Source organism: Campylobacter portucalensis (genome assembly GCF_009690845.1).
GTDB classification, from domain to species: Bacteria; Campylobacterota; Campylobacteria; order Campylobacterales; family Campylobacteraceae; genus Campylobacter_B; species Campylobacter_B portucalensis.
In genome coordinates, this window is record NZ_VWSJ01000012.1 from 1 (window position 1) to 54,967 (window position 54,967).

General features: G+C 25.7%; 78 protein-coding genes and 1 pseudogene (1 of these 79 cut by a window edge). 39 read left to right on the plus strand and 40 right to left on the minus strand.

The annotated features are described in order from the left end of the window. Positions 1 to 394: 394 nt before the first annotated feature. The 4 genes from F1B92_RS04285 to F1B92_RS04300 all read left to right on the plus strand — a co-directional run bounded on the left by F1B92_RS04285 (position 395) and on the right by F1B92_RS04300 (position 5,036). Positions 395 to 2,167 carry a peptidase domain-containing ABC transporter gene (locus tag F1B92_RS04285; protein ID WP_407643630.1) on the plus strand — a complete coding sequence of 591 codons (1,773 nt, stop codon included), beginning with the start codon at positions 395 to 397 and terminating at the stop codon, positions 2,165 to 2,167. Positions 2,168 to 2,170: 3 nt separating this feature from the next. Then, a complete protein-coding gene (locus F1B92_RS04290) occupies positions 2,171 to 3,484 on the plus strand; it encodes an HlyD family type I secretion periplasmic adaptor subunit (RefSeq protein WP_154570661.1) in 1,314 nt (437 codons plus the stop codon). Between the two features lie 72 nt (positions 3,485 to 3,556). Beyond that, positions 3,557 to 4,564 (plus strand): hypothetical protein, encoded by a 1,008-nt coding sequence (locus tag F1B92_RS04295; RefSeq protein WP_154570662.1) that lies wholly within the window; start codon positions 3,557 to 3,559, stop codon positions 4,562 to 4,564. Further along, on the plus strand, positions 4,557 to 5,036 hold the full coding sequence (locus tag F1B92_RS04300; protein WP_154570663.1) for a hypothetical protein: 480 nt from the start codon (positions 4,557 to 4,559) through the stop codon (positions 5,034 to 5,036). The genes F1B92_RS04295 and F1B92_RS04300 overlap by 8 nt, the downstream gene beginning before the upstream one ends. A gap of 10 nt (positions 5,037 to 5,046) precedes the next feature. On the opposite strand, the gene F1B92_RS04305 is transcribed toward F1B92_RS04300, so the two are convergent. From F1B92_RS04305 to F1B92_RS09505, 4 genes are all read right to left on the minus strand, one after another. After that, a complete protein-coding gene (locus F1B92_RS04305) occupies positions 5,047 to 5,262 on the minus strand; it encodes a hypothetical protein (protein ID WP_154570664.1) in 216 nt (71 codons plus the stop codon). A gap of 87 nt (positions 5,263 to 5,349) precedes the next feature. Further along, positions 5,350 to 5,475: a hypothetical protein gene (locus tag F1B92_RS09325; protein ID WP_268233917.1), complete on the minus strand. Its 126-nt coding sequence runs from the start codon at positions 5,473 to 5,475 to the stop codon at positions 5,350 to 5,352. 1,582 nt (positions 5,476 to 7,057) lie between these two features. Further along, complete coding sequence (locus tag F1B92_RS09500; protein ID WP_407643631.1) at positions 7,058 to 7,435, minus strand: calcium-binding protein; 378 nt, start codon at positions 7,433 to 7,435, stop codon at positions 7,058 to 7,060. Beyond that, a complete protein-coding gene (locus F1B92_RS09505) occupies positions 7,405 to 7,527 on the minus strand; it encodes a hypothetical protein (RefSeq protein WP_407643632.1) in 123 nt (40 codons plus the stop codon). Before F1B92_RS09505 ends, F1B92_RS09500 begins: the two co-directional genes overlap by 31 nt. A 1,008-nt stretch (positions 7,528 to 8,535) precedes the next feature. On the opposite strand from F1B92_RS09505, the gene F1B92_RS04320 reads away from it, so the two are divergent. The 14 genes from F1B92_RS04320 (at position 8,536) to F1B92_RS04380 (ending at position 20,811) form a co-directional block, all read left to right on the plus strand. Continuing rightward, positions 8,536 to 9,111 (plus strand): restriction endonuclease subunit S, encoded by a 576-nt coding sequence (locus tag F1B92_RS04320; RefSeq protein WP_154570666.1) that lies wholly within the window; start codon positions 8,536 to 8,538, stop codon positions 9,109 to 9,111. A gap of 1 nt (position 9,112) precedes the next feature. Then, entirely contained in the window at positions 9,113 to 10,600 is a 1,488-nt protein-coding gene (locus F1B92_RS04325; protein WP_154570667.1) for a type I restriction-modification system subunit M, read from the plus strand. 1 nt (position 10,601) lies between these two features. Further along, positions 10,602 to 11,585 carry a virulence RhuM family protein gene (locus tag F1B92_RS04330; RefSeq protein ID WP_154570668.1) on the plus strand — a complete coding sequence of 328 codons (984 nt, stop codon included), beginning with the start codon at positions 10,602 to 10,604 and terminating at the stop codon, positions 11,583 to 11,585. After that, the gene (locus F1B92_RS04335; RefSeq protein WP_154570669.1) at positions 11,582 to 12,832 is read left to right on the plus strand and encodes a restriction endonuclease subunit S; all 1,251 of its coding nucleotides are present in this window, start codon (positions 11,582 to 11,584) and stop codon (positions 12,830 to 12,832) included. Before F1B92_RS04330 ends, F1B92_RS04335 begins: the two co-directional genes overlap by 4 nt. Before the next feature lie 37 nt (positions 12,833 to 12,869). Then, complete coding sequence (locus F1B92_RS04340; protein ID WP_154570670.1) at positions 12,870 to 13,421, plus strand: hypothetical protein; 552 nt, start codon at positions 12,870 to 12,872, stop codon at positions 13,419 to 13,421. Continuing rightward, positions 13,393 to 14,298 carry a hypothetical protein gene (locus tag F1B92_RS04345; protein WP_154570671.1) on the plus strand — a complete coding sequence of 302 codons (906 nt, stop codon included), beginning with the start codon at positions 13,393 to 13,395 and terminating at the stop codon, positions 14,296 to 14,298. The genes F1B92_RS04340 and F1B92_RS04345 overlap by 29 nt, the downstream gene beginning before the upstream one ends. A 9-nt stretch (positions 14,299 to 14,307) precedes the next feature. Then, complete coding sequence (locus F1B92_RS04350) at positions 14,308 to 17,340, plus strand: type I restriction endonuclease subunit R (RefSeq protein WP_154570672.1); 3,033 nt, start codon at positions 14,308 to 14,310, stop codon at positions 17,338 to 17,340. Beyond that, on the plus strand, positions 17,330 to 18,004 hold the full coding sequence (locus F1B92_RS04355) for a M48 family metallopeptidase (protein ID WP_154570673.1): 675 nt from the start codon (positions 17,330 to 17,332) through the stop codon (positions 18,002 to 18,004). Before F1B92_RS04350 ends, F1B92_RS04355 begins: the two co-directional genes overlap by 11 nt. Before the next feature lie 274 nt (positions 18,005 to 18,278). Next, positions 18,279 to 18,557: a hypothetical protein gene (locus tag F1B92_RS04360; RefSeq protein ID WP_154570674.1), complete on the plus strand. Its 279-nt coding sequence runs from the start codon at positions 18,279 to 18,281 to the stop codon at positions 18,555 to 18,557. Between the two features lie 9 nt (positions 18,558 to 18,566). Continuing rightward, entirely contained in the window at positions 18,567 to 18,797 is a 231-nt protein-coding gene (locus F1B92_RS04365) for a hypothetical protein (protein WP_154570675.1), read from the plus strand. Further along, the gene (locus tag F1B92_RS09120) at positions 18,790 to 18,951 is read left to right on the plus strand and encodes a hypothetical protein (protein ID WP_229770918.1); all 162 of its coding nucleotides are present in this window, start codon (positions 18,790 to 18,792) and stop codon (positions 18,949 to 18,951) included. The genes F1B92_RS04365 and F1B92_RS09120 overlap by 8 nt, the downstream gene beginning before the upstream one ends. Continuing rightward, positions 18,941 to 19,087 (plus strand): hypothetical protein, encoded by a 147-nt coding sequence (locus tag F1B92_RS09125; protein ID WP_229770919.1) that lies wholly within the window; start codon positions 18,941 to 18,943, stop codon positions 19,085 to 19,087. Before F1B92_RS09120 ends, F1B92_RS09125 begins: the two co-directional genes overlap by 11 nt. After that, entirely contained in the window at positions 19,084 to 19,533 is a 450-nt protein-coding gene (locus tag F1B92_RS04375) for a hypothetical protein (RefSeq protein ID WP_154570676.1), read from the plus strand. Before F1B92_RS09125 ends, F1B92_RS04375 begins: the two co-directional genes overlap by 4 nt. 669 nt (positions 19,534 to 20,202) lie before the next feature. Next, the gene (locus F1B92_RS04380) at positions 20,203 to 20,811 is read left to right on the plus strand and encodes an Abi family protein (RefSeq protein WP_154570677.1); all 609 of its coding nucleotides are present in this window, start codon (positions 20,203 to 20,205) and stop codon (positions 20,809 to 20,811) included. A 545-nt stretch (positions 20,812 to 21,356) separates the two neighbouring features. On the opposite strand, the gene F1B92_RS04385 is transcribed toward F1B92_RS04380, so the two are convergent. Further along, on the minus strand, positions 21,357 to 21,530 hold the full coding sequence (locus tag F1B92_RS04385) for a hypothetical protein (protein WP_154570678.1): 174 nt from the start codon (positions 21,528 to 21,530) through the stop codon (positions 21,357 to 21,359). 162 nt (positions 21,531 to 21,692) lie between these two features. Between F1B92_RS04385 and F1B92_RS04390 the strand changes: the two genes are divergently transcribed. From F1B92_RS04390 to F1B92_RS04400, 3 genes are all read left to right on the plus strand, one after another. Beyond that, positions 21,693 to 22,067, plus strand: a complete 375-nt coding sequence (locus F1B92_RS04390) for a hypothetical protein (protein ID WP_154570679.1) — start codon at positions 21,693 to 21,695, stop codon at positions 22,065 to 22,067. Then, entirely contained in the window at positions 22,042 to 22,407 is a 366-nt protein-coding gene (locus tag F1B92_RS04395) for a hypothetical protein (RefSeq protein WP_154570680.1), read from the plus strand. Before F1B92_RS04390 ends, F1B92_RS04395 begins: the two co-directional genes overlap by 26 nt. 981 nt (positions 22,408 to 23,388) lie before the next feature. Then, positions 23,389 to 24,600, plus strand: a complete 1,212-nt coding sequence (locus tag F1B92_RS04400) for an ATP-binding protein (protein ID WP_154570681.1) — start codon at positions 23,389 to 23,391, stop codon at positions 24,598 to 24,600. Between the two features lie 1,086 nt (positions 24,601 to 25,686). On the opposite strand, the pseudogene F1B92_RS09510 reads toward F1B92_RS04400, so the two are convergent. From F1B92_RS09510 to F1B92_RS09135, 3 genes and pseudogenes are all read right to left on the minus strand, one after another. Then, positions 25,687 to 25,872, minus strand: a pseudogene (locus F1B92_RS09510) (hypothetical protein); the annotation flags it as partial. A gap of 179 nt (positions 25,873 to 26,051) precedes the next feature. Next, positions 26,052 to 26,396, minus strand: coding sequence for an ATP-binding protein (locus F1B92_RS09130; RefSeq protein ID WP_229770920.1), 345 nt, complete (start codon positions 26,394 to 26,396; stop codon positions 26,052 to 26,054). Positions 26,397 to 26,742: 346 nt separating this feature from the next. After that, entirely contained in the window at positions 26,743 to 26,985 is a 243-nt protein-coding gene (locus F1B92_RS09135; protein ID WP_326833094.1) for an AlbA family DNA-binding domain-containing protein, read from the minus strand. A 560-nt stretch (positions 26,986 to 27,545) separates the two neighbouring features. Here F1B92_RS09135 and F1B92_RS04415 point away from each other — a divergent pair. From F1B92_RS04415 to F1B92_RS04440, 6 genes are all read left to right on the plus strand, one after another. Then, the gene (locus F1B92_RS04415) at positions 27,546 to 27,824 is read left to right on the plus strand and encodes a ParB N-terminal domain-containing protein (RefSeq protein ID WP_154570682.1); all 279 of its coding nucleotides are present in this window, start codon (positions 27,546 to 27,548) and stop codon (positions 27,822 to 27,824) included. A 745-nt stretch (positions 27,825 to 28,569) separates the two neighbouring features. Then, positions 28,570 to 29,256: a hypothetical protein gene (locus F1B92_RS04420; RefSeq protein WP_154570683.1), complete on the plus strand. Its 687-nt coding sequence runs from the start codon at positions 28,570 to 28,572 to the stop codon at positions 29,254 to 29,256. Between the two features lie 19 nt (positions 29,257 to 29,275). Further along, positions 29,276 to 29,509, plus strand: a complete 234-nt coding sequence (locus F1B92_RS04425; protein WP_154570684.1) for a hypothetical protein — start codon at positions 29,276 to 29,278, stop codon at positions 29,507 to 29,509. A 387-nt stretch (positions 29,510 to 29,896) separates the two neighbouring features. Continuing rightward, complete coding sequence (locus F1B92_RS04430) at positions 29,897 to 30,073, plus strand: hypothetical protein (protein ID WP_154570685.1); 177 nt, start codon at positions 29,897 to 29,899, stop codon at positions 30,071 to 30,073. Continuing rightward, positions 30,045 to 30,200 (plus strand): hypothetical protein, encoded by a 156-nt coding sequence (locus F1B92_RS04435; protein WP_154570686.1) that lies wholly within the window; start codon positions 30,045 to 30,047, stop codon positions 30,198 to 30,200. Before F1B92_RS04430 ends, F1B92_RS04435 begins: the two co-directional genes overlap by 29 nt. A 688-nt stretch (positions 30,201 to 30,888) precedes the next feature. Continuing rightward, complete coding sequence (locus F1B92_RS04440; RefSeq protein WP_154570687.1) at positions 30,889 to 31,194, plus strand: hypothetical protein; 306 nt, start codon at positions 30,889 to 30,891, stop codon at positions 31,192 to 31,194. 40 nt (positions 31,195 to 31,234) lie between these two features. On the opposite strand, the gene F1B92_RS04445 is transcribed toward F1B92_RS04440, so the two are convergent. The 3 genes from F1B92_RS04445 to F1B92_RS04455 all read right to left on the minus strand — a co-directional run bounded on the left by F1B92_RS04445 (position 31,235) and on the right by F1B92_RS04455 (position 33,281). Continuing rightward, positions 31,235 to 31,411, minus strand: a complete 177-nt coding sequence (locus F1B92_RS04445) for a hypothetical protein (protein WP_154570688.1) — start codon at positions 31,409 to 31,411, stop codon at positions 31,235 to 31,237. Between the two features lie 858 nt (positions 31,412 to 32,269). Next, entirely contained in the window at positions 32,270 to 32,557 is a 288-nt protein-coding gene (locus F1B92_RS04450) for a plasmid mobilization protein (protein WP_154570689.1), read from the minus strand. A 61-nt stretch (positions 32,558 to 32,618) separates the two neighbouring features. Further along, positions 32,619 to 33,281: an AAA family ATPase gene (locus F1B92_RS04455; RefSeq protein WP_154570690.1), complete on the minus strand. Its 663-nt coding sequence runs from the start codon at positions 33,279 to 33,281 to the stop codon at positions 32,619 to 32,621. A gap of 242 nt (positions 33,282 to 33,523) precedes the next feature. Here F1B92_RS04455 and F1B92_RS04460 point away from each other — a divergent pair, with 242 nt between their 5' ends. Further along, positions 33,524 to 33,766, plus strand: coding sequence for a type II toxin-antitoxin system RelB/DinJ family antitoxin (locus F1B92_RS04460; RefSeq protein ID WP_154570691.1), 243 nt, complete (start codon positions 33,524 to 33,526; stop codon positions 33,764 to 33,766). Then, positions 33,766 to 34,029, plus strand: coding sequence for a Txe/YoeB family addiction module toxin (locus tag F1B92_RS04465; protein ID WP_154570692.1), 264 nt, complete (start codon positions 33,766 to 33,768; stop codon positions 34,027 to 34,029). Before F1B92_RS04460 ends, F1B92_RS04465 begins: the two co-directional genes overlap by 1 nt. 103 nt (positions 34,030 to 34,132) lie before the next feature. Here the strand turns inward: F1B92_RS04465 and F1B92_RS04470 are convergent, their stop codons facing one another. From F1B92_RS04470 to F1B92_RS09160, 15 genes are all read right to left on the minus strand, one after another. Continuing rightward, a complete protein-coding gene (locus F1B92_RS04470; RefSeq protein WP_154570693.1) occupies positions 34,133 to 34,387 on the minus strand; it encodes a type II toxin-antitoxin system RelE family toxin in 255 nt (84 codons plus the stop codon). A gap of 11 nt (positions 34,388 to 34,398) precedes the next feature. After that, entirely contained in the window at positions 34,399 to 34,587 is a 189-nt protein-coding gene (locus F1B92_RS04475; RefSeq protein WP_154570694.1) for a hypothetical protein, read from the minus strand. 337 nt (positions 34,588 to 34,924) lie between these two features. Continuing rightward, on the minus strand, positions 34,925 to 35,158 hold the full coding sequence (locus F1B92_RS04480) for a hypothetical protein (RefSeq protein WP_154570695.1): 234 nt from the start codon (positions 35,156 to 35,158) through the stop codon (positions 34,925 to 34,927). A gap of 12 nt (positions 35,159 to 35,170) precedes the next feature. Next, entirely contained in the window at positions 35,171 to 35,467 is a 297-nt protein-coding gene (locus tag F1B92_RS04485) for a hypothetical protein (RefSeq protein ID WP_154570696.1), read from the minus strand. 17 nt (positions 35,468 to 35,484) lie between these two features. Further along, positions 35,485 to 36,006, minus strand: coding sequence for a 3'-5' exonuclease (locus tag F1B92_RS04490; RefSeq protein ID WP_326833095.1), 522 nt, complete (start codon positions 36,004 to 36,006; stop codon positions 35,485 to 35,487). Next, positions 35,970 to 36,455: a hypothetical protein gene (locus tag F1B92_RS04495; RefSeq protein ID WP_154570698.1), complete on the minus strand. Its 486-nt coding sequence runs from the start codon at positions 36,453 to 36,455 to the stop codon at positions 35,970 to 35,972. The genes F1B92_RS04490 and F1B92_RS04495 overlap by 37 nt, the downstream gene beginning before the upstream one ends. Positions 36,456 to 36,605: 150 nt before the next feature. Then, positions 36,606 to 36,932, minus strand: a complete 327-nt coding sequence (locus F1B92_RS04500) for a hypothetical protein (protein ID WP_154570699.1) — start codon at positions 36,930 to 36,932, stop codon at positions 36,606 to 36,608. 30 nt (positions 36,933 to 36,962) lie between these two features. Beyond that, a complete protein-coding gene (locus tag F1B92_RS04505; protein WP_154570700.1) occupies positions 36,963 to 37,370 on the minus strand; it encodes a hypothetical protein in 408 nt (135 codons plus the stop codon). Beyond that, the gene (locus F1B92_RS09140) at positions 37,339 to 37,551 is read right to left on the minus strand and encodes a hypothetical protein (protein WP_229770922.1); all 213 of its coding nucleotides are present in this window, start codon (positions 37,549 to 37,551) and stop codon (positions 37,339 to 37,341) included. The genes F1B92_RS04505 and F1B92_RS09140 overlap by 32 nt, the downstream gene beginning before the upstream one ends. After that, positions 37,487 to 37,684, minus strand: coding sequence for a hypothetical protein (locus F1B92_RS09145; protein WP_229770923.1), 198 nt, complete (start codon positions 37,682 to 37,684; stop codon positions 37,487 to 37,489). The genes F1B92_RS09140 and F1B92_RS09145 overlap by 65 nt, the downstream gene beginning before the upstream one ends. Then, positions 37,685 to 38,638: a DEAD/DEAH box helicase family protein gene (locus tag F1B92_RS04510; protein ID WP_407643633.1), complete on the minus strand. Its 954-nt coding sequence runs from the start codon at positions 38,636 to 38,638 to the stop codon at positions 37,685 to 37,687. Between the two features lie 429 nt (positions 38,639 to 39,067). Next, positions 39,068 to 39,223, minus strand: a complete 156-nt coding sequence (locus F1B92_RS09150; protein ID WP_229770926.1) for a hypothetical protein — start codon at positions 39,221 to 39,223, stop codon at positions 39,068 to 39,070. Positions 39,224 to 39,241: 18 nt separating this feature from the next. After that, on the minus strand, positions 39,242 to 39,526 hold the full coding sequence (locus F1B92_RS09155; RefSeq protein ID WP_229770927.1) for a DNA methyltransferase: 285 nt from the start codon (positions 39,524 to 39,526) through the stop codon (positions 39,242 to 39,244). Continuing rightward, positions 39,519 to 39,743 carry a hypothetical protein gene (locus tag F1B92_RS04520; protein ID WP_154570701.1) on the minus strand — a complete coding sequence of 75 codons (225 nt, stop codon included), beginning with the start codon at positions 39,741 to 39,743 and terminating at the stop codon, positions 39,519 to 39,521. Before F1B92_RS04520 ends, F1B92_RS09155 begins: the two co-directional genes overlap by 8 nt. 96 nt (positions 39,744 to 39,839) lie before the next feature. Further along, a complete protein-coding gene (locus F1B92_RS09160; protein WP_229770928.1) occupies positions 39,840 to 40,421 on the minus strand; it encodes a DNA methyltransferase in 582 nt (193 codons plus the stop codon). Between the two features lie 497 nt (positions 40,422 to 40,918). Between F1B92_RS09160 and F1B92_RS04530 the strand changes: the two genes are divergently transcribed. From F1B92_RS04530 to F1B92_RS04540, 3 genes are all read left to right on the plus strand, one after another. Continuing rightward, positions 40,919 to 41,155: a hypothetical protein gene (locus F1B92_RS04530; protein ID WP_154570702.1), complete on the plus strand. Its 237-nt coding sequence runs from the start codon at positions 40,919 to 40,921 to the stop codon at positions 41,153 to 41,155. A 413-nt stretch (positions 41,156 to 41,568) separates the two neighbouring features. Then, positions 41,569 to 41,712: a hypothetical protein gene (locus F1B92_RS04535; RefSeq protein WP_154570703.1), complete on the plus strand. Its 144-nt coding sequence runs from the start codon at positions 41,569 to 41,571 to the stop codon at positions 41,710 to 41,712. After that, positions 41,709 to 42,143: a hypothetical protein gene (locus F1B92_RS04540; RefSeq protein WP_154570704.1), complete on the plus strand. Its 435-nt coding sequence runs from the start codon at positions 41,709 to 41,711 to the stop codon at positions 42,141 to 42,143. Before F1B92_RS04535 ends, F1B92_RS04540 begins: the two co-directional genes overlap by 4 nt. Positions 42,144 to 42,171: 28 nt before the next feature. Here F1B92_RS04540 and F1B92_RS04545 read toward each other — a convergent pair whose 3' ends face one another. Together F1B92_RS04545 and F1B92_RS09330 are read right to left on the minus strand one after the other, a co-directional pair. Continuing rightward, complete coding sequence (locus F1B92_RS04545) at positions 42,172 to 42,648, minus strand: hypothetical protein (RefSeq protein ID WP_154570705.1); 477 nt, start codon at positions 42,646 to 42,648, stop codon at positions 42,172 to 42,174. 389 nt (positions 42,649 to 43,037) lie between these two features. Continuing rightward, a complete protein-coding gene (locus F1B92_RS09330; protein ID WP_268233918.1) occupies positions 43,038 to 43,163 on the minus strand; it encodes a hypothetical protein in 126 nt (41 codons plus the stop codon). Between the two features lie 371 nt (positions 43,164 to 43,534). On the opposite strand from F1B92_RS09330, the gene F1B92_RS04550 reads away from it, so the two are divergent. From F1B92_RS04550 to F1B92_RS04585, 7 genes are all read left to right on the plus strand, one after another. After that, a complete protein-coding gene (locus F1B92_RS04550; RefSeq protein ID WP_154570706.1) occupies positions 43,535 to 43,810 on the plus strand; it encodes a type II toxin-antitoxin system RelE family toxin in 276 nt (91 codons plus the stop codon). A 2,053-nt stretch (positions 43,811 to 45,863) separates the two neighbouring features. After that, a complete protein-coding gene (locus tag F1B92_RS04560; RefSeq protein WP_154570707.1) occupies positions 45,864 to 46,040 on the plus strand; it encodes a hypothetical protein in 177 nt (58 codons plus the stop codon). 108 nt (positions 46,041 to 46,148) lie between these two features. Continuing rightward, positions 46,149 to 46,493 carry a hypothetical protein gene (locus tag F1B92_RS04565; RefSeq protein WP_154570708.1) on the plus strand — a complete coding sequence of 115 codons (345 nt, stop codon included), beginning with the start codon at positions 46,149 to 46,151 and terminating at the stop codon, positions 46,491 to 46,493. Positions 46,494 to 46,785: 292 nt separating this feature from the next. Next, positions 46,786 to 46,908: a hypothetical protein gene (locus F1B92_RS09335; RefSeq protein ID WP_268233919.1), complete on the plus strand. Its 123-nt coding sequence runs from the start codon at positions 46,786 to 46,788 to the stop codon at positions 46,906 to 46,908. 258 nt (positions 46,909 to 47,166) lie between these two features. Then, a complete protein-coding gene (locus tag F1B92_RS04575) occupies positions 47,167 to 47,466 on the plus strand; it encodes a phage tail protein (RefSeq protein WP_154570710.1) in 300 nt (99 codons plus the stop codon). After that, positions 47,453 to 47,647 (plus strand): tail protein X, encoded by a 195-nt coding sequence (locus F1B92_RS04580; RefSeq protein ID WP_154570711.1) that lies wholly within the window; start codon positions 47,453 to 47,455, stop codon positions 47,645 to 47,647. The genes F1B92_RS04575 and F1B92_RS04580 overlap by 14 nt, the downstream gene beginning before the upstream one ends. Positions 47,648 to 47,650: 3 nt before the next feature. Further along, complete coding sequence (locus F1B92_RS04585; RefSeq protein WP_154570712.1) at positions 47,651 to 48,595, plus strand: phage late control D family protein; 945 nt, start codon at positions 47,651 to 47,653, stop codon at positions 48,593 to 48,595. A 201-nt stretch (positions 48,596 to 48,796) separates the two neighbouring features. On the opposite strand, the gene F1B92_RS04590 is transcribed toward F1B92_RS04585, so the two are convergent. The 12 genes from F1B92_RS04590 to F1B92_RS04645 all read right to left on the minus strand — a co-directional run. Beyond that, a complete protein-coding gene (locus F1B92_RS04590; protein WP_154570713.1) occupies positions 48,797 to 49,480 on the minus strand; it encodes a Rha family transcriptional regulator in 684 nt (227 codons plus the stop codon). A gap of 27 nt (positions 49,481 to 49,507) precedes the next feature. After that, positions 49,508 to 49,657 carry a hypothetical protein gene (locus F1B92_RS04595; protein WP_154570714.1) on the minus strand — a complete coding sequence of 50 codons (150 nt, stop codon included), beginning with the start codon at positions 49,655 to 49,657 and terminating at the stop codon, positions 49,508 to 49,510. A 657-nt stretch (positions 49,658 to 50,314) separates the two neighbouring features. Continuing rightward, the gene (locus F1B92_RS04600; RefSeq protein WP_154570715.1) at positions 50,315 to 50,743 is read right to left on the minus strand and encodes a hypothetical protein; all 429 of its coding nucleotides are present in this window, start codon (positions 50,741 to 50,743) and stop codon (positions 50,315 to 50,317) included. Between the two features lie 13 nt (positions 50,744 to 50,756). Continuing rightward, positions 50,757 to 50,984 (minus strand): hypothetical protein, encoded by a 228-nt coding sequence (locus F1B92_RS04605; RefSeq protein WP_154570716.1) that lies wholly within the window; start codon positions 50,982 to 50,984, stop codon positions 50,757 to 50,759. Between the two features lie 10 nt (positions 50,985 to 50,994). Continuing rightward, complete coding sequence (locus F1B92_RS04610; protein WP_229770929.1) at positions 50,995 to 51,318, minus strand: hypothetical protein; 324 nt, start codon at positions 51,316 to 51,318, stop codon at positions 50,995 to 50,997. Continuing rightward, positions 51,306 to 52,508, minus strand: a complete 1,203-nt coding sequence (locus tag F1B92_RS04615) for a structural protein (protein ID WP_154570718.1) — start codon at positions 52,506 to 52,508, stop codon at positions 51,306 to 51,308. Before F1B92_RS04615 ends, F1B92_RS04610 begins: the two co-directional genes overlap by 13 nt. A gap of 7 nt (positions 52,509 to 52,515) precedes the next feature. Next, the gene (locus tag F1B92_RS04620; protein ID WP_154570719.1) at positions 52,516 to 52,704 is read right to left on the minus strand and encodes a hypothetical protein; all 189 of its coding nucleotides are present in this window, start codon (positions 52,702 to 52,704) and stop codon (positions 52,516 to 52,518) included. Continuing rightward, on the minus strand, positions 52,705 to 53,148 hold the full coding sequence (locus tag F1B92_RS04625) for a DUF1018 domain-containing protein (RefSeq protein ID WP_154570720.1): 444 nt from the start codon (positions 53,146 to 53,148) through the stop codon (positions 52,705 to 52,707). Next, entirely contained in the window at positions 53,145 to 53,315 is a 171-nt protein-coding gene (locus F1B92_RS04630; RefSeq protein WP_154570721.1) for a hypothetical protein, read from the minus strand. Before F1B92_RS04630 ends, F1B92_RS04625 begins: the two co-directional genes overlap by 4 nt. After that, positions 53,312 to 53,788 (minus strand): hypothetical protein, encoded by a 477-nt coding sequence (locus F1B92_RS04635; protein ID WP_154570722.1) that lies wholly within the window; start codon positions 53,786 to 53,788, stop codon positions 53,312 to 53,314. The genes F1B92_RS04630 and F1B92_RS04635 overlap by 4 nt, the downstream gene beginning before the upstream one ends. 76 nt (positions 53,789 to 53,864) lie before the next feature. After that, entirely contained in the window at positions 53,865 to 54,098 is a 234-nt protein-coding gene (locus tag F1B92_RS04640; protein WP_195836288.1) for a hypothetical protein, read from the minus strand. A 333-nt stretch (positions 54,099 to 54,431) separates the two neighbouring features. Further along, on the minus strand, positions 54,432 to 54,967 hold the 3' portion of the coding sequence (locus F1B92_RS04645; RefSeq protein ID WP_154570724.1) for a transporter substrate-binding domain-containing protein. 268 nt of this gene lie beyond the right edge of the window; only the last 536 of its 804 coding nucleotides appear in the window; its start codon lies off the right edge, out of view; the stop codon is at positions 54,432 to 54,434.

Here is a 54,967-nt window from a genome sequence, read left to right on the forward strand (position 1 = left end):
AATTCCTTTTGATTCAAATGCTATAATTAATAAATTTGCACTTACTAAAAATGAGCCAAGTATTGAAGAGTTTGTAAGAATTCTTAAAACTTGTGAGTTTAAAACTAAAATAAAAACATTAAGCTTAGAAAATTTAACCAAATATGAAGCTCCTTTTATTTTACAAGATAAAAATGGGCTTTATTTTACTGTTTTAAAAGTTGTTAAAAAAGATAATAAATCAAATAGCAAAAGTGTAAATAGTAAGAATTTAAATGATAATAAGTCAAATAGTAAAAGCCCAAACAACAATAATTCAACCAAGAAAAACTCAAAAAATCATGATAGTTACTCTTTTATAGTTTTTAACGGTGGAAGCTCTACAAATGAACTAACTTATGATGAGCTACTAAATATCTCAAATCCTAAATTTATAGTTTTAGCCCATAAAATGGTAAATTCTCAAATAAAATTTGGCTTTGGCTGGTTTTATAAGAGGATGTTAAATTATAAAAGGATTGTTTTTGAAGTATTAATAGCTTCATTTATTATGCAACTTTTTGGTCTTATTACTCCACTTTTTACTCAGGTTGTTTTAGATAAGGTTTTAACTCATCATAGTCTTAGCACACTAAATGTTATAGCTGTTGCATTTTTAGCGGTAATTATCTTTGAGTTATTATTGAGTTTAAGTAGAAACTATATCTTTGCACACACCACAACAAAAATTGATGCAAGGCTGGGAAGCGAGCTTTTTTCTCACCTAGCACTTCTTCCAATGACTTACTTTGAAAATAGAAGGGTTGGAAATATAGTTGCTAGAGTGAGAGAACTAGATTCTATTAGAGAATTTATAGCCAATAAAAGCATAACAGTTCTTTTGGATATTTTATTTAGCTTTGTATTTGTAATTATGATGCTTTTATATAGCATAAAGCTAACTTTTATATCAATTTTATTTGTAACTAGCATAGCTTTAATTTACTTTTTCATAACTCCAGTTCTAAGAAAAAGACTTGAAGAGAAATTTCAAATGGGAGCAGCATCAAATTCATATCTAGTTGAAGCAGTTACAGGAATGCAAACTGTAAAATCCTTGGCTATCGAAGGAAGTATGCAACGTGAGTGGGAGAAGTATTTAAGTAGGTATGTAAAATCATCATTTAATCTATCAAATTTAGGCAATGTGGCAAGCGGATTTGCTACTTCGCTTCAAAAAATTATGACTTTAAGTATTTTATATTTTGGTGTAGGGGAAGTTATAAGAGGAAATTTAAGCGTAGGACAGTTAATTGCATTCCAGATGTTTGCAGGTCAATTTAGTGGTCCTGTTATGAGACTTGTATCTTTATGGAATGAATTTCAAAGTGCACTTCTTAGCGTGGATAGATTGGGTGATATTTTAAACACTCCAACAGAGCAAATCACAAACAAACCAATAGCTATAAATAATATATATGGTGATATTAGATTTGAAAATGTTAGTTTTAAATACACCCCAAGCTCAAATTTGGTCTTAAAAAATATAAATTTACATATAGAACCAAATAAAAGCATAGGTATAGTCGGAAGAAGCGGAAGTGGTAAAAGCACTATAACAAAACTGATTGAAAGACTTTATTTACAAAGTGAGGGGGCTATTTATATAGACTCCATTGATATAAGGCATTTGAATCCGTACCTTCTTAGGCAAAATATCGGAGTTGTTTTGCAAGAAAGTTATCTCTTTAGCGGAAGCATAAAAGATAATATATCTTTTGCAAGCACTGGAGCTAGGATGGAGGATATTCTTAGGGTAAGCATGATAGCTGGAGCTCATGAATTTATAGCTGCTTTAGAAAAAGGATATGATACGGAAGTTGGAGAAAGAGGATCGTCTTTAAGTGGTGGTCAAAAACAAAGAATAGCTATAGCAAGAGCACTTATAAATAATCCTCGAATTTTGATATTTGATGAAGCAACTTCCGCACTTGACTATGAAAGCGAGAGTATAATTACAAGAAATTTATCTCAAATCAAACAAAATAAAACATTTATCATCATAGCTCATAGATTAAGCACGGTTAGGGATTGTGATGAGATTATTGTTATGGATAAGGGTGAAATTAAAGAAAAAGGTACCCATGATGAATTAATTGCTTTAAATGGGTATTATAAAAGTTTATATGATAAACAAAATTTAGGCTAAATTATGTTAACAATTTTTAAAAAAATAAAAGATGACTCGCACGAGTTTAAGCCAGTAATTATCGAAATTGAAGAAACGCCCACAAATCCATTGGGCAGAACTCTGTTATATATAATCATATCTCTTATTGTTTTTGCTGTGCTTTGGCTTTTTTTGGCAAAGGTTGATGTTGTAGTAGGTAGTCGTGGTAAAGTTATCCCAAGCGGAGAGATAAAGATACTAAAACCGCTTCAAACTGGAGTTATATCTAAAATTTTAGTAAAAGAAGGTGATATAGTTAAAAAAGGTGATACTTTAATACAAATTGATCCTAGCATATCAAGTTTTAATCTTAAAACCAAACAAAAAGAACTTGAACATTTAAATATGAGTATAATAAGACTTAAGGCATTAGGGCAAGATTCAATTCTAAGCAATAGCGAGTTAAGTTCTTTAAGTAAAGATGAGCTTGATTTATATCTAAATCAAAAAAACTCATATGATGATAAGATTTCACAATACAAATTCGCTTTAGAAGAGTTGAACTCAAATTTAAAAAAGGTTGATGATGAGATAATGAGATTAGAGTTAATCTTATCTAAAAACTCAGCAAGATTAGAGAGACTTGAAAACGTAAAGGATATAATATCAAATAAAGAGTATGAAAATTTAGAAAAAGAAACTCTAGATTTAAAATCAAGGCTAAGCATTGCTAAAAATAGCAAAGATGAAGCTAATAGTAGATTAAATGCAACAAAACAAGAACTTGTTGTGTTTAAACAAAGTTTTAAAAGTCAATATTTAAATGAATTAATACAAAAACAAAAAGAAGCAAATTTAATAAGAGCAGAGATTAACACATATATCTTTCAAAGCAAACAACAACTCATTAAAAGCCCAGTTGATGGATATATAGGAAAGCTTTTAGTAAATACAGAAGGAGGGGTTGTAAATAGCACAGAACCACTTCTTAGTATAATACCAGCAAATGAACCATTAATTATCAAAGCAAACGCACTAAATAAAGATATAGGCTTTTTAGAAAAAGGACAAAAGGTTGCTATAAAGGTAGATACATTTAATTTTCAAAAATATGGTAAACTTGATGGAGAGCTAATACACATTGCAAATGATGCTATAGAAGATGAAAAGCTTGGAACAATATATGAGATAAAAGTAAGACCTTTAAAAACAACTCTAAACATAGATGGAGAGATAAAAAACATTGAACCTGGAATGAGTGTGATAGCTGAAATTAAGGTAGGCAAAAGAAGAGTAATTGAACTATTTATCTACCCAATAATAAAATACCTTGATGAAGGGTTAAGTGTGAGGTAATTTGCAAAAGTATTATAAATTATTGTGATAAATAAATATTTGTGATACAATTCAAAACAAAGAGAATATTTTATGAAATTTGAAGATGTTTTATATAATAAAAATGAATATACACAAGATTGTAACAACATAATAAATCATGTTAAAAATTGTTGTAAAGATTATGATAAATATGAAAGCAACACATATGTTTTAGTTAAGTTACTTGATAAAAAAATAGATATTTTGCACAAATTAAAATATGATAATTATGATGAAATATCCTCAGAATTAAAAACAATAAATGAACAAATTTACAAACAAATAAAGATATTTAAAAACGATGTTTTTAATGATTTTAAAAATAAAGATGAAATTAAAATAGAAGATGAAATTAAAAATCCAAACTCACAACTAAATTCCAAGTATAATTTGGGATATATAAAAGAAAAAATAAATAAGAAAAATACAAGTCATAGCTCAAAGGAAATTAAAAAATGTATATTTGATGGAATGAAAGATTTTATATCTAATCAAGATGGTAAAAACTTTAATAATTTTATTATAAATAACATAAAAAATATATCATTAAATTTTAAAAACGTATCATTTATTATTTTATTATCATTCTTAATAGGCTTAATACCTTTTGCGTTATATTTTTTTATAGAAATAAAAAATGTTTCATCAATGCAAGGACTTGATATATTTTATTTAGTTATTATGCTTGGTGTTGCTGCGTTTATATATCTTTTCTTACTTTTACTATTACCATTTTCATATTTCGGTATCATAGAGATATCTTGTTTAGAATATAAAAATTATGAAAGTAAAAATATAAGAAAATATTTTATTATTTCTAATATTGTTAGTTCTTTAGCTGTTATTGGTTTAGTATTTCTTCCTGATAAATTAATAAACGATGAAAATATAATATCTTTTATTGTTATCTTAATTCTTGCTTTTGTATCTATAGTAACTTGTATTATCTATTGCAAAAATAATAAAAATAAGTTTGAGCTTAATAAAGAATTTATCCTTATGTTTATATTTACTATCTTAATAAGTTCTTTGCTTTTATTAATGGTTTTTTTTGGTTAATTACTACATGATATTTTTAGCTATCAAGGATATTGTTTTTTCAATTTTTACTATTTTTCTTTATGTTACAGTACTGCTTTTTGTTTATTATAGTTTTGTCATAAAAGATATATCTACTTTTAAATTTAGCATACAAGTATTTGTGTTTTTTAATATATTTTTCTTGCTTCCTATTTTAAACTATGACATAATGCAAAGATTAAATTTTGGAAATATTAATTATCCTTATATTATTTTAGATAAAAATGCAAAACTACCTAATGAAATTTACATAGATGATGGAAATTTAACTGACAAATCGGAAAGCAACAAAACAATACCGACATATTTTATAAAAAAAGATGACAGAATAGAGCTTTATAACATTAAAGTTTTATCTACACTTGGAGATAGTTGGTATATAGAAACTCAAAACGGATTTAGATTTAAACTAGATAAAAATCTTATAGAAACAGAGATTTTAAAAGAATAATTTTAATTTCTCACTCACACACCCCTTGTTTGCTCATCAAATTTGCTTTAGTTATATTATATCCTATTTTTAAAGCGTGTTCTTTATAGTCTAATTCTTTTTTAAGAGATAGTATTAAAGAATTTATTACATCTATTTTTGAGCTTTCTTTTGCTTTGTTTAGTCTAGTTTGCATATTATAGCCTTCTTTTAATAGTTTATCAAGTTCTTTTAAAATATCTCCCATCTTATCCTTGTTGTTTAAAAATAGCTTTAAATCAGCTATCTCTTTTTCATACTATAATCTTGCTATTTCTTTTTGAAATTTAATTTTTTATCTGTTAATCTCCTTGTCTTTTATTATAGATCTCTTTTTACCGCCATCAAATAAACTCATATTTATATCCTTGTCTTTTAAAATTTTGTACAGCCTTAAAGTAGTCATTTTTATCGTTTCCATATAAGTCATATCTTGCATATAAAGACACTTTTGGATAATAAGATCTCTTATTGGCTTCTAGTGCATACTTGTTTGCTTTTAATTGTTGATCAAATTTCTTAGCTGTAAAAGTATCTTCAAATTTAACAAATTCACTATTTTTTATATTTATATTAAAATCATTTAATTTTTTGTATTGTTTCTATCTTCAAGCCTGTTATTTGATTTATTAAATTTAATTGATAATTGGCACCTAGCTCTAGTTTTGACAAAATATAGCTCGTATCCATTATAGTACTTTGGCTTAATTCTATCTTACCAATTTTGCCAGCACTGTTTAATCTCTTTTGATACACATAAAGAGTCTTATAAGCTTTTTCTAAAGCCTCATAAATTTCTATTTTACTTTTATACTCTAAAGCTTCATAATAAATATCAAGTAGTCTTAGTGATAATTCTAACTCATAAGCACATTTATTATATCTAGCTTTTTGTATATTTTTTTTTTGATGATTTTACTTTTAAACTATCACTTCCAAATGTATATAAATCATAGTTTAAAACTAATGATACAGAGTTGCTATAAGGCGATGATAATGTAAGATTATCCTTGCCGATATAAACTGAGTTGTATCTATCACAAATCTTTTGGAATACTCTGCGTTTGCACTGATCCCAATTTCAGTATAGAAACTTGATTTATTATAGTTTAGTTTATTTATAAGACTATCTATTTCTAATTTATATAAAGCTATTTTGGCAGAGTTTTTTAGTGTGTATAATAAAAGATATTCAAAAGTGTATTTGCTAGAGGTTGTTAAATTTGCTTAATTGGTTCTATTTGCAAATTTTTCATCTTTAATGTTTCTAAATATATGATTAGAATTACTCATATCAGAACCAAAAAGATTTAAAAAATAAAATAATAAAACCAATTTCTTCATATAATCAAATTTAATACCTTTTATTCACTAATTAAAAACATTATTTTATAAATTATAGCTTTAAGAAATTATGAAATTTGATTAAATTTATAAATAAAATTAAATATCATAAGCTAAAACATGAGAGAAATTTGTGAAAATATAATAATATGAGTATATTTAAAGATAATTTTAGCATAAAGCTTAGTTATTTTGCAATTTTTTCAAAATTAAATTTAGTGGAATATAAAAACTAACTAAATGTTTAAATTTAAAGAATATAAAAAATAAATTTTATTTTATTTAAAAAATAATTTTGTTTTTACATCTTAAATTTTTAGTAATTATTTTTGTATATTGAGTTTAGTGTTTGAAAGTTAGACTACACATCTTTTTATTTCAAGCAAAGTTATTGGATTTTTATTGAGCAAAGACACTCACTCTTATAAAATTAAATTTAAGCCTTATATATTTATTTTATCAATGACTCAAGTAAAAGCAAAAATATATAAACCAATAATATCTCTTTATATGTTTAGTATAAATTTACGAGCAGATAGAGAAAAGAGAAATATATTATTGGTATTAATTCTCTAAAATTTATATAAATTTATGTTTAATGCGTTGATTTATCATAAAGGCAGCCTCTCTATTATTAACTGCCTTTATTTTTAATAATTTTATACATTATATAGTTGCATAATATCGGGATTATTAAACTCATTGCAACCTGATATATTTATAGAGCCATCATTAGAATAAGAGTTTAAATCTTGGATAACTTTATTTACAACATCACTAGACAGTGAAAAATTTAGATCTAGAAACTCTTCATGACTTAATACTTCACCATTACTGAATTTAAAGTTTTCAATTAAATAAGATTTACTATAATCTCTTCCTGAGTTTTGATAAAAGCTATTTATAGTAATGGAGTCATCTGTATCTTTGATAGAGATAACAAGGTCATTTTTGTTTCTTCCGTGAGTAATAATTAAATCATCTTTACTGATTCCCTCTCCAAACTCTATAGTGTCATTACTGCCATTATCAAAGATAAATCTTTACCATCACCTCTATTAAATACATAAGTATCATCTCCATATTCGCCATATAAATAGTCGTTACCTTCTCCACCTATTATGAATATAGAATAAAGTTTTTGTAGTTTTTAAATTTTTTTATTACAAATATGCTATATTAAATTTATCAGATAATATACAAATCAAATTTGAAAATAATTTAAAAATTAAAAATTTAATTATACAAGACTTAAATAAATTTAACACAATAAAAGCTTAATATTTAAGATTTATAAAAACGAAATATGCTAAATCAAAGCGATTATAATCCGATTGTCTTAGTTTAAATATTGCATTATATCAATGAATTTCAAAGATATACAAATACTTTTAATAAAAATAAATTTTTAATTTTCAAGCATAATATACAATGAAACGATAGTAACGGCTATATCTTTTTGATCATTATATAAAAAATATACAATTATTTTTAATCTTTAGGATTATAGTAATGGTGACCCATTAATTAGGTATTCAACTAAACACAGTTATGACTTCTATCTAAAAGATTTAAATTATAATTTTAAACTAAATTAAACTAATTATTTTGTAGGTAATGTGAGAAATTATTGTAGGTAATAAGTGAAAACTATATTAAATAATATAAATTTATGCCAATAATTTCGGTATAGAAGTTAAAAAGAGTGTATTTTTTAGCTATCTATTATTTTTTTTCACATATAACCTACAAATTTTACTGTTTTGTAGGTAGTGTGAGAAAGTATTTAGATATTTAACAATTAAAGCTCTAAAATAAGGGCTTATTTATTAATAGAGTAAATAATAGAATAAATTTTGTAGAATATAGAGGTATTTATAGTATTATTTGTTAATTTTATTTAATACTAAATGTATAGCTAGTGACTTTATTACTATTTTTATAAAGCTAATTATATTGTAAAAATAGGAAATATGATTTAGCAGTATAAATGTTTAACTTGCAGACTATTTTAAAACTTCCAATAATCGTCTTATTTTTATAAATTAAAAGAGTTAAAAAATAAATCTTAGTTTTGTATTACTTGATTATATAACAAAAATAAGATAAAATACAAAATCAAAAAAGAAAGTTAAAAATGAATTTAAAACTTAAAGATATAGCAATTATAAGCGTCGGGCTTTTGCTTAATCGCAAAAAAGCCATCCTAAAAGATAAAGATAAATTTAGCTATAAAATTGTCTCTTTAAAAAGCTTTAACGATGATGCTGTCTATTGCCACGAATTTGCAGAAAATTTCATTGCAAATGAAGATTTAACTCAGTATTTGACGCAAAAAGGCGATATTTTAGTTAGGCTTAGAGAGCCAAATTTCGCTATTTATATAGATAAAGATTACCCAAATTTGATTTATTCATCGCTAGTAGCAAAAATAAGAGTAAAAAATTTTAGCCCACTTTTTATAGCTCATTATTTAAATAGTAGCGTCATTAAAAGGCGTCTTTTAAAAGATATTTCCGGAACTTCTATACCTACCATAAATATAAAAAATTTAGAAAATATAAACATTCCTAAAATTTCTTTGCAAAAGCAAGAGTATTTAGTAAAATGCCTACAAGAATTTAGAAAAAATAATCAAATTTTAAAAAACCTGATAACCCAAAATAAAAAAGTCCAAAAATTTATAATAGAAAATTTAGAACAAGGAATTTAATATGCAAAAAACTTCTCAAAATACCATAAACAACATTGTTTGGAAAGCTTGTGATACATTTCGTGGGACAATGGATGCAAACGACTATAAAGACTACATTTTAACTATGCTTTTCGTAAAATATCTATCCGATTTTTACAAAGAAAAGGTTGAAATTCTATCAAAAGAACTAAAAGGCAATAAAGAAAGAATCAAGCAAAGACTAAAATTAGAAAAATTTAAACTTGATGAAACTTGCAGTTTTGAGTATCTCATCTCTAAAAAAGATGAAGTAAATATCGGCGAAATCATTAACAAAGCCCTTTTAAAAATAGAAGAAGATAATAGCGAAAAACTGGCTGGAATTTTTAGAAATATCGATTTTAACGACAAATTAACCTTAGGCGATACCAAAGAAAAAAACGCCATACTTAAAAATTTAATTGAAGATTTTAACGATGAAAGGCTTGATTTACGCCCATCAAAGCTAGTTGGAAACGACATTATAGGTGATGCTTATGAGTATCTTATAGCTCACTTTGCAGAAAGTTCAGGCAAAAAAGGTGGCGAGTTTTACACACCAAGTGGAGTTTCAACGCTTTTAGCCAAACTTGTCCAGCCAAAAGAGGGAAGTTCTATTTACGACCCAACTTGTGGATCTGGCTCACTTCTTATTAAAACAGCAAAAGAGATTAAATCAGGAATTTTTCGCCTTTACGGACAGGAAAAAAACAGTCAAACTCACGCACTTTGTAGGATGAATATGTTTTTACACGAAATAAATGATTCCATAATTGAGTGGGGCGATACGCTAAGAAATCCACTACATTTGGAAAATGGGGCTTTAAAAACCTTTGATATAGTTATTGCTAATCCACCTTTTAGCCTTGATAAATGGGGTGAAGAAGAGGCGAAAAATGACATTTTTGATAGGTTTAAATTTGGAATTCCGCCAAAAAGTAAGGGCGATTATGCTTTTGTTTTGCATATGATTAGCTCTTTAAATCAAAATGGAACTATGGGTGTTATTTTACCACACGGTGTGCTTTTTAGAGGATCGAAAGAAGGTAAAATTCGCCAAAAACTTATAGAAAAAAACTTACTTGACGCAGTTATCGGACTTCCTGCAAATCTTTTCTTTGGTACAAGTATCCCAGCTTGTATTATGATTTTTAAGAAAAATAGATCAAATAACGACATATTTTTTATAGATGCAAGCAAAGACTATGAAAAAGGCAAAAACCAAAACACCATTACAAAAAGCCATATCGAAAAAATCGTAAATGCTTACAAATCTCGCCAAAATATAGATAAATTCGCCTACAAGGCCAGCCTTGATGAGATAAAAGAAAATGATTTTAACCTAAATATACCACGCTATGTTGATACTTACGAAGAAGAAGAGCTAATCGACATAAAAGCCACCAAAGATGAAATTTCACGCCTTGAAAATGAGTTAAGGCTATCACAAAATAAGATAAATGAGTATTTAAGGGAGTTAGGGCTATAAAATGAGTGAGATTATTATTTATCAGGATGAAAATGGTGTTACAAACCTTGAAGTAATGCTTGAAAACGAAACCGTTTGGCTATCACAAAAACAGCTTTCAGAATTATTTGATGTAACAACTGCTACTATAAATGAACATATCAAAAATATCTATCTAGAAAACGAACTTGAAAGAGATTCAACTATTAGGAAATTCCTAATAGTTCAAAAAGAAGGAACAAGAAATGTAAAAAGACAGATAGAGCATTACAACTTAGATATGATTATTTCTGTAGGTTATCGAGTAAAATCAAACATTGCTACTAAATTTAGACAATGGGCGACAAAAACCCTTAAAGAATATATCATTAAAGGTTTTGTATTGGATGATGAAAGGCTAAAACAGGCTAAAAATAGTTATTTTGATGAACTCTTAGAACGAATTAGAGATATAAGAAGTAGTGAAAAATTATTTTGGCAAAAGGTACTTGATATTTATGCTACTAGCGTTGATTATGACCCAAGAGATGAAATTTCAAAAGAATTTTTTAAAACTATTCAAAACAAAATGCACTTTGCCACACACGGACAAACAACCGCTGAAATAATCTTTCAAAGAGCAGATAGTTCAAAACCATTTATAGGAATGACAAATTTTAGTGGATATAAACCTAATAAAAAAGAGGCGATAATAGCTAAAAACTACCTAAACGAAAACGAACTAGAAATTTTAAATGGCATAGTTTCATCATATCTTGAGTTTGCAGAACTTCAAGCGAAAAGAAGAAAAGTAATGAAAATGAGAGATTGGATAAAAAAACTTGATGATTTTTTAAATTTGTCAAGCTTTGATGTGCTTCAAACAAAAGGTAAAATTTCACACTCACAATCTATTAAAAAAGCAAACGATGAATATGAAAAATATAAAGCTAAAACAATAAATGAAAAAAGTAAAGCAGAAATTGACTTTGATAAATTTGTAAAAAAACTGGAAGATAAAAAATGAAACAAGACTATAAAAAAACAAGTTTGGGGATAATTCCAAACGAGTGGGAAGTTGTGAAGTTGGGAGATGTTTGTAAATTTTACAAAGGAAAAGGAATTTCAAAAAAAGATATTTCTGAAAATGGAATTAATTGTATAAGATATGGTGAACTTTACACTACTTACAATGAAAAAATAGATAAAGTTTATTCTAGAACAAATTTAAATATTGATGGTTTATTTTTAAGCAAATTTAACGATATTATTATTGCTTCATCTGGTGAAACTGCTATTGACATTTCAAAAGCTTCTTGTGTTTTGCTTGATAATGTTGCACTTGGTGGCGATTTAAATGTATTAAGAACCAAAGAAAATGGAATTTTTATATCATATTATTTAAATCATATAGTTAAAAATGAAATTGCAAAATTAGCCCAAGGTGTTTCAATAGTTCATTTGTATGCAAGCGATTTAAAAAATTTAAAAATAGTTTTACCGCCCCTAAAAGAGCAAATCAAAATAGCTGAAATTTTAAGCGAATTTGACACAGCTATAAATTTAATGTCAAATTTAATATCGCAAAAAACCAAATTTAAAAAAGCCCTAATGCAAAATTTACTCACAGCCAAAATTCGCTTCCCAAATTTCAAAGACAAATGGCAAGAAGTTAGTTTAGATAAAATAGTTTTTTATCAAGAAGGACCGGGTGTTAGAAATACACAATATAGAAAAAAAGGTGTTAAACTTCTAAATGTTTCAAATTTAAATAACAATCAACTAAATCTTAGCACTACAACTACATATATAAATAAAGAATTAGCATATGGAAAATATAAGCATTTTTTAGTAGATGAAGGTGATTTACTGATTTCGTGTTCTGGTATAAACTCCGAAAGTTTTAAAACAAAAATAGCTTTTGCAAAAAAGGAGCATTTACCTTTATGTATGAATACAAGCACTATGAGATTTAAAAATTTAGATGATAGTTTATCATTAAAATATTTATATTATTTTTTTCAAACCTTAAATTTTGAAAAACAAGTTTTTAGCATATTAACAGGCTCTGCTCAGTTTAATTTCGGACCAACTCATATAAAGTGGTTCAAAATCAAACTTCCAAATTTAGACGAGCAAAAGAAAATCGCTGAAATTTTAAGCAGTATTGATGATGAGATAAATTTGCTAAATTTAAAATTAAAAAATTTAAAAGATTTAAAAAAGGGCGTTATGCAAAATTTATTAACAGGAAAGGTTAGGGTAGATGGCTAAATTCTTATTAAATTTAAGTTCTTTTTTATGGATAATTATGTTATTTATTTTATCAAATTTGTCAATTAAAGAAAATGCCTTAAATGAATATCTTAATTTACAACTAAATGTTTATTTTTTTAATTTGTCGGCTGAGATATTATATTTTATAGTTGCTGTTTTTTTAAATACAGTTTTTTATTTTTGTATGGAGTATTATTTGAAAAATAAAACATTAGATAATTTAGAATTCGAAAAAATATACCCAGTTTATAATGAATATGTTGCAAGTTATTTTGCTGTTTGTGCCGTTGTTTTTTCAATGGGTTTTTTGAATAATACAAATTTGCTTTCAAATATTATAATTTGTATATTTTTATTTTTTGTTTTCTATATAAATAATATAGGATACTTAAATCCGTTTCTTTACATTATTGGTAAAAGAATTTATAAAGTAGAAAATAATAGTGGGAATTTTATTATAATTACCAACAAAAACGAACAAATGAAAAATACAAAAAATATAAGTAATTTAGTAAAAATAGATGAAAATGTATTCTATAAAATAAAAAGGATGAAAGATGAATTCAAAACTAATGGCTACAGATAAACATAACTTTTATAGTGTTTTTGGAAATATACAAGATGAGACAAACATAAAAAATGATAATGAAATATTTTTCAATAAAATTGATATATCTAACGAGTATAAATATCTTAACAATCCAGACAGAATGATTAGTAAAGAAGATAATGAATGGTTTTTTGTTGATTTTAATAGTATTGATTTTAGAGATGAAATTCTAGAAATTTTTAATATCTTTAATAATACAGGTAGTTATCCAAATTTATCAAGAGATGATTTTAAAAAAATAAAACATTTTGTATATGGTTTCATATATGAAAATAATCATATTATAAATATACAAAATGTAAAAAATGGAAATTTTATTAAAAATAAAACCCTTCTAAAAGTTATAAGCAATAATGTAAAATATGAAAAAGCCGAACAAATTTTAACTTTTTATAATGAAGTTGATATTTTTATAGATAGAAATAATGAAAAAATATATTTTCAAGATTTTAAAGATTTAAAATATTTTAACAATAAATTTTTAGCAATCTATAAAGAAGCTATAGAAGAAGATAGTGCAAATTTTAAAGAGTTCGTAAATAGTAATATTAGCTTATTTTCCGTAAATATTCCACATAACAAGATAAGAAATAGAAATAGTAAAAAATTAAAATATGTGTTAGATAATAATATGCTTGATGGATTTATAGGCAAAGAAAATATAATTAGAGAATATATAAATACATATAATATTTCTACAAAACTCAAATATGAAAATGATAAATTTATCATAGATGAAAATAAAGATCTTACTAGTTTAATTGAGATAATTTTTGAGCAACATTACACTGGAGCTATTACCGAACAGCACCTATTGGCTAGTGGAAACGAAATAGTTGAAAATAATAGTTAAGGAGCAAAAATGACACCAGATACCAGCGAAAATGCACTTCAAAAACAAACAATTGAGCTTTTTGTAAAAATGGGTTATAAATTTATAAGCAGAAGTGAGAATTTAACTTTTAGAAATAACGATAAAAACGAAGTAATTTTTAAAGAAATTTTAGTTAAAAAGCTAAGCGAGATAAACTCTTATGAATATAAAGATAAATTTTATAAATTCTCGCCTAAAAACATACAAAAAGCTATAAATGATCTTAATATTTCCTTAAATGAAGGGCTAAATATCGCAAATAAAAAGATTACAAATTTGCTTCTTTATGGGACAAGCCAGATAGAAAATTTAGCCGATGGAAGTAAAAAAAGCTTTGATATAAATTTCATTGATTTTAAAAATCCCGAAAATAACGACTTTTATATAACAGAAGAGTTTGAAATTTTAAACGCAAATCAACACCAAAAAAAGAAAACTTCAAGACCTGATTTGGTAGCTTTTATAAATGGAATTCCTGTTATGGTTATAGAACTTAAAAGCTCTTTAAAAAGCGTAGATAACGGCGTAAGGCAAATTTTAAACGAACAAAATAAAGATAATATTCAAAATTTTTATAAATTTATACAAATTGCAATGGCAGGAAATTCAAACGAAGCAAAATACGCTACAACTCAAACACAAAGGGAAAAATACGCCATTTGGAAAGAAGATGGCTTAAAAGATGAGTTAAGAAAACTTATAGATGATAGAGAAATTTCTGTTTTAGATGAGAGCGTTTTTGCACTGGCTAGAAAAGAGAGAATTTTGGAATTTATAGAAAATTTTATCATTTTTGACGCAAATGTTAAGAAAATTTGTCGCTATCAGCAGTATTTTGGTATAAAAAACACCCTAAAAAGGGTTAAAAATTTAGAAAATGGCAAGAGAAAAGGTGGGCTTATCTGGCACACGCAAGGAAGCGGAAAAAGCCTTACAATGGTAATGTTGAGTAAAATTTTAATCAAAACTTATAAAAATTCTAAAATCATCCTAGTAACTGATAGAACAGACTTGGAAGAGCAGTTAAAAGATACTTTTTTTAATACTGGCATAAAACCATTGAAAGCCACAAGCGGAGCAGATCTTATAAACAAACTAAAAAGTGGTGCAAGCGTTATAATAACGCTTATAAATAAATTTAATAAAGATGAAAAAGATATTTTAACAGACTCAAATATCTTTGTTTTGGTTGATGAAGCTCATAGAACACAAGGCGGGGATTTGCACGATAGTATGAAAAGCTACTTGCCAAATGCTTGTTTTATAGGATTTACCGGCACACCACTTTTAAAAAGAGAAAAAAGCAGTTTTTTAAAATTTGGTGGTGAAATTCATCGATATACCATAGATGACGCTGTAAAAGACGGCGTTGTCGTGCCGCTTTTATATGAGAGTAGATTTGCAAAGCAAGGAATTTTGGATGAAAATTCCTTAAATAGAAAATTTTATATGATTAGCAGAAATTTAAGCGATGATGAAAAAGATCTTTTAGCCAAAGAGTGGACGAAATTTCAAAAAATAGCTTCAAGTGAGCAAAGATTAGAAATAATCGCTTTTGATATATGTGAGCATTTTAAAAGCGCGGTAAAACCATTTGGCACGAAGGCTATGCTGGTAGCAAATTCAAGATATGAAGCGATAAAATATCATCAAATTTTTGAAAAACATTTTAATGATTTAAAAACTATCTTTGTAATTTCTGGAAATGAAGGCGAAGAAAATGACGGCGGAGATAAGAAATTTATAACTGATGAATATAAAAAACTGCTTTTAAATTTTAGTAGCGAGATAGATTTTTTAAATAGAGTTAAAAGTGACTTTATAAGCGGGGATTTAGATTTAATAATCGTTGTAAATAAGCTTTTAACCGGCTTTGACGCACCGCCTGCTAGTGTGCTTTATATAGATAGACCGCTTAAAGAGCATAACCTGCTTCAAGCCATAGCAAGAGTAAATAGGCTTTATAAAGGCAAGGAGTATGGGCTTATCGTTGATTATCGCGGGCTTTTAGAAGAACTTAGTAGTTCGCTTAGTGCGTATGAGTGTTTAAGCGGCTTTGATGAGATAGATATAACAGGTGCTGTCATAGATATCAAAAAAGAGCTAGTTAAAACTAAAACTTTTTATACACATTTAAACGAAATTTTTGAAGAAGCTAAGCATAAAGATGACTTGGAAAGCTATGTTTTAGTTTTAGCCGATAGCGAAAAAAGGGCTAAATTCAAGAATAATCTGCTTAAATTTATAAAATCCTTTAAGCTTGTAATGACTACTCAAAAAAACGTTTTTAGTGATGATGAGATAAAGGAATTTAAAGAAAAGATTAAATTTTATCTAAATTTAAGAGAGATAGCACAAATTAGATACCACGAAAAGCTTGACTTTAAAGAGTATGAAAAACAGATGAGAGAGCTTTTAGATAGATATATAGGCGTTGGCGAGATAGAGCCACTTGGGGATTTGGTTGATATTTTTGATATAAAATTTGATAATGAAGTTAAAAAAGCCAAAAATTTAAACGCAAAAGCACAAATAATATCAAGTGCAATCGCAGCCGTAATAAGCGAGAAACTAAACTCAAACCCAGCTTTTTATAATGATATTTCAAATAGACTAAATGAGATAATAAAAGAGTATGAAGAAAAAAGAATAAATGAAGAAGAGAAACTAAATCAAATCATAAATTTAAAAGAGTTAATCACTGGCAAAAAGGAGATAAAAATTTATCCACAAAATATTAAAACCGATAGCTTAAAGGGCTTTTATGATAATTTGCTTGAAGCTTTGTATCAAGTTAGTGATGAAGCCACCCAAAAAATCGCTATAAAAATAGATGAAATTTATAATGCTTTTTCAAAATATCCTGAATGGCAAAATAATAGTGATATAGAAAATGAGATAGATATAGCTTTGCAGGGCATTTTGTGGGATTTAGAAGATGAGACGGGTATCAAATTTGAAAATTTTGACGAAATTTCTAAAACAATGAGAAAAATAGGGATTTATCACTATGCAAACTAAAAGTATATCAATAATAAGAAAAAATGTTAAAAATTTTAGTCTTAAAGTTCGCCCAAATGGTAGTGTAGAACTAGTTTTGCCACTAATGGCAAAAAATGGTGATATAAATTTTATTTTAGAAAAATACTCAAAATGGATAGATGATAAAAAGGCGTATTTTAAGGAGTTTGAAACTATTAAAAAAGAGCTGGTAAGTGGTGAGAGTATGAAATTTTTAGGTAAAGATTACCGCCTTAGAGTTATAAAAGATAGCAAAGAAAGGGTGGAATTTGATAAGCTTTTTATAAATTTATATGCTAAAAATGTAGAAAATTTTAGTAAAAAAAGCGAAATTTTAGAAAAATGGTATAGGGAAAATGCACTAATTTATTTTCTAAATATAGCAAATGAATACAATAAAATCATAAATTTAGATGATATAAAGATAAAAATTCGCAAAATGAAAACAAGGTGGGGGAGCTGTAACGCTAGTAAAAAATCTATAAATTTAAATCTAGAACTTATAAAAAAGCCCAAAATTTGTATAGAATATGTAATTTTCCACGAGCTAGCACACCTAATACACCCAAATCACTCAAGGGAATTTTATAACTTTTTAAGCTTACATATGAGTGATTGGAAAAGTAGAGAGAAAATTTTAAACGGTAGTAGCATTAATGTCTAAAATAAAGCAGTGTAATATTTTTTAGATGTCTCACAAGCATTATTATGTCATAGCGTTATTCTAGACCAAATAAAATTATACGATACTTACTAAAATATGCTATAATTTTAAAAACAAAAAAGAGTAAAAGTTATAAAAAACTTAAAATTTTAAGCTCAATGGTTTTAGATAGTTTTATTTTATTTGGGTGCAGTGAAGAAGTAAAAATCAAAAAAATGGATTAGTTGAGCTTCAAAACACAAATCCAACCATAAACCAAGAACATTTCGATGCTATGGTTTCAAAAATTAAAAGTGAAATTACAAATAGTGATTTTAAAATTTATAGCATAGAAAATACTTTTAACGAGCCATATAAATCAAAAATAACAGAAGAAACAATGAATAAACTGTTGTCTGAAAAAGCAGAAAATAAGCTCATAAGAGATGCAGACTTGACTTTGGCAACAAGTGTATTTATAGTAAGTGAAAAGGATGAAACAGAATTTTTTATTTACAGAATAACACGCAAAGATAAAGAGTGTAATAGAGCAATGACACTACAATGTAAATAAGGAGAAAAAATGATTATTTCAACAACCATAACAACAAAAGAAACACCACAAATTATAGAAATACTACAAAATGCAATAGAGCAAATAAGACAAATAAATCAAGAAGTTAGTGTTGAATACGCCAACTACGAGACAGAATACGATGTAAGTCAAGCTGACAAGGATGATAAGAAAGAGATTTTGGCTTTAAGAGAGTGTGAGAAGCTAGAGTATGTGAGTTTAAAAGAGATTGATGGCTAAGTTGAAACTATCATATCAAAAAGAGAAGCAGATGCAAATAAAATACACGCATAAATTTCAAATACGAATAGGTGCTATAGTTGATTATATTACCATTGAAGTTTTATGTAAATTTAAAAAAGCAAATAAACAACATATCCTTTATGCCATATAGGTATCGCAAAAGTATAACAGCTGATGATGAGAACATTAGAGACCTTATTTTTAAAGGATATGTTATGCCATTTTTTATTGACAAAGAAAATAATACAATAGAAATTTTATCAATCTACTCAAAAAATCAGCCTTGATAAAAAAAGGTTTAGTAGATGGTAGAACTCTTGAAAGACTTGAAGATGAAGCAGCAAGTATTTCAGATATGAAAGCTATTTCTACAGGCGACCCTTTGTTTTTAGAACAAGCCAACATTGAAAGGGTTTTAAAAAAAGAAGAAATGCTATATAAACATTTTATAGCTGACATTGAAGATAGTGAAGATAGAATTAGTAGTAATATCAAAAATATCCAACAAGCAATAAAAGACAACCTATCTTACGAAAACGCTAAAGAACAAATTTTAGCATATGATAGTGAAAATTTTAAATGTAGTCTATATAATAATAATAAAACCCTTGAAAATTTTGAAATTTTAAAAGATGATAAATCAGAATATATAAAAATTACTCAAACTAAAATGAGTGAAATTTTTAATAAAAAATATAAGCGATATCATAGCTTATTCAGACCAAGAACATAAACTAATGTAATATAAGGGTTTTAAAATTTCAGGTTATTATGATAGTTTTCTAAAAGACTTGATTTTGAACTAAAAAATAAAGCTACAGGATGGCTTTTTCAACCTGATAATCTTGTTTTTAAAAACAGAGATAGTCTCTTTAGAGAACAAATTTCAATAACTGGTTTTTTAGGAGAATAAACAACTTCTTAAATCTAGAAAGCTTAAAAAAGTAAAAGAACTATTGAAACTATGATTAACAACAGAAAAAAGGCGAAAAGAATGAATTTAAATCAACTGCACTTAAAAAGTTAGAAAACTTTAACAAAGCTGTTAATGATAATGGCTCTTCGGTTGATGATAACAAAAGCAGGAGAGAAGGATGGAATAGATAACTTTTTAAAAGGCTATTAACATTTTTAAAATGTGTTTTTACCTTATAATAATGTAAATAGCCTTTTATATAGTTTTTTAAGAAAACTATCAAATTTGTTCAAAATTTTTGGTTTTCTTAAGCCATTTTTTACACTTTAAGCTTGCTAAACTTAAATTTAAAGACCATACAGTAATACAAGCTCTTAAAGTAGGGCTTATTTAATTTTAGTATTGAAAATCGTGATTTTCATAGCAAAAAATGCTTTTATGGAAAATTTGATATAATTAAAAGAAAACATTAGGGTGATTATAAAAATGAAAAATAAATTATCTATCGATCAACAAATACAACATATGAAAGAAAATGGAATAACTTTTACTCTTTTTAAAGAAAGTGAAGCTAAAGAATTTTTACAGCATAGCAACTATTTTTTTAAAGTAAAATCTTTTGCAAAAAATTATCAAAAAATAGACGATAAATATATTGATTTAGATTTTATATATTTAAGAGAATTAGCATTAATGGATACTTTGTTGAGAAATATTGTTTTAGAGATATCACTAATTATAGAACATATTTTAAAAGTAAATTTTATAAATGATATAACCAACAATCCGCTAGAAGACGGATATATTATTATAAAAAAATTTTTAGATGAAAAAAGAGAGCCAACTATTTTTACAAATTATAATAAAAAAAGAGATAATATTGATTTCTACACAAGAGGCTTAATGGATAAATACTATAAATATAATTTTCCAGTTTGGGCTTTTGTAGAAATTTTAACATTTTCAGAATTATTAACTTTATTAAAATTTTACTACATTGAAAACAATAACGCACATGCTAAATTTTATAACAACTCTTTATTATACAATGTCAAAAAATTACGAAATGTTCTGTTCATAATAACTGCTTTTTAAATAATTTAATAAAAACAGAAGAATTTACTAAAACAAGAAGACTATTAACAGAAGTAAAAAATCTAAATTTACAACAATATAGCAATAGAAAAATAGATGCTTTATGTGAAACACCCGCTATACACGATTATGCTTCTGTATTGATAGTTTTTAATAAATTATGTCCTAACAAAATGAAAAATATAGTAATAAAAGAAAAAATAAAACACTCTTTAAATAGATTTTCTAAACACATAGATTATTTTATTAAGAACAAAAATTTAAACGAAAAACTAAAATTTATTTTAGAATTAAATAAAAAAATATTCGGTATTTAAGCCAATTTTAAAAAGAATTAACATATAATAACGCATTACAAGACCAAAAAAGAAGTATCTTTTTTAGCAACAGTATTTTTTACTGTTGCTTTTTTTCTTTTTGATATTTTATAATATCTGTGTATTTTACGAAAAATTCCCCATAATTATTTTTATTTAGATATTTTGTATAGCCTAAACCTTTTAATTCACTATCTAAAAAAGTTATAAACTCATCTTTTTTAAATATTAAAACATTTGCTTTTTGAATAAAAATCTATTTTTATACTTATCTTTAAAATTTGATTCTTCCAGCATATAATTCAATAAACTTTTATCATTTGTAATTGCTAAATTTTGAGCATTTAAAATGGTTGTAAATCTATCCTTTATATCTTGCAAAAGTTGCTTGCTAGTTTTCATAATGATCCTTTTTAATGTTTAAAAGAGTATATCTAAACTTAACTTAAAGAATTTAATCAAAAAATATTGTATAATTTTAAAATAAAATAAATTTAAAGGAAAAAAAATGAAAAAAGCATTGATTGTTTCAGTTACTGCTGGACTACTGTTAAGCGGATGCTTATGCGCACAATCGGAACTATAACTGTTGGAGCCGTATCTGGCAAGAAGTTTGCCAAAGATTTGTGGTATTTTGGAAAGGGACAAAAACCATATGGAAAGCTAGATCACGATAGATGGTTCATGAATACTGAATCTAGAATGGAAAGATCTATTGCCAAAAATAAAGAAAGAGCTGAAAAAAGACTTGCAAAAGGGAAAAGTAACATTTCTGGTCCCACCAAAGAAAACCCATATATACATATAACAGATACTAGTGTATATTATCAAGATTTTAGATATGGAATTTATGTAAAACCTTATGCATTGATAACAAACCAACCAAAATGTGACATAAAAAATAAAATGTTTTATGGAAACCTATTCTACAAACCCTAAAGATATAGATAATATTATAAAAGAAGATATGCCAACTAAAGAAAAAAGAATTAAATTTTTATATGGAATAAGAGAAGGTTTTTTGGATGGAAGGTGTTTAGTGGCAGGGTCCCATTACGCTCTAGATGAAGGAAAATACGAAATCATAGATACAATAAGAAATATAAACACAAACAAACCAGTGACTATATTTAGAACAGACTATGATGACTGCTATGAATATCTTTATAAAAACGATTATTATATGTTTTATGGCCCTAAAATAATGGCTCAAATAGAAGAAAGAAAAAAGAATAAAAAACCCAGAATAGAGATATTTGAAGAAAACTTATTAGATTAATTTTCATTTAATTTTAATATTAATTTGCTATAATTTTGCCAAGCTTAAGCAGGGACAATATCAGCAAGAGAACAAAATTCAAAAATTGATGAGTTTATACAAGAGAATAAAAGAGAGTTACGAGACTCCTAGAAAAAGAATGAGTAGCTAGAAAACGATTACAAAGAGCTACAAACGAAAACGACAGAAACATAGAATTTACAGATTTTTTTGACACAACAACAAGAAATTTTAAATCAAATATTGAAAGCAGAATACAAGAATTTAAACGAGAGTTTAGAGAACATATCAAAATAAAACTTAAAAAACTTCGAGAACAAAGCTAACGAGATATTAAAGGCAGTCTGCTCAAGTTAGAGAATTCATAGATAAAAACAAAAGAGAGCTTGAAATAGTTTTATAAAGACATAAAGAGATGAGTAGGTAGTGGAATAATTGTATTATTTAAAATCACTCATTGATAATAGTATTAAGGCACATAAGCAAATAGTTCCAAAAAAAGCCTTATTTCCATATTTAAATTTTCAATGTTTCCACTTGGTATTGTTAAATATATACTTATTATAACAATAAATAGTATTATGATTTGCAATATAAAATTCTTCATAATTACTATATTCTTTCGTATAAGCACCATAAAAATACGGTGCTTATATTTTTTTTAAATTAATATGGTAATTCGTCTATTATACCATAGAACAATAGACCCATTTGACTTTTCCATTTAATATTAACAGCATTTACATAAGGGCTAAAATTGCGATTTCCCAATAGCTTGTTAATAATTATTCCAATTTATAAATTCTCTCACGATTTTAGTAAATTGAGTATTATTTATATAAGACTTGGCTTGGATTTCAGTTTTAGAAGAGTAAAGATACGACTATACAACTTATTTATTGATTTTTATGTTAAATATATTTGACAAATATAAGCTAATATTGTAAAATATATTTAACAATTTTTAACGAGAGAGAATATATGGATTTTACAAGATTTTTTAATGAGCAACAAAACTATCTGCGTAAAGTAAAGCTTGATTTTACAAGATATCTCTATGATTATATAGATTTTAACGAACAAGCTATGATGATAATAGGACAACGTGGTGTTGGTAAAACTACACTTATCTTACAATATCTAAAACAAAATTTTCAAACATCACAAAAAGCTCTTTATGTAAGTATGGACAATCCTTTGTTTTCGGTAATTTCTTTTTATGAGTTTGCTCTTGACTTTGAAAAGATTGGTGGCGAAATTTTACTGATAGATGAGATACATAAGTTAAAAAACTGGTCATCACATATAAAAACCGTAATAGATCAAAGCAACTTAAAACTTATAATTACTGGTTCATCTATGCTAGAGCTTGATATAAAAGGAGCTGATTTAAGCAGAAGGGTAGTAAAATATTATCTAAATATTATGTCTTTTAGAGAGTTTTTAAGTCTTAATTTAAAAGATAATTTTCCTAAGTATAGCTTAGATGAAATTTTGACAAATCATTATGAAATAGCTGTAAGCTTGACAAGCAAATTTAAGCCACTTGCATATTTTAAAGACTATCTCTCATATGGAGCATATCCGTTTGCAACTGACAAGATAAGCTTTCATTCAAAATTGATGAATGTCATTAACCAAGTTTTACAAACCGACATACCTTATGTTTGCTCATTAAACTATGCAAATATAGATAAATTAAAAAAACTACTGTTTTTATTGAGTCAAAGTGTTCCTTTTTCTCTAAATATAAGTGAGCTGGCAAGAGCGTGTGAAATATCACGCCCAACGCTTATAGAGTATCTAAAATATATGCAAAGTGCTGGACTTATTATAAATTTATATAATAAAAATAGGGGTTATAATGCCATACTAAAACCAGATAAAATATATCTAAGCAATACTAATTTAGCTTATGCACTAAGCAGTGCCCCAAACATAGGAAACCTAAGGGAGAGTTTTTTTGTAAGTCAAATTAGTGCTTACGCAGACGGTAAATTTAAAAATAATTTTATCATGCTAAATAAAAGTGGTGATTTTATCGTAGATGATAAATTTATCTTTGAAATAGGTGGGGCTAAAAAGAGCTTTAACCAAATTAAAGATATACCAAACTCTTATATTGTAGCTGATGATATAGAAATAGGAAGTGGAAATAAGATACCTTTATGGTTGTTTGGGTTTTTGTATTAAATATTCTATGATTTAAAATAAAACTTATTACTTTTTTAACCCTAGTATTTTTTAATCGCATTTAAGTGATTTTTTAAGTATTTTTCGAGTATTCTTTTTAAAGAAGCTACCTTAAAATTCATATATATGTGTTGATGGTGTCACAAATATGTGTTAAAAATTTTGAAAAATAAATTTGCCACCACTATTTTCCTATCAAATTTGATGGTTTTTTGTAAAGATGACAAAGATTTATATCAAATTATATTAAAGTTGATAAGAAAAATCCGATTAAGCTAAATTTAACCAAAATAATTTAAAAATAGAAAAAAAGATGAAAACCATAAAACTGCTATTTAGCTAAACTTCAACTATTTTTTAGTAGTCCAAGCTATAAGAACTGCAAAAAGAACCAGTAGTATTATACCTGCAATTGTCATTTTAAAAGCTAAAAGAATTTTGGTGGTTTTATGCCTTTTCTATCACATATATAAGCAGTTAAAAAACCTAATAAAATTATTAATGGGATAATTAAATCTATAATATTCATTTTTTTAAAGTTCCTTTTCTATATTATTCATCTTTTTATTTATATCGCCTAATTTTAACAAGTTATTTGCAACGCCATAACTAAATATAAAAAGCAAAATCATAGTAAAAATAACTACTAAATCTAATTTTCATATTTAGCAGATATAAAAGCTTAACAACCAGCAACACCAGCTGAAAACAGAAGTAATTTTGTTTTTATAACTTCTATTTCTTTAGATATTATTTCAAGTTTTAATTTTATTTTTTCCATTTAAAAATTATATCCCATTTTTAAAATAAACTAGGTTGTGTTATAGGCTGACTGTTTGTAAGGCTTTTGCATCATTTTTATTCATTTTACAAACCCGTGTAAATTATATCTTATAGAGCAAGTAAAGTCAATATAATGTTTCAGTCCATAGCATATGAAAAAATTTAATAGTCTAATAGGTCATGATATAGTTAGATGAGAGTTACCTTGGAGATAAAGATGCAAGTGGTAAAATAATATCTTGGAATGCTTGAAAAAGATGGATATGCTTATACTAGGGTGTCGCAAAACTGTATAATAAAAATTTACTGAGTTACTAAAATATAATATGTTCCTCTACCTTTTCCTTTACGCCCTAAATAACCTTTTTGTGTAAGAGAATATAAAAGCTCGTAAGCTTTTGTTTCTTTTATAGTTAAAATTTTCGAAACTTCTTTTCTTGTTATTTTTCCATTATCTATTATAAATTTTATAATATCTTTTTCGTCTTTTAAAAGATTATAATCATTCGCAAATTATCTATTTTTATAATATTTTTAGTTTCTAATCTATAATTTTAACATCGACAAAGTCATTTTTTTTAGTTATTACTGGTTCTTTTAAACCAACTTTTTTACAAGAGTGTTTTTATTCTTTTTATGCCACTTCCCTACTGTTCTATAAGCCCTAACTATTTAAAAATATTTGCAACAACCCTATTTCTTGCTTCACTTCTACCATTGTCTACATCATCTTGTGTTATAAAACTAGGGTATCCACCAGGTGAAACGATATTTACCATATCATCATAAATTCCAACTTTTATATCTCTGTCTAAGTTTGTGTAATCCATATGAATTAATGCATTAATAAGAGCTTCTCTTAAGGCAACTAATGGAATTTCGTATTTATCTTCTATTATAATATTTTCTATTTTTGAGCTTAAATTTATATGATTAAGTACAAAATTTAATGAGTTTTCAAATATAGAAAATATATCCTTATCATATTCTTTTCTATCTATAAACTCATCCATAGTTACACCTTTAAATTTGAAACATTTTACCTTGCAGTTATCAAATTTTCCAAGCAAAATAGAAGAGCGTTTGTTGGATAAATTTGATTTTGATATGATTTTATGAGTTTTAAATTTTTTAACTTTTCATTATCTATGGTTTTATTAAATTTATTAAAACAAGCTATTAATGGACTTAAATCAAGCTCATTTAAATTATAGTTAAAATTTATCTCTTCATCGAAGCTTATGTTTGATTTTTCTCTTTCAAGTTCAGTTATAATAGCCTTATTATCAAGTCTATTTGTAGCACCAACTCTAATATACGCACTATTTTCTACGCCTTTAGAGCTGATAAAATATGACTTTAAGTTACTAGGATAAATTCTATAACTAAAATAAGCTTATTATCTATATTTATAGTGTAGATTTCAGGAATTATTTTTGGTGTTATACTATCAAAAATTGATTGAGTCAAACTATCTTTTATTTTAAATATACTATTTTCATTAACGCCTTTTATTTTGCCATTATCGCCAACCCTAATTAAAATTTTACCACCAGTTGTATTTGCAAAAGCTACTACGCTGTTTATTAAACTATCTGTGATATTCTCTTTAAATTCAAGAGTTTTACTTTCGCCATTTTAATAAGTTCTTTTATCATATTTATCCTTATTTAAAGCAAGTATTATAACTAAAAATAATTTAACTTTAAAGCTTAGATAACATAGATTTTTCGTTTTTTAAAAGTTTCTTTTATATACAATCTTTTAATATGCTGTAGGGATATAAATGATTTAATTTTTTGTACTGAACAAAACTTATATTTAGAAATATATAAAATGATTTTTAAAAAAAATTAGCAGGTTAAAAGCTAGAAATATAGGTAATAGGTGAAAATTTCATCTATATTAACATAAATTTCACTTATTACCTACAAATAATAAAAGTATTAATAATTAAATACAAGCATTAAATATTTTATTTACTATTATTGAATTATAAAAAAATGAATTTTTTTAAAAAAAATTAAAATTTTATTTTTTTAATAATGATCTGGTAAATATATGATATGATTTTCTAAAAGGGAAAAAATGACTTTTGAAACGATATATCAACTATAAATATAGATGAGTATAAAATAATAGATAATTTACTAGATAGATATTTGGAACTAGACTTTAAAGAAAAGAGCGATTTTAAGCGTCTAGTATCTAGTATAAATAAAATAGTCATAATTAATCCATTAATATTTTATAGGATTGATGATAAAACACTAGAATTAATATCAGGCAGAAAAAGAATTGAAGCAATAAAGACATTAAATGAGTTAAAGGCTAAAAATAAAAAAATATTAAATATTCCAGCAAGAATTTTAAGCAAAGAAAATGATTTGGATAGTGTTTATTTGTTAGCTTTTAAAGAAAACACAAATAGACGAATTTAAGCAATGAGGCACAAATAGAATCTTTACTTTTTAGAATATGTTGTGATATATATCCTGATTTTGGAACTAGTTCAAATTTTCTTAAAGATTTTAAGATATAAGAAATTAAGAAAACACTAAAAGAAATCAGAAATAATAGCGAAAACTTAAACAAATTTGAAAGCAAACTCTTAAACACTATTAATTTAACTTCAAAAAAGTAAATATTTCAGAAAATAAAATAATAAACTCTATAATTAAAAATAGCCTAACTTTTTTAAAAAAAAGGATGATAAGAAATTTTGGCGTGCCTGTTGAGATTATTAGAAAATCAAGAAAGTCTCCAAAAACAAAAAAATATTAGAAAACATTGATGTCATAATTTTTAATAAAAATTTAGACGAAAAAGAAGCATTTTTTGCTATTAAAAACTATGTTGAAGCTATTTTAAATAGAAAAATGTCTGATTTTTATAAGATAGAAGGTATTGATGATATAGTAGATGAGAGTGGCTTTATCTATAATTTAAAAAACAGAAAGAGAAAAAAATAAAAGAATATGGAAATGATTTATCAAGAGCTTGCATAGAGTTTTTACTAAATAACTTAAAAAATAAAGAGCTAGAAAAAAGCAAAAAGAATGGAAAAATATAATTTTACAAAAAAGCTAAATGATATATAAAAGCTTAAATGCAAAAGACAAAAGAGAGCTATTTTGAAAAGGAAAGAAATGCAAGAGTATGAAAATCCGTATTTAAAAGCTTGGGATGAGTATTGGGAATATAAAAAAAGAAAAATATGAAGATATTAAGTGGATTGGAAAATATACACTTAAAGAGCGAGTAATAATAAATCCTGTAAACTCTTATGCGGCTTTAATTCATAGAGCTGATTTTTTACTTCCACTAAAAGAAGAAAAATTTTGTAGTTATTTAGATATTGGATATGAAGGGATAATTGTTATTTGTAAGACATTAGATGATTATAAAATCTTTATAGATAAAGCAAGAAAGTTTTATCTTGAAGAAATTAGATATGTTGATACTATAGAAGAGGCTGATGAAGAGGCAAAAGAGATAAAAGTTCCCTATCTTGATACAGTATCGTTTTTAGAATTTGATGGTGGTATAGATAAATTTTATTTGCTTTCTCTTAGTGATACAGATTTTATAATGATGTTTCCAGAGCTTTATGACCGTGAGTTATATGATATTGTTATGAATTATTCTACTGATGAGCAATTTTTAGAGTTTTGTGGGCATTATAGTGGCATTCTTTCTAATTTTGATGAAGAAACCAAGCAAAGAGTTATTAGATTTAAAAACAAAGAAATTTTACAAGATGTAAAGAAGGACACAAGAGAATGTTTTACTCCATATAGGATATACTATTTAGATGAGTATTATTTACAAGAAGAGTATTATTCAAAAGATGGGCAATTGTTATCAAGCTAATTCCAAAGAAGTATTTACAATGAAACAAGTAATTTTTAATGACAACGATGAGTGTAGTAAAATTTCAAATAGGAAATATTATAAGTTAGATGGTAATGATGAAATTGCATTGTCATCCATTGAAGAAAATCCTAGAATTTATCCACTTAATGGATTTTTTAATATGAATAGATTTGAAAAACAAGAATATAAACTTGTAGAATTAAACGCAGATACTAAAAAAGAAATTAACAATGATACAAAAGGCATTTAAGAAAACAGTCAAAACACAGAAGATAAAAATGAAGCAGAAGAAAACAAGACAGAAAGTATCCAAGATAATAATCAAGACATAGAAAACAAAAAAACAAATACAGTAATAGAAAATGACAAAAATATAAGTATAGAAAACAAAATAAAAAACTCTCAAGAACTTGAAATAAACAATGAAATAAAAAATGTAGAAAACAAAAACGAAAATAAAAACAGAAGAAGAACATTTATTAGACAAACTTATTAATCAAAAAATAGATAACCCTGAATTAATGAAAGAAGCAGATGAAAGTTTCAAAAAAGAAAACAAAGAAAGAAAAATAGAAGAAAATGAGTTAAAAGAAATGAAAAAAAAATACTAGAAGAACAGAGCCAAAAAGAAGAAATAATGGACGCTTTTGAAGAAACAATAGACAGCGATACAAATAATCTAAAAATAGATAATGCAAGTTTAATGTCAAAAACAGATGAAGGTGTAGCTGAAAAACTAAATGAAGTAAAAGAAACACAAGAGGCACAAAAGGCTGAAATAAATCTTGGAAACAAAAAAAGAACACAAATTTGAAGCAGATATTAAACCAGAAGAGCTAACTTTTGACAAATATAAAATAGATGAAAAAAGAAAAGCAGAAGAAGACGCTTTAAAAGAGCAAATTCAAAGCGACTTAGCTGGATTAAAAAAAAGCCGATAAGAATGAAAAAAAATGCCAAAAAATTGGTAAAGTTAAAGGGATATAAATATATGGTATTTTTAAATGATAAACAATTTTTGAATTTTCATTTTTTAAAAAGCCTACAAAAGCACGATATTATCGAAGTTTTAAAAGGTTTTAAGATATACTTAAAATAAACTTAAAAAATAAACTAATACTAACAAAACCACCATTTTAGCGGACTTTTATAGTTATGGTATTTTTAAACGCTAAACATAAGCGTTTTTCAAAAAAAAGGAGTAAATAAAAATGAAAAACAAAAAACGAAAAAGTAGAATTAATTTGCAAAATAGCAAAAGAGGTGATTTTAGAAAATCAAAATTCTATTTTACAAAAATATTTAGTCAAAGAAGGCCTAAAAAAAATTAAAACTGTTGATGAGTCGATAGGGCGGAGAACGGTTATTTTTATTTTGGAGCAATATGAGAATAAAATATAGTATGTAAATAAATTTTATAAAAATTCAAAATATTTCAGCTTAATTAATGAGAAAGAAAAAAATACACAAAATGAAATCCTAACAAAAGATTTTTTAAAATTTATGGAGCTTAAAAACAATAGATTAAAAGCTTTAATGATTTTAAAAGAATGTTTTAAATTTAAAAGAATTATCAAAAAAAAACGCTTTTAATACAAAATTATCACGCAAATTTAAATATCTTTTTTGATGAAATTAAAATCACAAAAAAACACATTTTATTTAATTGAAAAGATTTTTTATCCATACCTTAAACGCTCTAGCTATATAAATTTAGTTGAATATAAATTTTTAAGTATGAGTATTTTAAATTTTTATCTAAATGAGCGATATATTACAAAAAACGACTTTGAAAAGTATGAAAAAGTATATGTTGAAATTGAAAAACTGCATAAAACAACTGATTTTTCAAAATTTATATACATTAAAAGAGAAGAATCGGAAGATTTATTAGATTTTAGAACTTATTTGAAAAAATTTAGGGAAAAATCTTAGTTTTCCATAAATTATAAAAGATTGCATAAATTTGTGAAATCTAACGCCTATTTTTTAAATCTTTTGTATTTTTCTTAATCATTACAGAAATACTAAAAGACTCATCATTATAAACTTTTTTAAATTCCATATTATTTGCCAAGGAATTAGCAAATATATTTGTAAATGTATTATTTATATTATTGAAAGGCTTATTTTCATCATCTTCTTTTAGCATACGCTTTAAAAATTATGTATGTTTTTGAAAATCATCAAATAAAAGCTTTTTAGTATTAATATTTTGCTTATTTTCTTTTGATATAAATACCTTGGTATAAAATAAAACACTACCTCTTTTTTTATCTTTTGGTTTTTCGTCTATTGGAGTAAAGTTAAAATTTCAAAAAAATTATAATAATTTTAAAATTTTATGTAATATAATCCATCTTTTTTATAATATAATTGTATCATATTACATAAAAAGAAAAAAAATGTTAGATGAACTGTTTATAAAAACAACGCCCTAATAAAACTAAATAACCAAAAATTTAAAAGATACTTTATACAAACTACTGATTTAACCAACAGGTTAAGTATAGTTTTGAGAAAATCGTGGCATTGGTAAAACAACTACTCTTGAACAGCTTGCAAACAAAAACCAAGGAAGTCTTTATTTAAGCCTTGATGATATAGAAATTTCAAACGACATTACAGAGATTATTAAAGAATTTGTTTTTGAAATAGGCGGAGCCAAAAAAGCTTTAATCAAATAAAAGATAATAAAAAATCATTTGTGGTCTCTGATAATTTAGAGATTGGATTTGGAAGTAAAATACCGCTTTAACTTTTTGGGCTAATATATTACAATAAACTTAAATTTGATTCAAAATTAAAAAAGTCTTTATTGTCATTTAAAATCTTTTTTTTGAATTTCTGGTGAGTGCTTGTTGATATTATCTACTAAATACTTTTCAATAATAGCAAATGTTTTTTCCAATTCATCTAAACTACTTTGTAATCTTTTTATTTCAAAGCTAATTAACTCATCTTTTACTTTATCGCTTAATTGTTTAAATCTTGCATTTTAACTCCTATTTTAATCGATTCCAAAAACTTTAATAGCAATGTATTTTGAAATAGATAAATTATTTTCTTTTGCTTTTTTTACTAGTTCGTTTTTTTGATCTTTTGTTAGATAAATTATAACTTGTTCTGTTTTTTTATACTTATCATCAACTAGAGGTCTTCCTTTTGTATTTTGAAAAGTTTTTTTGGAGCCTTTTGCATTTTCTATAAACTCGTCTATGTTATTTACCTTATCTTTATTCTCTATGTTTTCAACAAAAGCAAAACTTTTATTTTCATTTTTTTTAAATACTGCCATTTTTTATTCCTCTTTTACAAATATTATATTATTATTTTAATAGTAAATTATTTATTATATACTATTTATTTGCATATTCTACTAACTCATTAAAAAAACTATTAAAATCACTATAAGCTTTTTCATTTTTATCACAAAATTCCATCACCCCTTGCCCATTCGTAAAAGAATTTTTATAAGCTTCTCTTTCATAAATAACTGATTCCATAAGTTTTAAATCATCTAATTTTTTATCTTTTATATATTCTTTTAAATCTTCTATTTTTTTAGACAAAAAAGGATTTGGGGAAGCTTTTGAAATAATTATTAGAGCTTTTGAGCTTGGATTAAAAATTTTAGCTTGTGTATAGAGATTTATCATCTTATTTAAAACTGCAATATCTAAATCACTTGGTATTGTAGGGATTATTATAATATCTCCAATTGCCAAAGCCTGCCTCATTTCATCACTATCCCTTCCTCCTGTATCAACCACAATGGAGTCATATTTTGATTTTAGACTTTGAATTTCTTTTGTTAGAGATAAACCAAATTTTGAAACAGAATTAAAAATAAGTGGTAAGTTTTTACTTTCCCTTATGTTTGTAAAAACTTCTATACTTCTTTGAGGGTCTGCGTCTATTAAAAGAGTATCATCACCCTCTAAGCTTAATTTTACAGCTAAATTTATAGCTATATTTGTTTTTCCACTTCCGCCTTTTTCATTACATATTGATATTACCATATCCTGCCTTTTTTATATAAATTAACTTAATTGTATAATTATATTAATATACAACTTAAAAAGCAATTAAATACTATTAAATTAATAATTAAATACTTTCTTAAAAATTTAAGAAAATAGAACATATTTTTTAATTCGTGCGTTGGCTTTTGTAGGTTTATTATAAAAAAAACGTTTTCATAAAATGTATTTACATTGTAATAATAAAGTGCTACAATACTCATAAAATAAAGGAGATAAAAATGACAACCGTAACAATAAGAGTAAGTGATTATGATAAAAAGAAAGTTGAACAAATTTTTAGTGATTTAGGACTTAATATAAGTAGTGCAACAAACACATTTTTTAAACAAGTGATTTATAACAAAGGAATTTCATTTGAATTAAAAGTTGATCCATTTTATTCGAAAGAAAATTTAAAAAGGCTTGAAAAAAATGCTAAAGAAATGAAAGAAACTGGTGGAAAAATTAAGGATATATTTTAATGTTAAAAGCCTTTACAAATGATGAGTGGGAAGAGTTTTGTTATTGGCAAAAAAAAGATAAAAAAGTTTTTAAAAGAATTATTAAGTCAATTAAAGACATTGATAGGAATCAACATAATGGCACAGGTAAGCCTGAGAGATTAAGTGGTAATTTATCAGCATACTGTAGTAGAAGAATTGATAGCAAAAATCGCATAGTTTATAAAATAGAAAATAAAATAATAAGAATAATTCAATGCGGATCTCACTATAAGGATAAATAATGCTTTTTTAAAAATTATATAATATTAATTAAATTGTTAATTACTAGTATTTTGATTATAAAATACTAGTAATAAATAGTTTTTATTTATTTTTTTTTTTTAATTATAAGTATTTTTTTCTGTGAGAAATTTTAACAACTAAAATTATAAGTTTATCATCTAGTATTTGAGCTAATATTCTATAATCTCCACTTCTGTATCTCCAAAGACCAAGCAAATTTCCAGCCAATGGTTTGCCATCATCTTTTGGATTATTCAAGCTCTCAATAAATTTTAATTTTTTAAAAATCTGAATTTGTATATGCTTATCAAGCTTTGCAAAATCTCTTTTAGCTCTATCATTTAATTCAACTTTCATACATTTAAGCCTTATAAAGATGAAATTTCATCTAAAGAATAAGTTTTTTTGCCACTGCTTTCATTAATTGATTTCATAGCTTCTTTATAATTATCATAATCATCAAGCAAGTTTTTAACTGCTTCTTGTAAATAGCGGGATTTTGTTCTTTTTGTTTCTTTTACAAAAGTTTCAAATCTTTTTGATAATTCATCATTCAATCTAAAAGTGAGTTGTATATCTTTTTCCTATTATTGTAATTTTTGTAATGCAAGTATAACAAGCAAAACATTAAAAAATCTTAAAATACTATAATAAGTATACAATTAGCATATTTATTTATATGCTAAATTTTTAAAAATATTGAAAAATTTATAAACTTATTTTAAAAAACGGTAATTAAAATATTTAAATTAATTTAATTTTTTTACTTTTATTTTATTGTATTAAACAATTAAAATAATTGTATTTTAATATAAATAGTTTTTAACTCTAACCAATAAAAAATCAAAAATTTCTTTTAATTCTAAGCCTCTTTTATGATTTTTATCATCGCTACTATTTAGTAGTGCAGATATAATATCTTCTATTTTTTTTTATTTTAGTATTTCTAGTTTGCTCAATATCAATTTCTAAATAATTTGTTAAATACTCCCAATGTTCTGGTAAAAAAGTAGCTGCAAACTCAATCATAGACTTTGAATCTACAATATTGTTAATTTTATGATTTTTTAAACAATTTATTGTTGCATTAGATATGGCAACCTTATCTTCAAGTGAAATTGTATCCATATTTTTAATTACCTAATTTAAATAATTTAAACCACTTCTTTGTTTGCCATAACTATCAACATAGTTTAAACAAGCTACATCCTCAAATAAAGTTTCATGTTCAAAAACTTTACCAAAATTTATTCTTGTGATAAAAATAGGTTTAAAGCAATCTTCATAAAGTTTTTTAAAATCAAAATTATATCTTACGGATAAAAGAACTATAAAAAGTATGTGCAAAACAATAATATCCGATAAGGCACTATGTGCAACTATATTTTTAACTTTATAGTTTTTTACAAGTGTTTTAAATGTTTCTTGATTAGACATAAGTGTGCATTGATCGTTTATAAAAATCTTTTTTTATCACTATGAAAATCAAAATAATATCTAAAATATTGAAGTGATGTTTTTTCACAATCTGAATGCTCATCAGCAAATAATTTTAAAAGTCTTAAAGAGTCAAGTGTTCTTTTTCTTGGTAAAAAAATATCTTCTTTTGCAAGCATGTTTCTATCAAAAATTTCATTATGTGCTACAAAATAAACACTTTCATCTTCAATAAATTTTTCAAAATCAGTTATTGCATTTGAGTTTTTAAACTCTTTTGCATCGTCTATATCTTGATACCAAATACCATGTGTAGCTGCTGAACTAGGGCTTATATCAACTGGTGGCTTAATATATTCTTCTTTATAAAACAAAACACCATTTAATAGATCTTTTAAACTCACAACCGAATAAACGATTTGCAAAATTCTATCTTCTTCTTTTAATCCTGTTGTTTCAGTACCAAAAACACTATTTTTATATCTTGCATCATAGCCCTTTATTAGTTTTTTAAAACATCTAGCATTTCTTTGCTTAATTTTTTATTTTTTATATAGTCTTGAACACTTTCAGGCTCTAATACTGCTGTGTCATCCATTACAAAAGTTTTAAAATCAATATTCATCTCTTTTTGTAAAGTCTTTACGCAATTTATTGCTTGATTGCTAAGTGCTTTATATAATAAAAGTGAGGCGATTTTATCGTCTGGCTTGCCACAATCTTTTAAAATGTCAATAAAAACAACTAAGCCCTCTGTATCATCAGCAAGAGTAAGCTCATCTGCTATTTCTGGAAAAGTTTGATTTTCGAGCTCATAATCTCTTTCTCTATTTACCATTGAGTCATCTGTTGGTTCTAGCATTGTTTCTAATTTTTCTTTATAGCTCTTTAATACTTTTGAGTTTGTTTTATCGATATAATCAAACTCTCCTGCATTTAAAAAGTAACTTGTTAAAACTAAAATAGTAGCAACTTTTAAAAATTTCATTTTTTATCCTTTTTTAAAAAATTTTATTATTTTATAATATTATTAAATTTATCTAAAATCTTGGTTTACTTTACTTTTTTCAGTGCTAAAAAATGGAAATCCGATTACTGTTAGGCTGCTATTATCTTTACTGTATTCACCACCAAGAAATTAAAGCAATTTCTCTTTCCAGCTATCTATCCCTTTGCTATCACCTGATAAATGCCCACCTTTTGGCTCAAAGATATACTCGGCAGTTAAATCTCCATTATCGGCTTCATCTTTTTTAATACCGAAAAATATAAAATCAGGTTTAAATCCAAGCCCATAAGTATCACCATCTTTTCTATTGTCAAAAATTTTAAACCCCCTAAAGCCATCATTTTTAAAAATTATCCACTCTTTAAATATAGCATCAATTTGCATTTTTCTTGATTCTATAAATTCAACAAATTCTATCTCAAGATTGCTATCATGTGAGTATTTATCATAATACATCCACTCTCTTGCATCTCTTATATCTAGTTTTTACTTGACAATTACTCTATCCTCAAAAGCTTTTTTATCTAATTTTTCTATGTTAAAATCGCTTACTGCATATTCATCTTGTTTTTCAAACATTATTTTTTGAAGATTATTTAGGATATATTCGCATATATTAAAGCTATTTTGTATATTGAATTTTTGTTCTTTGTCAAATAAAAAATCTAAATTTGATAAATACTCATAAAATTCTGCTCTACTTTTTACACCAAATTTAGTTGCAATTTCACTAAATTTAAGACCTGTTTTATTAAATGCTTTTTGAAATATTGAAAAATCAATACACTCTTTTAATCTCATAGATCTTTTAAAATTTGTATCTTTACTAGGCTCTTCTTTAAAAATATCAGAGTTTATAATATCATTTGAAAAATGTAATTCTTTTTTCTTCAAGCTCTACAAATAAGCCATTTTCTACCATTGATTTATTTAGATTTTCAATATAATCAACATAAAATTTTCTAATATATCTGTTTTCAACATCTCCAAAAGGAAAATATCTTGCACCTCTACCTATAAGTTGAGCCTCTTGTGTTGTTACTATGCTTGTTTTTACCTTCTCCCAAACGAACAATATCAAATAAATTTAATACATCCCAACATTCATTTAGTTTATCAACTGCAAAAATAACTCTTATATTGTTGTCTTTATCCTCAAGGTTATTAAGAAGTAGTTGGTTATTTTTTTCAGCTTCCATTCTTTGCATCTAAAATAACTTCTTTTTTAAAGATGTTTTTATAAGATTTACAATAGTTTTTGCAAAAGAATTGCCAAATTTCTTTGTAAAATACTCTTTGCTTTGTAAAAACAAAGCATTATTATGCGATAATAAATAAAACTCCTCTATATCTTTGCTGGTTAAATTTTCTATCAAACTTTCAAATTTAGCCTTATTGCTTTGTGAATCTTTAATAGTTTCACTTTTAAATAAAATTACAGGCTTAAGAGAGATTTTATTATCATTAGCCAAAATTTCCCTATACAAACTAAGCAAAACTGCACCTAAAAATCTAATTTTAATATCTCTGTTTTCATATTTGGATAAAAGAATCCTTTTTGAATATCCTGCATTGCAAAATTTTTTAAGATCATATTTAAAAACTATAATATCTCTGTATTTTTCAAGCACATTTTTATCTTTTAGAATAGTTGCACTAAACTCATACATTAAGTTTTTAGGATTGCTATTGTATGCTTGTTTTATGATGGTTTCCCAGCTTAATTCATCTTCTTTTTCTGCTTTTGTACTTGCATTTAAGTGATGTACTTCATCGGCTAAAAATACAAGCTTTTTACCTTTTAGATCATCAAGCGTTATAGAGTTTTCTCTCTCATTTGTAAAAAGGAAAAAAAGTCCTTGAATAGTGCTAAAATAAATATTTATTGCATTTTCTTTACTCTCAACTAAATTATTTATTATATTTATATCAAATCTTTTTGAGTCTATTATTATTATTTCATCACTATACAAATACTTGCTTGATTTTGGATCGGCAAAATTTATCTTAGTTTTTTCTAAAATCACAGCTGAGTTTACAAAAAAGATAAAGTTATTGTAGCCCTTTTTATAACAATCAAGTATCAAAGCAGCCATTATCATAGTCTTATTACCACTTCCTGTTGCCATATTAAACATTAGGTGTCGTTTTGGTTCTTTTATCTCTTCATTTTTTTAAATAGTGCTGCAGGGCTTTTTCTTGATACTCTCTAAGTTCATTTTTTAAATTACTGGTAATATGAGTTACTATTTTAAATACGCCATATTTTTCTATATCTTTTTCTAGCTTATCACTATATGTTTAAATATTTTCTTCAAATAAACTAGACATTATATCTCTCCGTAAAATGCTTTATTTAAAGCTTTTGTATTGTTATCTATCTCATATGCAACATCATCAATATCGCTTAGTAAAACATAGTCCATATTGCTATCTAAACAAAGATTTAAAACCTCTTTTTTCTCACTTAGACTTAAATTTACAAACTCTTTATCTTTGGCTATATCTTTTAAATTTTATCTTATAGTCAATAAAAGCAACTTTTTGAAGTTTTTTATAAATTTGATCTAACTCTTTATCATCTTTTACTTTTAAAGTTTCTTTTTTAAATATTTCATTAAAGGCATAAGTTTTGCATAGATAAAACTTCCACCACCTTGCCAATTTAGTGTTTTACTAACTCCGCCTTGCTCACCTTCAATTACTTTTTTAAGCCTTTCAATGCTTACACTTTCTATATAATCCATCTGCTCAATTCCGATATATTATATATTCATCTTATGAGCAACTGCTGCAGTTGTGCCACTTCCTAAGAAAAAATCCATTACAATGTCGTTTGGTTGAGTAGAAATTTCAATAAAATATTTTATAAGTGGCTCTGGCTTTGGATAATTAAAAGCCTTACGATTTAAAATATTTTTAATTTCTATCGAACCAATTTCAGTCCTACCAATCGAAGCTGGGATTATAGCATAAAGCTTTGTACCCTGTTCTTCGAATGAATAAACTTTTTTATGTAATTTATACTCTCCTGCCACAAGTTTAACCATCAAAAATTCTCTTTTTTTCTCGCATTGTTTGTTTAGCCCAAGTCCAGCGTCCCAAAACGACTTTTGTTTGATAAGGAATAATCTTTATATAATCTCCTTTATTGGTAACATTAGTTATTTCATCATCAATAATGATTTCGTTATTTTCTTTATTAAAATAAACAGGAAAATGCAAACTTGAAACATCTTCTTTTTTCCACCTATACCTCTTTTCCAAATTCTCTCTATGTAGAATTTGCCATTTTTGTCTTCATTGGTATATTTTTTATTTATTTCATATTTTGATAATTTAATATTATAATACTTAAATTTATTAGTTTTTTTGATAAATTAATACATAAGAATGCTGTTTGGCAAAATTATTTGAGCTTTGTGTTCCAGCTGGTGCTGAATTTACTATTAAATTTTCTACAAAATTCTCTCTCCTAAAAATTTCATCCATTAAAACTTTTAAATAAGCTTGTTCATTATCATCACATTGCACAAAAACCCCATCATCTCTTAATAATCTTTTTGCTAACTCTAATCTATTTTTCATAAATGTTAGCCAAGTTGAATGATTAAATGAATTATTATAATTAAAACTATCATTTCCTGTATTATATGGCGGATCAATATAAATGCACTTTACTTTTCCTTCAAATTTAGACTTTAATGTATGAAGTGCTAAAAGATTATTGCCTTTTAAAATTAAATTAAAATCATCTTTTTTTAAAGTTTCTTTTAAATTTAAATTTTCATCTCCATAAATTTGGAAATCACATAAAACCTTTTTATCGAATAAAACATCTATTTCATCTTTTTCTATTGTCTTGTTAAAAAATAGTTCTTTTGTTTTATCATCTTCTTTTGTGCAAGAGCCTTGCAAAACACAATCTTTAAAAGGAGAGTTCAATACAACTTTTTCATTTGATTTTAAAAATTTATTATCGCTAAAAAGTCCAATTTTATTTAGAAATTTAGTATAACCTAAGCCCTTTAATTCAGTATCTAAAAAAGTTATAAACTCATCTTTATGTGGTGAAAATTTAAGTATATAATTAAGCAGCTTTTCATCGTTTATAATTGCTAAATTTTGAGCTTGCAGGGTTGTTTGAAATTTATTCTTTATATCTTTAAAAGTTGTTTACTAGTTTGCATATTTTTTAGTCCTTTTTAAAAAAATAAATTAAAAAATAATACCATAAAATAGTATTTATTTAGGGCTGTTTTTAAATTTTCATAAATTTTAATATATGGGTTTATTTAGAAAAATATACTTTTTATGCATAAAAAGTATATAAAAGATAGACTAAAAGTATCAAAATATTCACTTATTACCTACATTTTAAACAAATACAAACTCAATAAACTATATAATTTCTTAGATTAATGCAAAATAAAGGATAAAAAATGGCAACTTTAATGGAAAAAGATATACTGCTTGAATTTAGCACTTCAATGGTTCCTGATACTCTTATATATGAAGAAAAATTTGGAAAAAGCGAAGAAATGGAAAAAATAAGAAAAGAAGCAGAGTTATTATGGCAAGAAATTATAGATGAAGATTATAAAAACATAGACTATGAAGTTACAATGCAAAAAATTGATAATTTACATATAAGGGTTAAAAATGGATTTCGTAGATAGCTTATTTAGATTGAAATTTAACCTTGTATGGAATGCTGAAATTTTAGATAAATCAATTTTAAAAAAGTTGATAATCCAATTGTTTTACTAAGAAAAACACAAGAAAAAATTCAAAAAAATCTAAGAAATTTTATATAAATTTTTAAGGTATAATTTGCTATAATTTCCCCTGTAATTCAGATTTAGAGACTTATTTAACATTCTTAGACTTTTTAAAAGTCATTATCAAAAAACAATCATTTTATTACTAGTATTTTTTACAAGGTTTTATAAAAAATCGAACAGGTTTTTTATGCTTAAATTTTAAGGTTTTTAGTTGGGTGTTTAGTGTTCTAAATTTTTATGAATTACAAAAAAATATGAATGTTTTTAACTCCTTTTGTCTGAATTGCAAATTTACAAAAAGGAGAGCTATGAAAAAGAATAAAAAATATGTTTTTTCTTTTTTAGTCGCTCTTGCAATTGTTGGATGTGGAGCTTTGGTGAGTGTAGGCGACCATAACACAAATTCTTACACACATAATAAAAATTTAAATTACAAAAAGGATGAAAAATGAATAATTATGAAAATTTAACTTTTGAACAAAAACAAAAAGTTGCTTATGGTTTTTTAAGTGCTTTTTATACGAGAGAGGAGCTTGGTTATAGTGTTAATAATCATGAATGGAGTGATGTAACTCAAGACATTATCGACATAGTAAATCAAATAGGCGAAGAAATAGTAAGAAATGCTAGAATTGTGCAATTTGCTAATCTTTTTAATACTATTTTAGGAAATATGGGTAGCAGTATTGAGTTTATAGTCGCAATGGTTGGAGCTATTTTTGATGGAACAATATTAGGTGCCATTGATGTTACTATAATAACCAAAAATAAACTTGTAGAAGAAAAAAAGTTGATAAAAAGAAATAGTTTAGCTTATGCAGTTTTAATTCAAATTTTAAATAGAGAAAAAGGTAATATTGAATTAAAATTCATGGGATTTTAACTACTGGGCGATGTCAAAAACATCGCCTTTATTTATATTCTTCACAATTAAGCTTACTTTTATAATTTGTAAGCTTGCAGTATTTTTTCATATACTTATCTTTAAGCTGTTTTTGACCGTTAATGCTATATTCTAAAGTAGCTACCAAACACGCTTCTGGATAACCATAATCACAACCCAAATTTCTATATTTTTCAGCTTCTTTTTTATTATTAAAAGATTTATTAAATTGATTACCTGAATTTTCATATATAAAAGATGCTAAATAACAAAAAAGTGCGTTATTTACATTACAATTTTTTACATAAAAATCAAGTGCGTTTTTCGTTTGATTATCACAAATTTGAATATTTTTTAAATCGTTATCAAGTTTTATGCCTGATTTATAACTCTTTGCACAAAAATTATCCAACTTGCTAATATTATCACTTGCTGGATTAAAATTAAAATTTTCAGCAAATAAAAAACTACCAATAAAAATAAAAACAAAAAATATTTTTTTCATATACACCCTTTTAAAAAATTATAACATAAATTTATTTACTAATTCCCCTATCTTTTCTTAAAACTTTTTTTAATAATTTTGTCTTATTTTTGTCTATGAATTTTCTAACTTCAGCGAGACTACTTTTAATATCTCGTTGGTTCTGATCTCGAATTTCTTTAAGTTTTGTTTTGATATGTTCTGTAAATTCTCGTTTAAATTCTTGTATTCTGTCTCTAGTATTTGATTTAAAATTTCTTGTTGCTGTGTTAAAAAAGTCTGTAAAGTCTGCGTTTCGTTCGTTCTCGTATCTAGCTCTTGTATTAGATTCTTGTAATCTTGTTCTATTTTTTAATTTGATTAGCTCTATAAATATAAGCTTTTGCAGTTTCTCTTGCTAATTTCAATCTTTAATTACTTTTTTTAAAATTAAATATATGAGCTTTTACATAAGTGCTAAATTTTTCATCTTGAATTATTTCTTTTAATTTTGTTGCTTCGTCTTGATCATATTTTATACTTTTAACTATTAACACAAATTTACCTTTTTTCTTTTTTACTGGCAGCAAGAGCTATAAAAATTCAAAACATAAAAAATAAAATCATTATTTATGCAAATAGATTACGTAAAAATATGAAAAAATAGATAAAAGAAAGCTTTTTAATAATTTAATTAATGCCAAAAAAATTATACAAACTAGAGCAAGATTTTAAAAACAAAATTAATATACAAAAAGAACTAGTAAAATTTCTAAGAACTAAAACAAAAAGTAAAATTGATGAACCGAAATTTTATAGCCTTTCAGAAGCATCATCAATTAAAAAAATTAGATGCATAATTTAAAAAATTACCAAAACACGAACAAAAAGTATTGATTGCCGAAGTTAAAAAAAGAGATGGGCGAGAATGTATAAAATCACAATCAAACGCTCAGCTGATAGAGAGCTAAATAAAATTTTAAAAGGCAATTTAAAAGCTGGTTTAAAAATACGCACCTTTTTAAAAGAGCTAGAAAAATCAGAAAATCCATTTGCAACAAGTAACGTAAGAAAAATGGAGTGTTATGAAAATCGTTGGCGTTGGAGAGTTGGTATTCACTACCGAGTAGTTGGCATAAAGCAAGATGAAATTTTAATAATTGATATAATTGAAATTTCTACAAAAGAGAGTGTTGATTACTAAATGGGGCAAATTTCAAGTATAAATTTTAAAAAAAGTTTTAATATAAACGCTGAACACAATGATAGAACATTGCCCCCTAGCTATTTGATTGACAATAAAAAAGACAGAATGCAATAAAAATGCAAAAGACGCAAAAAAAGCTTATCAAAAAAACAATAGGGCAAAAATTTCAAGCAAAAAGCTATGAGTGGTCGGCTGTTGTAAATATTAAGCCAAATACTACAATGCAAGATCTAGAAAAATTATCAAAATATTTGCAAGAAAAATACGGTTTTCAATGTTATCAAATCGCAATACACAGATATGAAGGCTATAGACGCAGAAAACGGCAAAAAACACATTAATCATCACGCACATATGGGGGGGGGAATTATTACCTTAGATAAAAAACTAGAAAAAACCGCCAAAGAGAGCTTATAATAGCCAAACTTAGAAAACTTAAAACCGAAGTAGCTAAAATTTTAGGAATGAAAAGGGGAATAGATAAGCGAATTAGTGGAGTAAAACGCATTGAACCACGCAAATACGTACAGTTAAAAGAAAAAGGAAAATAACAGAAATTAAAAATACTAAACAAGAACTAAAAACTCAAATTTTAAACAAAGAAGGACTAAAAGAACAATTTGAAGTTTTTAAAAAAGAAAATATTAACAAAGTGCTTATAATGGAGTTTTTTCGTGAATTAAGTAGCGAAAAAAGAAAGAAGTAGTAAATCCAAGCAAGAGCCAAGACGAATTAGATGATTTTTTTAGAAAATTAAAGAAAAAATATTTAGAAAAACAACAAGAAATAACCGATAAAAACAAAAGATTAAAAGAAGAAAACGAAAGCTCCTAGAAAAAATACAAGACTAATCAAAGAAGAAAACGAAAGAATTCAGCAATTTGAAAAAGAAAAAAAATGAAAATTTAAAAATTCAAGAGTTAAAAAACAAATTCAAACTTTTGAAACAAAAGAACAAAATTTGGAAAAAGTTATAAAAATTATAGATTTTAATAAAACACTTAAAAATTGGAACTTTGAAGGCAAAAAAAATATATTTATGGTTGGAATTCACAAAAAAACGATTTCGATATTATAAACGAGAAAATAACTGGATATGATACAATCTTTAAATTTTTAGACAAATTAATACAAATACAAGCAAAAGATAAAGAAATTGCGAAATTGACCGCAGAACTTGAAGATTGTAAACAAAAAATGTGATATATCCAGGTTTAAACCCTAAAAATTATATTTCTAAAAGTTGTGGAGTTTAGGGTAACAATCTTGTGTTTTATATTTAGTTAAAAACTTTGATTTTTTCTGTGCTAAATTTGTTTTTATAAATTATAAAAATGTGTAGGGTTTTACAAAGTGTTATTTTAAGAGGGTTTAAAAAGGTAAAAATTTTCTTTTAGACGATAAATTGAGAGTAATTAAGAACAATTTGAATTTTTATCTTTTCAAACAACAAAGATCTACTAATTTTTAAGTTTATACTTCATAGACGACATTTTCAGGGCTTGTAAATCTGAACTTTTAAAGTAAATTAAAAAAAAATAACCATTAAGAGAATACATAATTTATAAACAATACTAGAACTTGTAAAACAAAAATAAAGAAGTTAGTAAAAAAGGTTATGAAAAATTTTCAGATAAAAATATAAATAGCTAATTAAAATAAGAAGGGATTATAAAATGAAGTCTTTTGCTTCTATTTTTAAAAGAGTTGGTGTTTTTTTTGATTGCTTTTTTGAAATGTTCAGTTTAAAAATAATAAATTTAAGAGTTTGTAGTTTGAGTATGTGAATAACGAATGTTTTTGTTAAATTAAATTACTATTTTATCGGTATTAAAAGAACTTTTTAAAACAAAATTTTTATGTAGATAATAATTGAGGTTTTATTGCTAAAATTAAAAATCTTTAGCAAGATAAATAAAAATATGATGTTTCTCACTCATTACCTACAGATTTATATAAATTTATTAATTTTTGTAGGTAATAAGTGAAAATAATATTGTTTTAAGTTCTTTTTATATAAACTACTTGATATGATTAAATAAGGAAATTTATGCAAACATCACTTTTTACAGATGAAGAATTAAATCAAGATGAAAATTTAAGAGAAAATCTTAATAACAATTTAGGAGAGGTTTTTGTATTTAAAGATGATGAAAAGTATAAATTTGAAAAAATACTAAAATCAAATTCTATAATTTATGGAAAAACCAATAAAAAAGTCCTGTAAAAATTTATGCAAAAGATTTAAAAATATTAATTTTTTTATAAACTATTAGAAGATGCTGTAAGACAAAGAAAAGAACCACCAAAAGGAGATGTAACTTTACAATTTCCAATGGAAATTTATAGAATACTCGTAGATAATCAAAGAAATTGGAAAAGAGTTTTTATTTCAAGCATTAAAAGACTAGAAGAGGTAAAATTTGAATTAGAAAATTATTACAATCCTGAAAAACAAGAAACTATTTCTTATCAATCCACAAGACTTTTAGCATTTCCAAAATTTTATTCTATAAATAAAGAAGAAAATAAAATAGAAAGTGAAGTTTTTGTTGATATAAAAGATGATTATGGTAAGGATATAGGTATTTCTGTTAAAGGAGCTGATATTTTTCAAGCTACTTTTTCAGAAGAAATAGCAGTTTGTTGCTGGCAAAAAAAACAAATTATACTCATTTAAGTTTTAAAATTATCAACAATTTACAAAACAAATTTTCTATTAAATTTTATGAAATATTGGTTTCAAAACTCCAAATGAGTGCGAATTATATGGACTCAAATAACGAAATAACTCTTAGTAAAAAAGAACTTGCTATTGTTTTTTGATAATTCTTTTAATCCAAATTATAATTTAAAGCATTTTTTAGCAAATATTGTAAATTTTGATGATGTTATACTTCCTGAATTAAGACAACACTTAGAGATAGAAAAATATGAGGTTTTTTCAACAAATTATAGCATTTGCTTTTATTTTGATAAAAACATTAGATAATTTTAGAACAAAAGAAATCACTTCATATAAGTTAGAGCTTGAGAAATTTTTAAATCTTTTAGAAAGTAAAGAGTATAGTTTAAGCAAAAAAATGGAGCAATAGACAATTCATCAACCCTTTATACTTTCAGTGCTGAAAAAATCAATGAAGCATTAGAAAATTTTCTTTTAGTTTTAAATAAAAATTATTGTAATACTGAGCTTTTAAAAACCCAAAAAGAAAAGAAAAAAATTGGCGGAGACTTGATAATGACACCAGATAAAGGTTTTGTATATAAAGATAAAGCAAATATGAAAGTTTCAAAAGCAATGCAAGAGGGACTTTTAAAACATCTTTATAAAAAATTATTATGTTGAAATTATGACAAATATTGAGCTTAATAGCTATAAAGCGTTTTTTAGCACTTATAAAGGTGGAGAGAGTCTAAATTTAAGTTGCAAAACTCTACCTTTTAGAAAAGATGGAAACAAGGCTTTAGATGGGCTTTATGCTTTAGCTAGCCTTAGAGTTAGTTTGCCTTTAGTTAGTGGCATGGGGGATTATTTAGGAAGATATATTATTTTAAACATCATAGAAAATATGAACGTGTTTGATAATAGTGGTAGGTTTTTTTATCAAAGTTTTAGTTTGGAGTTAGAAAAAGATTATGAAGATTTATAAAGCAAAAGATGAAGATAGACTTGATAAAGTGGTTTTTAGTCATTACGGACATTTAAGATTTTTTGAAAAAGTTTTAGAGACAAACTCAAATTTAGAAGCTATTTTAAAAGTAGGAGATGAAGTAAAACTACCTAACTTTAAAGATGAGCCTATTATAAAAGAAAATGCACTATGGGACTAGAAGATGGTAAGAAAGCCAAATTTTAAGCTTATTGCAAAAGGTAAGGATATAACTGAAAATTTAGCAAAAAATTTAATAAGCTTAGAGTTTATTGACACTCACGGAAGCGATGAGAGTGATGAGATAAGCTTTAGAGTGTTTGGGTTATATAAAAAGCCTGAATTTGGAGATGAGTTAGAGCTATATTTGGGATATAGAAATAATGATGTAGATGAGCTTTATAAATGTGGAGTTTTTGAAGTTTTAAGTGTTACTAAGGACTATAAATTAAACATAACAGAAGTAAGAGCCTCGGCTGTAAATTTTAGTGATAAAGGAACTAGTGGCGGGATAAAAGGACGCCTTACTAGAACCTGGAGCGATACAACTATATTTCAAATAGGTAAAAAAATAGCTAGTGAAAATGGGCTAAATTTTAAAGGCGAAGGTGATGATATGGGTATAAAACATATTTTACAAGATAATAAAAATAGCTTAGAGTTTTTACTAGATATTTGCATTAAATTTGGGTATTTAATGAGTAATAAAAACAAATTTATTATCAAACAAGGGCGTAAAATGGTCTCTTTAAAAGTAAGCGATTTAGTGGAATTAAACATAACTGAAGCAAATAAAAATAGCTATAGTAGCGTCATAGTAGAGTGGCAAGATATAGACGAAGGAAAGGTAAAAAGCATAAAAATAGGAAGTGGTACTAGCTATAAAATGCAAATTCCTAAGCCTAAAAGTGACGCAGAAGCTTATAGGATGGCTGAAGCTAAGTTAAGGGCGTTAAATAGTGGTGGAATTAGTGAAAATTTAAGGGCTTTAGGGATGGATTTAAGAGCTGGAAGAGAGATGGAGATAGATTTTGGGGATAATAATAAGGCTATTTTTAAAGTAAAAAGAGTGATTCATACTTTAGATGGCAGTGGATATTTCATAGAAGCTGAGTTTGAAAATGTATAAATTTAATTTATAAAATTATCAAAAATGGTTTAATGTTTTTTATTTATATCTTTAAGTGGAGTTGGCAACTTTTCAATTTTAATCTTTTTAAATATTTTAATGGTTAGAATTTTTAAGGCTAAACTTTAAAAAATCAATGAAAAAAGTTCTCATTTTTTACATTTTTCGTGAGAAGTATCATATCTCTCTCATCTTTAATCCTTAAAATAAATTTGCTTTTTTTATGGCGTTATTGATAGCTGTATCACTTCTACCTAAAATCCTACAAATCTTAGCCTTAGAATGCCCATCTTTATAAAGCTTATTTATTTGACTAATTTCATCAAGGCTTAGACGAGTGCCTTTTTTAGCTAAGTTTTGTGATAAAGTAGATACTTCACTTCTGCTTTCAAGTAAGCTTACTTGCTTTTCAAGTAAAGAGGTATATTTATCTTTAGCGATGATTAGATCACTTGCTAGGGCTTTGTTTTTACTATCAAGCTCACTTAATTTTAAATTTAACTTGCTAACGCTTTTAATTAGGTTATCTAGGTGGGGAGTATTAGTTAGCTCTTTACTTTTAAGCATAGTATCAATTTTATTAAACGCTTTTAAAAATTCAACTTTCCATTTATAGGCTTTCTCTCCTGTAAAGCCCATAACTAATAAAAAAAAACCATCACGAGTGAGATTATACATTGGTAAAGTTCGTCCTGTTGCGTCCTTGTATTCACTCAGCCGAAAATTTGGCTTAGTAAAATCATCTTGTGGTAAAGCTTTTATTGTGTCTAAAATATGCGTATGTCTTTTCTCAAAAACTTCAGCAACTTGTAGTGAGTTTGCAAAAACTTTATTATCTACTACTTTAAATTCAACCTCTACATTATTTATAATTATATTATTCATTTTATATCCTTTCTTAATTTTGAAATTTCATTTTTCATTTTTTTTATGGTTGTTTGCTAAATTTTTAAGAGACACAAATAACGTATAAGATAACTCCATTAAATCAATGTTTCCATTTTCATCTTTAAAAGCCCTAGCTGCTTCTAAAAATTCTCTTTCTAAATTAGGTGTTTTCATTTTATCCTCCTTTTATCCTCCTTGTTTTATATGTAAGGTAAGCAACTTGCAAAGCCAAAACTAAAATTAAAATATTTTTTATTAAATCAACCATTTTAACTCCTTGATAGTATAATTAAAGAGTTAAAAGATAACTCAGGGGATTTACCTCACCCCTAACAGAAACCAAACCGATTACGGCGGTTAGTGTTTTTATCTTTTAACCTTATCATTTGAAAGATTTAAACAACCTTTAAAGAGGTAGTAAAATCTCATTACCTCTACTTATAAACTCAACTTTAACACTGTTTATAACAACTGCACTCATTTTTTAGCCTTTTAAATTTAATTTGTGAATGTTAAGTGCTATATATGCAAGTAACAAAACTTCTATAACTTCTATAATCTCACTCATTTTTAGCTCCTTTATGGTATAATTTTCGTAGGTCAAGACTAAACATAGTAAGGGCTTTTGCCCTTAGCTCTAAAACCAAATTTTAAGGATTTTAGAGATTATATAGATTAAAACCGCTATTTTAATCATAATATCCAAAGTTTTCATCTTGACCCTTTCTTTTTATTTAATTAAATTCTCATTTTTTTCACTCATATTATTCCTTTAAATTTAGTATGATTTTAGCCAAATTTGTCTTTTTAAAAGCTTAATAAAAGCCCATTTTATCGCTGTTTAAACCTTACTTCTATATCAGCTTTTATCTTTTTACCTATCTCATTTCCAAAGCTTTTTACAGCTCTATCTAAACCACCGCCATTTCTATACTCATCTAAAGCATTTTCTAAGTAAGGATTAGCCTTTTGACCTTTTATGCTTTTTTTATATCCATATGGAGTTTTTAGAGCTTTTGCCTTTTTAGCTCTTATTTTAGCTTTTTTGGGACCATAAACTCCTGTGCCGTAATGAACAAATTTAGCGTAACTTGTGATTTTTGTATTTCCTATGGTTACTTCTTTATGGCTTACACTTCTAACGCTTATATCTCTTTTTAAATTTCCTGTTAGAATAGGTGCAGTTTTTTGTTTAGCTAAGTTTGATACTTCTATGCCTATTTTATATAAAAATTCTTCACTAAGCTTTTTAATTTCCATTTAAATCTCCGTTTTAATCCTTACTCTGTTTTATTATGCTAATCTCTACAAACTCATCATTTGGTAAATTTGCTATATCATCGATGTACCTAACTACACTAACACCAAATCCCGCCCCACACACACCACAAAAATTTACACCCCTTTTACCAAAAGGTATATTTATTTCGCCACCGCATTTTTTACATTTTACGCTTATAAAATCAGCCTTAATAAGCTCTATTTTTTCTATTTTTATCATCCTTTTACCCTTAAAAATTCTCTTTTATATACTTTAGTGCATCTATAAAAGAACCTTGAAATTTCTCTTTGAAAGTATTGTGTATAAGCACTTCAAACTCGCAAACTTCTTGCATAAACTCATCATTTTTAGCTATTTTTATATCTTCATCTTGTATAAAACTAGCAAAAAAACCCATAAATTTACCATTTTTTACGCAGTATGTAGCAAATGTATATTTAGCACAAAGTGATTTTTTATAATCATCATTATCCCATAAATCATACCCTTTTTGATACATCCCACACTCTGTTTCATCTATATATAAAATAAACTCTCTCATCATACCCACCATCTTTTTATAATCTCTTGGTTTAATGTTACTGAACTATCTTTAAAGTATTGTTTTAGTCCTTTTTTAGGCTTAAAAGCTGTGATTATCCTATTTCCATCAAAGGTTAAAAAATACCCATTACTACTTATTGCGTTTAGTTGGTTAGACTTTTTTTTGTGTGGGGCTGTGTTTGTTATAGAATTTAATGCCTTAATGAGATCTTTTTTAAACTCTTTGTTACTATTTAATCTATCTTTTAACCCATGATAGCCATTAGCTGCTTTTTTATCTAACACTCTCTCAACCCCCATTTTATCTATATGTTTTATAACTTCATCGCTTCTTAAAGGACTTGTATTTTGCATCATAACGCCGTCAATTTCCTCACTTTCAACCCACACAGGCACAACTTCTGTTCTGCATCTAAAGTGATATGGTGGTAGTCCAAAGTTACTAGCCATTTTATCACTTCTGCCATTATATGCTTTGTTTTGCCAAATGGCAGCATTTTTCTTATCAGCCATACTTTTTGCATTTAGCAAGCTATTTACTTGATTTTCAAGATGAAAAGCTTCTATTATCCTACCATGCATACTTCTACAAATCTCACTAGTTCTATCATCCATTACAGCCAATACCTTATAATGGCTTACTCCATATTTTGCCCCTTGTGTTACTCTAGCTACATTTGAACTTTGAAGTGCTATATGATCAGCCACGCCTTTAAAATAGCTCTCATCAGCATTTATAATAGCCCCAAACTCATCTTTTAAAGCTTTTGGTATCTCGTTAATTTCTCCAGTAAAGACCTTTTCTATCCTATCTTTTAGCCTTACTTGAAGCTTTTCATTATACTCACGCCCCATCCAGTAAAAGCCCTTTCTCATAGCATTAATAGCATTTTTATCTACACTATCAAAGGTAAATTTAACACTATTTAAAGCTATTTTTTTAGTCGCTTTTTTAGCTAAAGCTATATATAAAGCTTCTAAATATTCAGGGCTAACATCTAAATTTAAGCTTTCTATCTTTTGTATTAAAAGTTTTTTTAAAAGCTTTAAATCAGTCTTAGTGCTAGAAACATCTACTATCTCAGCTAAGATTTTTTCTAAATTTTCTTTTTTATCTTTAGCATAAGTTTCTAAAAAAACATCTATATCATCACTATTTTTTATAATACTATATCTAGTAAAGCTCTTAAAAAATCTCATTTTTTACCTACTTTTTAAATTCCCCAATATCCTCTAAATACTCTAAGTATTCTATAATCTCTTTATCTTTTACTGGTTTTTCTTCCGTTAGCCAAACATACCCACACTTCTCGCACTTCCTAAGTCTAGTGTTTTTAAATCCTTTCATCGTTTTTTTAACACTCGTTTTTTCGTTTGCACATCTAGGACATATCATTTAGTTTTTCTCTCTCCAAGATTTTATCTTTTGCATAATGCTTATGATGGTTGTTAACTCTTTTTTGGTTAGAGAGTTTATCATCTTATCATTCCATAGCATCTTATCAGTGTATTTTAGCACAAAAGTTCTCCATTTGCCATTGCTCCAGCCTAATTCATCTTTTAAAGATAGAGCTTTTACAATTTGCTTTTTAGTTGAAATTTCACTATTTATAGCTCTTCTTCCTTTATAGTCAGGCTTATTTAAATTTACCTCTTTACCATCCATTAAGTCAATTAAACTAATTAGTTCTTTTATACTTAAAAACTTGCTACTTTCAACTCCAAAACTATTTTTTAAAAACTCTTCCCACGCTAAATTTTGAATAGCTCCTTTATAAAAAGAGTGAGTGTGGATTTTAGTTAATAAACTGTTTCTAAAAGCTCTTTGTTTCTCAGTCATAACAGCTCCTTTAGCTCATAAATTTTATCTTCTAGCTCATCTAATAAAAATTCATCATTTTTTACTCTATTTATCTCATCTAAAAGTTCTATCATTTCATGCAACCCATATTTAACTTCTGCTACTACGCTTTTTGCCATTTCGATATTTTTTGTAATTTGTTTCATTTTATAACCTTTGTAATTTTATTCATAATTTGTATAATTCTTTCATCCGCTTTTTGCGGTAATACTTCACAATCTTTTTTAACTTCGCTTTCTATCTCCTTTTTTTCTACACTCATTAAATTTATCTTGCCGATTCTGTGCTGGTTTTTAAATAAAAACTCATATACTCTATCTTCATCAATGCTATCAAGACGCTTATAAACGCCGTTTTCATTAACGATAAATTTATTTCTTAAGTCTCCATCTTTATCAACACATATAATGACACCCTCTATGTATGGCGTGCCATCTCCACCACTAAATAGATCCTCACCTCTAAAAGATTCTTTTATAAATTCTCTTACTTCTTTTTTCGTTTTAAAATACGCTTTTCCTTTTTTTATGAAATTTAACGCATAAGCTTTTTTATATGCTTTTATGGCTCTAAACATCGCTAATTCTGTGCTTACAAACTCACCCCTAAAAGAATCCATATAAATGGAAGAGTCAATTAATGAAATTGAGTTTTTACAAAATTTCATTTTTTTAAATAGTGTTGATTATAATTTGTTAAAATAAATTTAAAGGGCTTTTATCACCCTTTAAAAGATTTTTTAAAACTTTGTTATTATTTTTTAATTCTCTATTTTCTTCAAAAAGCTTTATATTTGCTTGAATTTGAAAACTAAGATCTTTTATATCTTTGCTTCCTTTATTTTTAATATAATTTTCTGTAACTCCAAGAGTTTCAGATAAATCTTTAACTGTTATATTATACTGTTTTCTAAACTCATATAATGTCATATATATCAATTCTATGGGATATATTCCACACCAGTTTAAAATCTTCTTCTAATTTAATATTTATATTAAATTCGCAACATTTTAAGGAAAGATTTTTTACTTTAAGGTAAAAAATGAGAATTTTTTACCTTTTTTGTGAGATTTGACAGAAATTTATAAAAAATATCGCTTCTATTTAAATTTTTGCAATTAATTTTGCTAACTTTAAGAATTTGATCTGTTTGCACGCAAAAAACTAAAATTATTTTTAATTTATTTAAATGCTATATTTTAAAAATCCAAAATCTTGATTATAGTAACAAATATTAATAATCTCATTTTATTTAAATTTAATTAAAATATAAGGCTATAAAAATCATCTAAAATAAAATATTTTTTATCTAATTTACCTTTATAAAATGTAGCAAAAGTATTTTCATAATTTTGTCTAAAAAATCCCTCTTTTGATAACTCTATAATACTTTTATTTATCTTTTCTATAAGAGTAGTGTTACCTTTTTGTGTAGCGACACAATCCATAAAAGATAGTTTTGGAAATTTCAAAGATACTTCAAAATTCGGATCGATAATAGGAATTGTAGCTGTAGAAACGATATTATGCATAAAAGCCACTGCTTCATCATTTTTTACTTTTTTAAAACAATCAAAATTATCCTTACATTCTAAAATATTATAACCATTATCTACCAAATAATAATACGAGTTTGTATTTTTAATAACTGCTACTTTTTTATATCTTAAATCTGCTTCATTTTTTATATTGCTGGCTTTTTTAGATACCGTGCTTAATATGATAGAAAAATAAGGAATTGAAAAATCAACCTCTTTTGCTCTGTTTTCATTTCTTGTATAGGCAGCTATTAAAATAT

What these genes read in the sequence shown, in the direction of transcription:
- F1B92_RS04590 (WP_154570713.1), bottom strand. Translation starts at nt 49,480, where the DNA reads ATGAATAATATAATTATAAATAATGTAGAGGTTGAATTTAAAGTAGTA.
- F1B92_RS09325 (WP_268233917.1), bottom strand. Translation starts at nt 5,475, where the DNA reads ATGGAAACGATAAAAATGACTACTTTAAGGCTGTACAAAATTTTAAAA.
- F1B92_RS04395 (WP_154570680.1), top strand. Translation starts at nt 22,042, where the DNA reads ATGGAAACCTATTCTACAAACCCTAAAGATATAGATAATATTATAAAA.
- F1B92_RS04385 (WP_154570678.1), bottom strand. Translation starts at nt 21,530, where the DNA reads ATGAAAACTAGCAAGCAACTTTTGCAAGATATAAAGGATAGATTTACA.
- F1B92_RS04305 (WP_154570664.1), bottom strand. Translation starts at nt 5,262, where the DNA reads ATGGGAGATATTTTAAAAGAACTTGATAAACTATTAAAAGAAGGCTAT.
- F1B92_RS09130 (WP_229770920.1), bottom strand. Translation starts at nt 26,396, where the DNA reads ATGGATGAGTTTATAGATAGAAAAGAATATGATAAGGATATATTTTCT.
- F1B92_RS04630 (WP_154570721.1), bottom strand. Translation starts at nt 53,315, where the DNA reads ATGAAACAAATTACAAAAAATATCGAAATGGCAAAAAGCGTAGTAGCA.
- F1B92_RS04485 (WP_154570696.1), bottom strand. Translation starts at nt 35,467, where the DNA reads ATGTCTAATCAAGAAACATTTAAAACACTTGTAAAAAACTATAAAGTT.
- F1B92_RS04365 (WP_154570675.1), top strand. Translation starts at nt 18,567, where the DNA reads ATGATTATTTCAACAACCATAACAACAAAAGAAACACCACAAATTATA.
- F1B92_RS04605 (WP_154570716.1), bottom strand. Translation starts at nt 50,984, where the DNA reads ATGATAAAAATAGAAAAAATAGAGCTTATTAAGGCTGATTTTATAAGC.
- F1B92_RS04355 (WP_154570673.1), top strand. Translation starts at nt 17,330, where the DNA reads ATGCAAACTAAAAGTATATCAATAATAAGAAAAAATGTTAAAAATTTT.
- F1B92_RS04360 (WP_154570674.1), top strand. Translation starts at nt 18,279, where the DNA reads ATGGTTTCAAAAATTAAAAGTGAAATTACAAATAGTGATTTTAAAATT.
- F1B92_RS09120 (WP_229770918.1), top strand. Translation starts at nt 18,790, where the DNA reads ATGGCTAAGTTGAAACTATCATATCAAAAAGAGAAGCAGATGCAAATA.
- F1B92_RS04635 (WP_154570722.1), bottom strand. Translation starts at nt 53,788, where the DNA reads ATGGATTCTTTTAGGGGTGAGTTTGTAAGCACAGAATTAGCGATGTTT.
- F1B92_RS09150 (WP_229770926.1), bottom strand. Translation starts at nt 39,223, where the DNA reads ATGGATTATATAGAAAGTGTAAGCATTGAAAGGCTTAAAAAAGTAATT.
- F1B92_RS04620 (WP_154570719.1), bottom strand. Translation starts at nt 52,704, where the DNA reads ATGATATGTCCTAGATGTGCAAACGAAAAAACGAGTGTTAAAAAAACG.
- F1B92_RS04545 (WP_154570705.1), bottom strand. Translation starts at nt 42,648, where the DNA reads ATGAAAAAAATATTTTTTGTTTTTATTTTTATTGGTAGTTTTTTATTT.
- F1B92_RS09145 (WP_229770923.1), bottom strand. Translation starts at nt 37,684, where the DNA reads ATGCAAAGAATGGAAGCTGAAAAAAATAACCAACTACTTCTTAATAAC.
- F1B92_RS04600 (WP_154570715.1), bottom strand. Translation starts at nt 50,743, where the DNA reads ATGGAAATTAAAAAGCTTAGTGAAGAATTTTTATATAAAATAGGCATA.
- F1B92_RS04460 (WP_154570691.1), top strand. Translation starts at nt 33,524, where the DNA reads ATGACAACCGTAACAATAAGAGTAAGTGATTATGATAAAAAGAAAGTT.
- F1B92_RS04420 (WP_154570683.1), top strand. Translation starts at nt 28,570, where the DNA reads ATGAGTATTGGGAATATAAAAAAAGAAAAATATGAAGATATTAAGTGG.
- F1B92_RS04535 (WP_154570703.1), top strand. Translation starts at nt 41,569, where the DNA reads ATGAAAAAGAATAAAAAATATGTTTTTTCTTTTTTAGTCGCTCTTGCA.
- F1B92_RS04500 (WP_154570699.1), bottom strand. Translation starts at nt 36,932, where the DNA reads ATGTATTATGATAAATACTCACATGATAGCAATCTTGAGATAGAATTT.
- F1B92_RS04530 (WP_154570702.1), top strand. Translation starts at nt 40,919, where the DNA reads ATGGCAACTTTAATGGAAAAAGATATACTGCTTGAATTTAGCACTTCA.
- F1B92_RS04585 (WP_154570712.1), top strand. Translation starts at nt 47,651, where the DNA reads ATGGTAAGAAAGCCAAATTTTAAGCTTATTGCAAAAGGTAAGGATATA.
- F1B92_RS04390 (WP_154570679.1), top strand. Translation starts at nt 21,693, where the DNA reads ATGCGCACAATCGGAACTATAACTGTTGGAGCCGTATCTGGCAAGAAG.
- F1B92_RS04610 (WP_229770929.1), bottom strand. Translation starts at nt 51,318, where the DNA reads ATGGTGGGTATGATGAGAGAGTTTATTTTATATATAGATGAAACAGAG.
- F1B92_RS04325 (WP_154570667.1), top strand. Translation starts at nt 9,113, where the DNA reads ATGCAAAAAACTTCTCAAAATACCATAAACAACATTGTTTGGAAAGCT.
- F1B92_RS04380 (WP_154570677.1), top strand. Translation starts at nt 20,203, where the DNA reads ATGAAAAATAAATTATCTATCGATCAACAAATACAACATATGAAAGAA.
- F1B92_RS04595 (WP_154570714.1), bottom strand. Translation starts at nt 49,657, where the DNA reads ATGAAAACACCTAATTTAGAAAGAGAATTTTTAGAAGCAGCTAGGGCT.
- F1B92_RS04615 (WP_154570718.1), bottom strand. Translation starts at nt 52,508, where the DNA reads ATGAGATTTTTTAAGAGCTTTACTAGATATAGTATTATAAAAAATAGT.
- F1B92_RS04335 (WP_154570669.1), top strand. Translation starts at nt 11,582, where the DNA reads ATGAAACAAGACTATAAAAAAACAAGTTTGGGGATAATTCCAAACGAG.
- F1B92_RS04455 (WP_154570690.1), bottom strand. Translation starts at nt 33,281, where the DNA reads ATGGTAATATCAATATGTAATGAAAAAGGCGGAAGTGGAAAAACAAAT.
- F1B92_RS09155 (WP_229770927.1), bottom strand. Translation starts at nt 39,526, where the DNA reads ATGGTTAAACTTGTGGCAGGAGAGTATAAATTACATAAAAAAGTTTAT.
- F1B92_RS04350 (WP_154570672.1), top strand. Translation starts at nt 14,308, where the DNA reads ATGACACCAGATACCAGCGAAAATGCACTTCAAAAACAAACAATTGAG.
- F1B92_RS04295 (WP_154570662.1), top strand. Translation starts at nt 3,557, where the DNA reads ATGAAATTTGAAGATGTTTTATATAATAAAAATGAATATACACAAGAT.
- F1B92_RS04330 (WP_154570668.1), top strand. Translation starts at nt 10,602, where the DNA reads ATGAGTGAGATTATTATTTATCAGGATGAAAATGGTGTTACAAACCTT.
- F1B92_RS04430 (WP_154570685.1), top strand. Translation starts at nt 29,897, where the DNA reads ATGGACGCTTTTGAAGAAACAATAGACAGCGATACAAATAATCTAAAA.
- F1B92_RS04290 (WP_154570661.1), top strand. Translation starts at nt 2,171, where the DNA reads ATGTTAACAATTTTTAAAAAAATAAAAGATGACTCGCACGAGTTTAAG.
- F1B92_RS04340 (WP_154570670.1), top strand. Translation starts at nt 12,870, where the DNA reads ATGTTATTTATTTTATCAAATTTGTCAATTAAAGAAAATGCCTTAAAT.
- F1B92_RS04640 (WP_195836288.1), bottom strand. Translation starts at nt 54,098, where the DNA reads ATGACATTATATGAGTTTAGAAAACAGTATAATATAACAGTTAAAGAT.
- F1B92_RS04445 (WP_154570688.1), bottom strand. Translation starts at nt 31,411, where the DNA reads ATGCTAAAAGAAGATGATGAAAATAAGCCTTTCAATAATATAAATAAT.
- F1B92_RS04440 (WP_154570687.1), top strand. Translation starts at nt 30,889, where the DNA reads ATGAAATTAAAATCACAAAAAAACACATTTTATTTAATTGAAAAGATT.
- F1B92_RS04470 (WP_154570693.1), bottom strand. Translation starts at nt 34,387, where the DNA reads ATGAAAGTTGAATTAAATGATAGAGCTAAAAGAGATTTTGCAAAGCTT.
- F1B92_RS04400 (WP_154570681.1), top strand. Translation starts at nt 23,389, where the DNA reads ATGGATTTTACAAGATTTTTTAATGAGCAACAAAACTATCTGCGTAAA.
- F1B92_RS04565 (WP_154570708.1), top strand. Translation starts at nt 46,149, where the DNA reads ATGGAAATTTATAGAATACTCGTAGATAATCAAAGAAATTGGAAAAGA.
- F1B92_RS04450 (WP_154570689.1), bottom strand. Translation starts at nt 32,557, where the DNA reads ATGGCAGTATTTAAAAAAAATGAAAATAAAAGTTTTGCTTTTGTTGAA.
- F1B92_RS04495 (WP_154570698.1), bottom strand. Translation starts at nt 36,455, where the DNA reads ATGAAATTTTTAAAAGTTGCTACTATTTTAGTTTTAACAAGTTACTTT.
- F1B92_RS04575 (WP_154570710.1), top strand. Translation starts at nt 47,167, where the DNA reads ATGACAAATATTGAGCTTAATAGCTATAAAGCGTTTTTTAGCACTTAT.
- F1B92_RS09125 (WP_229770919.1), top strand. Translation starts at nt 18,941, where the DNA reads ATGCCATATAGGTATCGCAAAAGTATAACAGCTGATGATGAGAACATT.
- F1B92_RS04465 (WP_154570692.1), top strand. Translation starts at nt 33,766, where the DNA reads ATGTTAAAAGCCTTTACAAATGATGAGTGGGAAGAGTTTTGTTATTGG.
- F1B92_RS04540 (WP_154570704.1), top strand. Translation starts at nt 41,709, where the DNA reads ATGAATAATTATGAAAATTTAACTTTTGAACAAAAACAAAAAGTTGCT.
- F1B92_RS04320 (WP_154570666.1), top strand. Translation starts at nt 8,536, where the DNA reads ATGAATTTAAAACTTAAAGATATAGCAATTATAAGCGTCGGGCTTTTG.
- F1B92_RS04560 (WP_154570707.1), top strand. Translation starts at nt 45,864, where the DNA reads ATGCAAACATCACTTTTTACAGATGAAGAATTAAATCAAGATGAAAAT.
- F1B92_RS04480 (WP_154570695.1), bottom strand. Translation starts at nt 35,158, where the DNA reads ATGGATACAATTTCACTTGAAGATAAGGTTGCCATATCTAATGCAACA.
- F1B92_RS04425 (WP_154570684.1), top strand. Translation starts at nt 29,276, where the DNA reads ATGAAACAAGTAATTTTTAATGACAACGATGAGTGTAGTAAAATTTCA.
- F1B92_RS04580 (WP_154570711.1), top strand. Translation starts at nt 47,453, where the DNA reads ATGAAGATTTATAAAGCAAAAGATGAAGATAGACTTGATAAAGTGGTT.
- F1B92_RS04345 (WP_154570671.1), top strand. Translation starts at nt 13,393, where the DNA reads ATGAATTCAAAACTAATGGCTACAGATAAACATAACTTTTATAGTGTT.
- F1B92_RS04550 (WP_154570706.1), top strand. Translation starts at nt 43,535, where the DNA reads ATGTATAAAATCACAATCAAACGCTCAGCTGATAGAGAGCTAAATAAA.
- F1B92_RS04625 (WP_154570720.1), bottom strand. Translation starts at nt 53,148, where the DNA reads ATGACTGAGAAACAAAGAGCTTTTAGAAACAGTTTATTAACTAAAATC.